Below are 51,724 nucleotides of genomic sequence, written 5' to 3' on the forward strand. Positions count from 1 at the left end.
GATGCGGAAGACGTTCTCCCATTTCTCGAGGTTGCCTTGCTTCATCAGGCCTGGGAGGGATGCGAAGGCGTCGCGCAACGGACGTTCCTGGTCACCCTTCAGATAGATTCCACGTCGCTCCTGCTCGACGTCGAAATTGCCGTCAATGATCACCCATCCCGGCAAGATTGGGCCGCCGAGAAGCGGAAGTTGACGGAAGATCGACGCAAGGTTCGCCGGCTTGTAGACGGTCCAGGACTCTCCCCGTCGCGCGAGCGCCACCACCATCGATCCCGTCGCGGAAAACGTCGGCGATCGGCGTATGACCCGCCATTCACCGTCGCTGTCGTCACTCGCTGTCTTCGTGACTCGGAATTCAGACGGCTTATTCAAGAACCTCGATGGCTTTGTGGCCGACTCCAGGCGCCACACGACCTCATGCTCCCCACGCCTTATGACAATCTCGCCCAGCCGCCGGCATGTGGCGAACAGGAAAGGTAGAGCCTCCTCGAGCGCCTCCAGCCCGGCCAGCGCTATTCTTTCGTCATCGACCTCGTATTCGAAAGATGCGGTCAATTCCTGTTCGAGATTTTCTACATGGCGCGTGTGTCTCAAGGATTGCTGCGAGTCCTGTACGTTGCGGAGAAGCACTTCCTCGTCGTTCGGCCGGTCAAGATTCACGTCGAAACCGCGATATGTGCCGTCGACCTCGAGGATGCCGCGCACGCTCACCCGCTCGGATAGGACATGCGTCACTAAAAACCCGGTACCGAAGCGACCGGTAGTTTCCGCGGACATGAAATCTTTGCTTGAGCCTCCTGTCAGAAGGGCGGCGAAGTCGTCAATTGTGAACGGCGCGGCATTGTGCTCGAACCGCAGTACGCCGTCTCCATATTCGAAGGTGAGGCTCATACTCTCTTGGCCCGCGCGCGTCCCCGCATCATGAGCGTTCTGAATCAACTCGAAAGGCCAACGCCTTGCGGACATGTCTGGATCGCTTCTCGCTCCCGAGACCTTCGTCCTGATACGAAGTGCGATCGCCTTGAAGACTTTCTCGTTGACCGTTTCTTCAAGCCGAGCAACGAGTTCGAGCCCTAGGTCGGTTATCTCATCCACGACTGCCTCCGGTAGCGAAGAAAGCGGTATTAGAAGGGTCCTTTCCGCGCTTGCCCTCTGTGGCGCTACGATCGGGCTGCTCTGTGACCCAAACGGCCATTTGCACGGTAGTTCGAAGCGACGGCTGCCGCTCAACCCTGACCGAGGCCGCGACGCGCCTCCGCTTCTTGACCGGTACTCTCACAGGGTTCGCTTGACTTGCAACCAGGAAATGAAGATAGTTTGTGCCATAGCATGGAGCGTGCGATGGCTATTTTGGTTCGCGGAATCCTGCTCGGGACATTGCTTTCCATTTGCGCCCTTACGCCGAGCTTCGGTCAGGAGCGATCCCCTTCGACCGACTGGCTCGCCCAATTCCGACAGTCTCACCAATCGCGAAATTTCACGCCCGTCAATCTCACGGTTCTCGGTGAGACGATGAAGCGGAAGCAGCGGGAAGGCGATCAGGTGGCATATTGGACCGCTTGCGGAGGCAGCTACAATACGTCAGGCTGCACAGCCTGTGGGCGGCACACCGACTATCTTCGCCCTTCGCAGTGCGTGTCATGTCATAGCTGCGGAAATGGGTGTCCTGACGACAGCCGGATCCCTGGTGGTTGTTGACGGGATTGCCTGCTTGAGCGCTTCTTAGTCGGTCTTCACTTCCGGCCCTCTAGAATGACAGTTCGAACTCGTAGAACGGCTTTTTGGTCGCCGCTCCTGTCGGCGGAAGTACGCATTTCCCGTCGTCCCAATAGGATTTGCCGAAGCGCGAGTCGACTGCCTCGTGCATCGCGTAAAGAGTCAACTTCGCGACTTCCACTTTGCCGCTCTCCATCATTGTCTTCATCACTTCCGCCATGACGGAAGCTGCGATATCGTGATCGTACTTTTCGTTTCCCGGGATGCCGCAGTGCTTCATGTGGAACAGCCAGTCGTGCACGATGAATGCCGGTGCATACCCCCAGGGTGAGTAGTTTCGAAATATCCACAGAGGACGCGGGATTGTTCCGAAATCCGTAAGCATCCGCCCCGGCTTGATGACGTCGCCGTTGTTCCTAGTGAACGTGAGCGGATCTTTTTCGTCCGGAATGAAAACGAACTTGTCGGGCTCCCACCATTGAACAATGATCTTGCCTTTCAACGTTCCGGCTTGAAAATCTTCGTAAGATGCGGCGGAAACACTACCCGGTGAAGCCTGCAATACGGCGAAGATCGGAAGACCGAACTTGATGAAACGTCGAAATGCCGCCCCCATCGCTCCCTCCCGTGGTAGTGGTCACTAGATACAGCAACCTTCGAGCGGAAGCTAGTCGTCATGGTTGCGGCATCGAGCAACGGCTGGAATGTTGGAGGATCGAAGCGGGCATGTTGTCGAATCTCTGGGACGGTCGCCTTCTCCGCATCGCGATGAAGGTGCTTCTAATCTGTACCGCTTGTCAGTTGTCTAGCCCGGGCATCGTGCACGCTGCAGACGACGAAGTGCGTAACAACGGCGGCTCTGAAGATCCCCTCAAGGCCATCGAGGAAAGCGAAACGATCCGCAGAGATTTCCGGGGCGCACCAGCGCACATTCGGCTTGACGTGGTACCAATTAAACAGGATTCCGAGAATAGATGCTGGGCCACTGTCTACGCGATGATGCTGTCGTGGAAGATTGGAAGACAAGTCTCGCCTCAATCGGCTGTTGCGGCGTTGGGCGCTCCCTACACCGGTTATTTTGCCGACGATAAGGGGTTGCCGGGCGGTCAGGAACGAGCATTCGTCAGCGCCAGCGGACTGCAAGCGCTACCACCGGCCAGCTACCCCTTGACGGACTTTCGGAAGCTGTTGCGAACCAAGGGCCCCGTCTGGATTATCGCTGGGGATGGGATAAGCACGTCGCATGCGCGATTGTTGATAGGCATCTACGGCAACGACGAGGCCGAGAAGAGAAGTACCTACGAGAATACGACGATGGAGTTCATCGATCCGGCTTCGGGTGCTTACGTCTACGAACCGGCAGTCAAGTTCTACGAGGTATTCGAGCGCGAAGCCGCTCAAATTGTCGACGAAAAATTGAACGCCCTCGATTTGCGGTGGCAGGTGATCTCGTTCTGACTGCCCAAAGCGTGGACCCGTTAGCGCGCAACCAAATCGGATCGATGGGGCTTGACGAACGCCAGACTTGGCTGCGAGTTCGTTCAAGTCGGGTTGCGACACGCCAACATTGCTTGATCTTGTTGAAGAGCCGTTCGATCAAGTTCCGCGCGCGATATGGATACGGGCTGAAGCAGATCGGGCCTTCGCGATTTCGTTTCGGCGGAATGCTCGCCCAGGCTGCTCTGCCGGGTATCAGTCGTGCGATAGGGACTGCCCCGTGAGAAGCGGAGCGTACGCGGCGAGCCTGCGGGATAAGAATTCGGTGAAGAGCCGCACGCGCTTCGTCTTTCGTGTCTCCCCCTGTGTGAGAAGCCAAAGCGTTCCATGCATGTGCAGGCCGGTGCCCGGCACCCTCACAAGCACAGGGTCAGCATCTCCAACGAAGCACGGCAGTACAGTCATCCCGAGCCCTTGCTGTACTGCAACGATCTGCGCCTCGCCGTCCGTAGTCCTGAACGGAGCCCCTGTGGTGCGAACTTCGCTCTCGCTGGCCCATTCCGGGATGCCATGGCTGCTTATGACGATCCACCGAATGGGGTTCGGCGCACCCGCTTGCCAGGCGGCCAGTCGGTCACGGGAGATGTAGACGCCGCCGAACAGATCCGGTCCCTTCAAGCCGTGAAGATTGAGCGGCAGGGTTTTGCGGTCGTAGACGACGCGGATCGCGACGTCGGCCTCCCGGTTAGTAAGGTTTGCCAGCTCGCCGGACGACAAGATTTCCATCTCGATGTCCGGATGCAGAACCGCGAAATCGGCGAAGTCCGGCATCAGCAAGTGGGTCGCGAGGGGCGGCGCCGTCGTCACCCGCAGAAGTCCGCGCACGCTCTGGTCGCGCCCGAACACGCGGGTCTCCAGTTGGTGCGATGACGCTTCCATCTGGTTCGCGAGGTCGAGGACTTCCTCGCCCGCAGCAGTCAGGCGGTAGCCCCCGGGCAGCTTTTCGAACATGAGCGCCCCGAGGCGCTCCTCAAGCTGGGCGACGCGTCGCAGCACGGTTGCATGGTTCACACCAAGGCTCTTGGCGGCAGCCCGCACCGAGCCTCCGCGCGAGACGGCAAGAAAGTAGCGGACATCATCCCAGTCAATCATGGTGCAATCCAGCACCACACGGTGCGCCTTCCAAAGCCCGTATTGACGAATGGTATAGCCTTTATCCACGAAAATCACAGCTCGCGGCGACGAGCCCGGTCCTATTCTGACCGGCAACCACCAATCATCATCGCCGGCGGCAACTGCGACCCCGGATCGTTTTCGCACCACCGATGTGCGTTTTTCCCGACTGACCGTCCTACGACGGCCGCCCTACGTCGAGGTCCTCGGGAATGTCCCCGACGATCGATGGCGGAGCCACGAAGGACAGATCATGGGTAAGCTCGAAGGTAAGGTTGCGGTCATCACAGGTGGGTCGAGCGGCATGGCGCTGGAGAGCGCCAAGCGGTTCGTGGAAGAAGGCGCGTACGTCTTCATAACGGGCCGGAAGCAGGCGGCGCTCGACGAGGCGGTCAGGCTGATCGGCCGCAACGTGACCGGCGTGCGGGGCGACGCGGCCAATCTCGACGACCTCGACCGCCTCTTCGACACAGTCAAGCGGGAAAAGGGCAAGATCGACGTTCTGTACGCCAGCGCCGGCACGGGCGACGCCGCCCCGTTGGGTCAGATCACCGAGCACCAGTTCGACACGACTTTCGGCCTTAACGCGCGCGGCACCCTGTTCACGGTGCAGAAGGCGCTGCCGCTATTCAACGACGGCGGCTCGATCTTCATGACCGGGTCGGTCGCCTCGCTCAAAGGCTTTCCCGGCTACAGCGTCTATGCGGCGAGCAAGGCGACGCTGCATGCGTTCGCCCGCGGGTGGCTCAACGAGCTCAAAGGGCGGAACATCCGGGTGAACGTGCTGCACCCGGGGCCGATCGCCACGCCGATGCAGGACCAGGTTCTCACCCCGGAGGCGAAGAAGATGTTCGAGTCCCTGATCCCGCGGGGAACGATGGGGCGTCCCGAAGAGATCGCCGCGGTCGCAGTCTTCCTGGCATCCGACGATTCCAGCTTCGTGAACGGGTTGGAGCTGTCCGTCGACGGCGGCTTCTCGGCCGTCTGAAATCGCGCCGTCCGAAAACGGAGAGATACGATGACCGAAGAGAATGCCCAGATTGTGAAGAAATTCTTTGCGGCAATGGGTAGCTACAACGAGCACGATCTGCTGGCGTTAGCTGCCGCAGATATCGAGTGGATCATTCCGGGCGACGGCTGGCCGCTGGCAGGCGCGCACCGCGGGCACGCGGAGTTGGTGGCCGTACTCAAGAAAGCGTCCGAAGAAGTGGAAACGCAGTACCCGAAGCCCCCCGAATTCGTGGCTCAGGGAGACCGGGTTATGGTCGTTGGCGTCGCTACGGGAAAAATCAGAGCCACGAATAGGCCGTTCAAGGACGAGTGGGTCTTCGACATTACCGTTCGAGACGGCAAAGTCGCCCGCATCCAGGAGTACATCGACACGCAAGCCCTGGCGCGGGCCTCGCGGATGGACGCAAGGACCTAGTCAAGCTTGACGAGCGAACTGTGATGGCATGACACGATATGTGCCGACCGAATGGAGATCCCTGATGTACGACCAATCCAAGCTATCCGAGCTGATCCGGTTCGCAGGCGTACGTGCGGGCGCCACCGTCATCGACGTTTACCCAGGCGACGGCGATTGGACCCGTCTCTTCTCCGAAGTCGTGGGCCCCGAAGGCCGGGTCTACAGCTTCGTGCCTGCCGAGGTCGCTCACTTCAAGAACGATCCGGTCGGCCTTATGAAAACGCTTGCGAAGGAGCCGGGCCGAAAGAACGTCGAAGCCGTCTCGGCGGACCTCGTGGCGATGCCGGAGGCCACGCAATCAGCGGATGTCCTGTGGCTGCACCTGTTCTACCACGATCTCCACACCGCCCTGATCCAGGCCAGGGGCGCAACGGCGGCCCAATTCAACCGAGCCGTCTACGAGCGGCTGAAGCCCGGTGGGTACTACGTCATCGTAGACCACGCCGCCGCCGTCGGGGCGGGTACGAGCGACGCCCAGTCGCTGCATCGAATTGAGCCTGCCACCCTTCGCGCTGAGGTGGAGGCGGCCGGTTTCGTACTGGACGCCGAAAGCACCATGCTGGTGAACAAGGACGATCCGCACTCGATCAAGGTTTTCGATGCCTCGATCAAGGGCAAGACCGATCGCTTCGCCTATCGGTTCGCGAAACCCTGACCGGTCCCGGCGCCGACTTGCGAACAAGCCCATCGACGACATCGAGGTAACCTTGCTGCCGCCCCGAAGTCGGCTTTGGATGAGTTTGTCTGGTGGGTCCTCGCGACGATCAAACCGCGAGCGCAGCAATGGCTTCGTCGTCGCAACGATCCATCGCGCGACCGCGCGACCTCGGCACGGAGTCGTGGTTCAGAGGACGGCGACGCTATCCGGCGGCCGTTTCTTCGGGCCAACTCGCGACTACGGCATCCAGAAGCGCGCCGTAGATTCCGCCCATGCCGTGGCAGGTCAGGACGTGTCCGCCCTCCTTTTTCGTCTGATAGTACGGCATGCCCCAAAGCCTGACACCGGCGATCCCCGGTTTGTCGCCGTCGGTCTTCAGATAGATCCTCCACACCGCGCCTCCGCTGGTTCCTCCGTAGTTTCCAGGCAGCGTGAAGTCCGGATAGTCGGTCGGCATGAAGTCGAAAAGATCGAAACCGCCAACGCGACGCTCGCCCGAAACCGTGCCGTTCGAGAATAACGCTTCGAATCCTTTTCTGCGCTCTCGAGGTCGCTCCGCCGGCAGATCCTTCGTGCGCTCGTCGATCATGCCGACGACCGCATCCGTAAAGTCCGGAGCCGGGACTGCTTCAGACGCATCAGACCGATGCTTAAGAAGATTGTAGAACGAGCCTATCGCATCGAACCAGCCGACAGTATCGGTCGCGAGTCGCAGGAAACCTAGATCCGGCCCGTCAGGTCCGAAGGCATTGCCGCGCAGCACCATCTTTGTCGCATTGGCCATCTCGATGGTACGCTTGCGATAGTGTGTGGATTGACCGCGATACTCGACGATCCCGACCTCGCCCTGTTCGGGAAGGTTGGCCAAGACGTGCGCCGCCGTCAGGATCCCGCGCACCTTGCCGACCGAGACAAGCGTGCCGGAGCCTGCGCCGACCGCGTCCTCGACACGGTCGTGCGTCTCGAGCTTGGCAAATCCTATCGAATAGACCGCCATGGCGTCGGTCACGCCAGCTGTCGGAATGATTACCGTGCGAGGCATCGCGTTCCCTTCGTGTCAGTCGAACTCACCGGGCAGTACGGGCGGCGTCATCGCGCGCTACCTCCGCCGTGGAGATCAGAGCTCAATCAACCAAAGTGCCCATCCAAGTTCCACCTGCCTCGCGTCGACAAAATTACGGCCCACGAAGCGTCATGGCGGCAACGAGATCGGCCGCCGTCAGACGATTGCGGGTGAAGGGGCGAACAGGGACTTCAGAGTTTTGATGCCAGGTGCGAAAAAATACCCTGCTCCCGTTGCGCGAACGAACTGTCCGACAAGTGTTAGGCTCTTCGTCTGTGCGCCGATAACCGCAGCCAGGTTTCGACCGTCTGGTGGCGACGGCCCGATGACTGGATCGATCCCGCCTGGGATGGGACGAAGCGGGTCCTTCACCCATTCCGACATCAACCGGTAGAAGGCGTGTTGAATCGAGGTCTGATAGCTCATAAACATCAGCCCGCGATCAGCACCGTCCTCCACGCCCGTCCAGTCGGGTCCGAACGGTACACCGCGACGAAGCATCTGGCTGCTGAGCGTGCTGCCTACGCCCCCGAAATCGTGACTCTGATCTCGCGGGTTCACCTTCCTGATGTGTCCGAAGAATGGACATGCACTACCCAACGGATCGGCAGCAGCCCCCGGAAACGGGTGGCTGCCGTCAGCGTCGGTCAACGTCGTCGGGGCGATGGGCGAGACGAATCTAAAGCCGTTCTTCTTGTAGAAGTCAGATGAGATAGCAGGATCTTCTCGATCCGGAGAAAGTGAGACCGGCGTGCCGTCCTTCCATCGCCCGACGCAACGAGCCGCCGCCTTCTCCGGCGACCATGCGACGCCCGAGGCCGTCGAGAATTGCTGGGCAAGATCCGCCATCGCTTTCCAGAACAACCCCACGTCTTGGCTCAAGCGTCGGACCACGAGAAGCGAGCCATTGCGTAGGAACGGGTCGCCGCCAACGATGTCGCCAGCATGCTGCATGTCGTCGGGGTTGAGGCCCGGATAGCCGAAGACGAATTGCCCCGGCCAAGTGAGTCGCTGCCCCGGTCGAGACCAAAGTAGACTCTGAGGATCCGCGCCACCATATGCCCTCGGCGTCAGGTAGGTCTCATCGTCCATCATTCCCCGAACACCAGGCTGGGAAATTCCGTCAACGAACCCGAAATGCTCCGCTTCGCGGGCTATGCGGCGGCCGCACTCGTTGAGCACGACGGTCACCGAGGCCCCGAGCAGAGCGAGATAGCGAGCAGCGGTCGCAAGGACCTGATGCTCGTCCGCCGAGGCGATGAGGATCAGAACGTCCGGCTCGCGCTCTGGTGTATCGCCGAAATGCCAGCCTTGCGGCCTTCCCTTGTCGTCGACCGCATCTCCCAATGCCGTCGCGCTGCCGCCAGGGCCCATGTGGAAGATCGGGTCTAGGACCTTGCCGGGATCGGCTTCCAATTTTGCAAGCCCGCCCCCGGACAAGGCCATGGCGACGTTCGGCACGGTCGTCGCAACCGGCACCTTCCCGGCCAACGCGGCGATGCGCCGCTGCGCTTTGGCATCGGAAGACGAACGCACTGGCGTGACATCAACTGCTATCGTCCGCAACGCCGTCTTTGCTGCATCGAGCGCCTCCGGCGTCACCCTTATTCCGAGCAGAAGTTCGTAGGCTCTGCCAAAGCCGGTCAGGATATGACCTTGGATGTCATCCGCGTCGAGGCGTGGTTCCTGGATGGTCATTGAAACTTGGCGCGGCTCGACGCGATCGGCGGCGGCGGTATGACCTCGTTGCCCACGGGGGCAGTCGACGCCTTGTCTTCCGTCGCCTTCGACACGAACACGGTATCCGAATCAAGTTTCACGTCAAAGGTGCTGATGTGCCCCGTGAGGAGCGCCGCTGGCCCGACAAGAGGGACTTCTTGCAGCCAGTCGTCCGGCTTCGCCTTCTCGCAGGACGCAACCTCTTCAGGATCGAACGTGCCGAAGAAGCCTGAACTGGTCGGGTTGCGGCAGACGAGATTCGGTTTGCATCCATGGGGGGCCTTGTTGGCGCCGCCGTTCTTGACATCGGCATAGAGCGACATGGTTATCTTGCGCGCCACCTGACCTGCACGCTCAAGCAGCCTATTGTCGATGTAGCAGTCTCCGAGCGTCCAATCGGCGCCCGCCGGAGCCTCAAGCTTCATATGAAGCTTGCGTGGATGCGCCGCATCCGCTGCGTCGCCTCGCGAAATGGTCAGCACGTCCGCCTCGGCCACAGGCACACGACCTGTCGGTGTTTGACGCTGAAGCGTCGAAAGATCGATCGACGCAATGTAAAGTCCTATTGGGTCGGTCAGCGACACGCGGTTTCCCGCAGCTACCTGGAGGCCGACCAGCTCGCCGATCGTTGGGTCGCTGCTTCGATTGATGCCGCCGTATCCTGCGCACGCAATGCGAGTCAGTGCCGGATCGTCGTCCAAATCCGGGCGCGGTCCATCGATGTCCGACTGCCAAACGATCGAAGCGCGGGCTGCTAGATCAATCTCCGCACCGAGGGTGTTCGCCCAATGCGTGAGATGCACGGCGCCATGGGTCGAGTTCCACTTGTTGTATTGGTTGTAGTCGCCTTTGGCGGCAAACTTCAGCCACCTCGCGGCACCGTTGGCGTTTTCGCCGTAGACCACCGCATCACTGGGATAGAAAATGTCGTCCCTCTGAACGTTATCGCCTACCAACTTCTTGTAGAGGCCGAACACGAGATCCGGCTCCTTGTCGGCGAGATAGGTCCAGTATTCCGGCGGTTCGGCGGTGAATGATAGGCGGACAAGCTTGCCTCGAGTATCTCGGTCGGCGTGCCACTCGCAATATTCGTCTTGTTGCCGATAACACATCGTGATCTCGGCGCCCGTACCGGAACCCAGCCGCGCCCGGCGGGCAAGTTTCTGTTGAGCCACAGGCAGAAGGCTAACGAGGTGCGCGGGGATTCTCTTGAGCTGCGGCTGCCCCTTTCCGTCCGGATACCAGAAGAAAAGATATTCGACGACCGTTTCCGCGGTCGCCTCGGCAAGTGCCTGCTTAGCCGGAGTCGGATCTCCCAGTACCTTATGCCAGCGATCAAGCGCTCGAGGAAATCCGTTCCAAGGAATCGGTGCCGTTGCGTCTCCATGATCCTTGCGACCGTCGAAATAGTTTGGACTCTTGTCGAACGCGCCCGGCACGTGTTTGCCGTGATCCTCATGACCTTGGAGGTTTTGCATCAGATAGTCGTTCCAGGCCTGCGCGAGATCCTGCGGCGTCGTGTTCTTGGCGTCCTTAAAATCGATAGCACCGATGTCGGCCGGCGTGCGAAGTAGCATCACAAATTCCTCCAAAGCGCGAAGACGGCTCGCGGATTCAGTTGGCTTGCTGGATGTGTCTCAAACGGGCCCACACGGTTCGCGGCCATACAGGTATGAACAATCGCGAAACAGTAGGCCATTAAACGCAGTGGTTGTGAAGGCCGCCGAACATCAGTTTTCACGGTGCTCGGTGGTGGACAGGCGATGAAATCGTCAGCGACCGTCAGTCCGTGTCGCCGACGCGATCAAAATTCTCGCGCCCGCAAAAGGCTTGCTACGTCGAGGCTCTGGAAACAACGCCGGCCCGCAAACTCAGGGCTGTTTCGGACACGGCCATCGGCCGTAGCATTTTCCCTTGATCTCGTTGCTGCCGCAGCAGATCTCGACGTGATTGGAGCATCGGCTTCCCGAGCTGCACTGCTTGCTCATTCGGGCATTCGGAGCCGGCGAATACGGTGGAGCAGTGCTTGCCCCCATCCCCATCGTGTCGATCTCTACGACCGTGCCGATGCGCAGGAAGATCCGCTGCTCCCTTTCACCCTTGTTCACCGTGACGTTCTTGTTCTCCAGCGTCCAGCGCTCGTTCGCATCGTCTGCAGGAACGAGCACCGAAGTGTCCGGACCAGTCGTTTGGACGCTCCCTTCGAACTCGACCCACTCAGAATCGCGAAAATCGACAGGCACTTGGTTTAGATCGGTCATGCATGCTTCTCCCAGTCGCGGAAATGCGACCCACAACAACTTCGCGGCCACCGGCAGACTGGTGGCCAGAATGGCGGCGACCAGTCCTGCGCAGAGGAGAACGCGGACCGGCGGATAGAGGATATCGAAAAGGTCGACCCCGAGATAATAGGTCTCGGTAGCCCGTTCGGAAGGGAATAGCCGCGCGACGGCCGCCGCATCGCCCGCAGCGGCCATGGCGACCGCTGGAGACGCCGCGCCGACTTCCGCATCGGCTTCGCCCTGAAGAGGCTCGTCGGTCGGGTGCGGGTTCGCATAACCGTCGAGCAGCTTCAGCCGCTCGTCCAGAACCTTTCTGCTCTCTTCGTCGAGCAGTCCGCGATTCTCATCGGCGAAGCCATAGATCGTCTTCGCCAGATCCGACTGGGGAACGGCCTGCCCGTGCCGTTCGATTGTCCGTACCAGAACCAGCGCCGCGTCCTCGCGAGCCAGGCCGCCGCTCTTGCGGATGGCATGAGCAAGTATGGGAGGACAGAAGTAGTTGTAGATGACGTGAAGCGTCAGGTAGAGCGCGTACCCAGCAATCTCGATGCGGATCGTGTCGATCGCCGAGAAATGTCTGCAGAACAGATCGAAGTTGAAAACGTGCCTGTTGACCCAGATCGCCCAACGAGTCTCTTCGTCGACCCCCTGAGTGACGTAGAAAAGTGCGTAGGAGAGAAAGACGATCGTCAGCGGGATCTTGGTGCTCTTGAAGAACGGCTCCAAGGCTGTCCATCTTGGAACGTGGAGCCTTGCAAGCCATGCGACATCTGGATATCGCGCGACGATCAGTTCAAATGCGTAGAACAGGAGTGCGATCGCGATGGAAGCGACGGCGGCGATCCAATAGTGCAGGACGGGATCGCCGCGTTGACCCCAGACAAAGGCCCATCGAAGTGCTTCCGCGCACGATAGGACAGGAAGCACGATCGCCAACCAAATCCCAAACCTTTCCAGGTGTGTTGAGGCGACAGTCTTTTCGGAACCACTTTCGGTCATTCGCCGCTACCCCGGAGTCCCGACGCGAACTGCGAATACCTGTCCAACCGGAAGGCCTCGGGCGCCGTCACTTTCGGATCAAGGGCCATGTCGGCGACCATCGCACCGATCGCGGTGGCGAATTTCGCGCCATGCCCGGAACAAGGCGAAGCCACGATGATGCGGCTATCGTCCGGAAGTCGGTCTATGATGAACTCTTCGCCCTTGTCGCCGCGCAGATCCGCTGCGAGCGTGTTCGTGTAGAGGCAGACGTCGCGGTCGACGATGCAACCCGCCGCGCCGGGGAGCAATTCGGCGAGTGTCGTTCCGACCAACTCGAGTTCATCGTCGCTCGGCGGCGGTCCCCAGGCGTCGGCTCCGACCACCGGCCCGTGGTCGTGTTGCGCCGCCTTGACGCCTCGTCCCTCGAAATCAGGAAAGCCGTAGACCAAGCCCCGCGCGGCTTCGAGGATGAACACGGGAAACTCGCCGTAACGAACCGCGTCAGGCTGCGCCGGCGCGAACCATCCGATCGTCTGGCGCGTGATCTTCAGATGTCGGGCAAGTCCCGGAATTAGTCCGCCTATCCAAGGCCCGGCGGCGACGATGACCTTCTCCGCCAGGATATCCTCGCGCGGCGTCGAGATGCGGATACCGGCGGCCGTCGGGCGAATGCGGGCCGTGGCCCTGACGATGCGGTCTTCGAGGCCTTCGCGGAAAGCCCGGAGCGCGGCTTCCGCCAACAGGATGCCGCCGCTTTCCTGCACGACCACGTCCCAATCCGTGGGCAACCGGAATGCAGGAAACGCGGCATTGGCTTCGGCTCCGGTCGTAGGCCCGGTGCCGCCACCCTTGAGCGCTGCGGCAGCGCGGGATTCGGCGACCAGTTTCGATCTCGGCGGTCCCGCTTCGAGGACTTGGCTAGGCAGGAGCACCGTCCGCCCCGTGGCGGATTCCAGCATCCGCCAACCCTTGAAGGCCTCGTCGCTCAAGTCGGTATAGGCCTTGCTCTCGAAATTGAAACGCCGGTAGACGCGGCAAGAGCCGTGCGATGAACCTCGCGGGCCGCCCAAGTCCAACGGGTCAAACCCGATCACGTCGGCTCCTCTGCGCGAGAGCGAATGGAGCGCTGCGCTTCCCATGAGACCTAGTCCTACCACGGCAATCTCGCACAAACGCATCGCAATGCTCCCACCGGCAGTATCCGCCGATCAAATGAGGCCCTCGTTGCGAATGATGGCCGATGCAGCCGTCAGTCCTGACTGCAGCGCGCCTTCCATGTAACCGAAGAAAGGGAGACAACAGTGTTCGCCCGCGAACACCAGGCGGTCGTGAAATGGCCGATTGAGAAACGGCCCGATCCGCTTGACCTCGCCGGGCGCCGGACAGGAATAGCCGGCCTTCGTCCACCTTTCGCCGGGCCAGGAGACGAACTTCGGCTCGGCGGCCAGATTATCTGAATAGCCCGAGAAGAGCTTGTCCAGTTCGCGAGCGTAATAAGCATTCAGTTGACGTTCGTCCGACTTGGCAAGGAGTTCGATCGCGGCTTCCGCGGCATGCCCTCCCGCGAACAGGCTGAGTTCCACCGTCTGATCCGGCATCTGAATCTGGTTGTCCGTGCCGTCCCACGTCAATCCGATCGTCTCGGAGGTGCCATTCGGAGATTGACCGGCGCCGAACCAGAAGCGGCCTTTGAGTTCGCTCAAATATTTGACGGCGACGCCCATCGAGACGCGATACTCGGGCGCAATGGGTGGATTAATCCTGATCTCTCCGGGAGACGACGTGGTCGCCCACAGGCTCGGTGGAACGGCGAATACGACATAGTCGAAGTCAGTTTCCTTTCCGGCCGCGTTCGTGAGGACGACCTTGTCAGCGCGGATGTCCACCGATGTGATCGGCGTTCCCGTCGATATCTCGCCACCGGCCGCGATGATGCTCTCCGCCAGCTTCGTCGCTAAAGTTTGGTTGCCCTGTTCGCACTTCACCGTCTCGGACTGGGTGAAGTAGTCATCGGGCTTTCCATGAATTCCACCCCCACGAACCGCGGCAAGGTTGGCCAACAAGCTCTGCCGCTCGGTTGGCGCGCCGTTCGTATTGACGAACTGAGTCTCCAGCGCCCGTCTCGCGAGATCGCTGCAATCCTGCAGTTTTATCCACGTCGCCAAGCTCGTGTTGTCGAGACTTTCCGCATCGGGAGCATCCCAGCATTTGTATGGGTCCGACAACCTCCTTGCTTCCGCGCACATGTTCGCGATCGCAGGCTCCATCTCGTCGTAGACTTGCTTCGTTTCCTTGGCCGACAACAGCCGCCCGTCCAAAGACAACGGCATATCCAGATCTAGGGACGAGAACGCATCCTCGGTCGTCAGCACGGTCAATCCTAGATCGAACTCCTTCGCCAGCATCAGCCAAGTGGGATGGTTGTATCCGATCAGTTCCGCGCCGGCTTCGATCGCGCGATGCGACGACGCATGGAATTGCGTCCACACGCGACCGCCCACGCGATCCCGCGCCTCGAAAACGTGGACTGCGCACGTCCGCGACAAATTATGACCGGCCATCAGGCCCGCGAAGCCTGCACCGACGACGGCGACGCGTGTCTTCTTATTGGCCCGCGCCGGCGCGAACATGATTTCCGTGTCGAATTTCTGCGAGAAGTTGGCGATGCGGTTCTGAAGGTCCCGTTGTCGCTGGACCGCCGGCGCCCTCGTCCCGAAACGCTGGTCGAGCCGCGCGTAGAGCGAGCGGGCCATGATGGTTATCCGCCGAGAAGGGGACGGCGCGTTACTTTGCCGTTGAGATCGCCTAGATCGGCCGCAAAGCGCGTCTTGAACATACCAACGTCCTCCCGAGTAATCCCCAAGACGAAATCAAAAGTAATCTAGAGGTGTTGTCAATGGCGCCTGCAACTGGGTGAGGCATCTCACGAGGAACATGGCGAGGACGATACCTCCAACGTTACGCGATCCTCCGCCAGCAAGTGAACGCGGTTTGCAGGAATCGTCCGGCGTGAGTTTGACATGCATCGCCCTCGCTTTGACGACCTTGCCCGCTCAAACCCGTGATCTTCGATTCATGGCATTATCTTCTCGATCGCCTTCCGAACCGTGTCGACATCCTCCTTCAGCGCCGTCGGCCTTCCCGGCACAAATCCGAGGCCCACGAAGCTGCCTGCGTTCGGTGTTCCGCCCTCATAGTCGTGAGACACCCACGCGATGGCGGACGCACGCATCCAGACCGTCTGTCCTGTCATCAAAGTGAACTGCGCGAACTGATCACGGCCTGCAAGCTTGAGAACGTCATCGGTGGATTCCTTCACCGGCATCAGGTTTGCAAAGATGCCGAGCACTTGGGTGACCGGCTTTTTCGGGCCGTTCGCTTCGATCTGCGCCGGCAACGGAAAGAATATCTGCAGTGACAGGCGGGCTACTTCGGCGCTGACCGGAAACTCGTTGGGCGGCAGCGACGTGACCGCCGTGATCCGCCTGGCGTCGAAGAAGACCGGCGTTCCCGTGAACGGCGTAAGCTGCGACAAGGGAGAGCCTGCGAACGCTGGAGCGCATGAGAGAGACACGAAATAAGTCAAGACGGCTGCAATTACCCTGATCATCGATGGTCCTCCGAAATCTCTGTTTGCCGGACATTGCCGGGTAACTATTTGAGTGTCGAGTCGATCAAGTTGGCCAGTCTTGCGGCAGCCAAAGCTGCTCTTGCCCGTGCCAGATTCTTCGCGCTCGTTTCGTATTCACGGGTCAACATGATTGGATTCTTGCCCGTGCTGATCGGGGACGCGTACGCGTATTGCTTCGCAAGGTCCGCGCTTTCCTGAGCCCAAACGGCCGGGTCCAATATCTGCGCCTCGGCCTGGCTGACACCAACGCTCGAAAGTCCGTCCTTGTCGTCGGCGTCGAAGATGGCGCCGTAAGGCGAAGAGTAGCCTCCGAACATCGAATCCCAATATGCATGCAACGCGATGACGGAGCCGGCCGCCGGAATGACGTTCTCGGCATTGCCACCGGCATCGCCATCGGGAATCTGAACCGTGTACCGGCCCACGGCGTGCAACGGCTGATGCGCATCGCCGACAAGATGCAGGATCCAAACAAGGTCATATGAACGTAGGTCGTCGGATGCGCCGGAGGAAGCGGGCAGCGCGGCTATCATCAGCTTCAATTGAGAGACCAGATCGACGGGCGCCGGAGCAGGCAAGGGCGTGCCGTCCGGCGAGAAGTCGAAGTCCTTGAAATGCCAGTAGGCGTGCTGATTCCGATCGGGATAGCCGATGTTCTGGCCTGCTGTCGGACTCGTCACCTGGTCGCGGGTGTAACCGTATTCCTTCGTCTTGATGTCGTCTGCCCACGTCGCGGCGTGGACGAAGGCGTATATCTTCGCCGTCTTGTCGTCCGCGGCGCCGGCCGTCCATTTCGCGTAGTCCTTGTTGAGCTTCAGCAAGGCGTCGGCCTTGTCCCTCACCGGCTCCGACAGGCGCTTGTAAGCCAGGTACGCGACCTGCATGTGGCCCTCGTCCCACCATGCGCGTGCGGGCGACGCGGCGAGCCCGAGGGCCGAAACCAGAAGGAAAACCGATGGTACGCGCCTCATTTCCAAGCCTCCGCTCCGATCTCCGTCGGCGTATTCAACGGGGCGTATCTGTCAGTTGAATGACACGCCTCGAGGGTCGACCCCGCCACTACGCCACGGAGCGCGAGCGCGAACCAGTTGCAGTCGGCAAGCTTTGCGTGTGTACTAGACGCCTTGACCGTTTGATAGCTCGAATGGGGGCTCGCCGTGGATATGCGATCACGTCAATTCTGTCTCCTACCCCTCCTTTTGTCGCATATCGCCCTTCTAACGTTCTGCTTTTTAGCTTCGACGCGGTCAGGACAGGCTCAAGCGCTTCCTGCTCCTCTCTTGCAAAAGGGAGCCTCGCCCGTCGATTGGTGGTTCGTATTCAAATTCAATACGAAGTTCTTCCCGGGATGCCTGACGACCATGAAGCGCGCGTGCATCTTCGGCGGAGACGTCCAGGACTATCCGAAAGGATTCGGACTCCAGTCGATTTCCGCCAGCAGCGCGAATCCGACCCTCCACAACGATAACGGTTGCCTAGGCGAATCGACGAACGATCCGATCGGCGCGACTTTCGACGAGATCTACAGCGGGGACTACAGCTACGTAATCTGGAATGATCAGTTCTACGATGATCCGGATCTTCCGGCTTGTAAGGGAAGGACGTCGTGCAACGCCCCGTGGGGCCACTCGAAGGGTGTGCTGGCCTGGAACGACCATGGCGAGGGACTGGTCATGCAAGTGTCCACTCCGAATTGGCCTGGTTCGGGCTCTCCCGACTTTCCGAGGAAGAACGGCAATACCCTCGGATGCATCACTGACAACACCGGCAAGCCTCAGAACAACGTCTGGGTCAGTCAGCACTTCTTCGCGCTACGCCTGAATAAATCCGATGTCATGACCGTGCTGCGCGCCCTGCAGAAAGCCAGCGTCGTCACGGAAGCCGGCGCCGGCGCGGACAGCCGATCCCAGATCGTCAGGAACGGCGGCCCCGATGACATTCAGAAGCTGGCATCCGGACTCGGAAAGCTGTCGCACGACGACACGCTGCTGACTGAGAAGCTCTCGACCGGCGTTCAGATCATTGCCAAGCCTCCAAACATGCAGGTGCCGCCGTGGCAGATGGTCTCCGCCACCCTCGACGGCACTCCCCTGACTGTGGCGACCTGGCTGATCGGCAACGGCAAAATAGACGACTACAAGGGAGGGCGCCCAAAGTGTTGGGACGCATCGCTCGGTGCGTCCGGCGCGGTCACGAATGCGGATACCGGTACGTGGCTGAAGAAGGTATTCGGATTGACGGGAGGACCGAGCCCCGATCGGAATCACGCGAAGATCGGTGTCTCCACGCCGCCCAAATATGCGATCTTCGGCGACTTGAACCAAGAGGGAGCGCTTTCCGAACCTTGCGACGTCTCGCAGAATACGCGGGGTGGCATGTTCTTCGTCGTCGAAAACAAGGCGCTTTCGGCTTCTCTCGGCAGCATGATGAACGTCGATGATGCGCTCAAGCTGGCGTTCGTTTCCGCCGCCCGCTTTTCGCCTGTTCAATCGTTCGTTCAAACGTCTTCTCAAATCGATACCGAACTCCCAAATCTCAAACCTTTGACCGTGCATCATAAGAAGGTGCGACGGCGACGCCGGTAGAACGACAGACTGCAATCGCACCGGGCTACCTTGCTTTCGAAGCGGTGCCCGCTCCCAGTCTAGCGTGCACGAACGGAAGGATCCCGGGCCTTGCCAGCATATGCCGGCGGCCTGCAGCGCGACGACAGTTCGTCAATGCCACGTCGGCGAAATCGACGAAAGTGCCATCGCTGACGGCTTGGCAGGCTTGTGCTACCTGGATCGCGGCTGCAGCGACAGCTGTCGACGGCACGCCCAGACTGCGGCCGGCAATCATCAACGCTCCGCAGCGATCGATGCGACCGGCATCGACCAGTTCCTGTAGCGCTGGAACAATCGGAGCTTCCAACGGTCCGTCCGGCGCAGGCCACGCCTGCTCGGGCGAGCGCCTTCCGGGGAAGCCGTGTAGCCGAATGTCGAAGATCTCCGAGGGCGAAGCACCTAGGCCGGCATCGACGACGAGGTCGAAATTCGAACCAGCCGCGGCGCGCCGAGCCGCGAGATTGTCGACGCCGACGAGCACCAGTGCGGGCTCGTCCGCCGAGCGCTTGGTGCCATCGACGAACCTGCTTTCGACGACCGCGGTGCCGAAGCCACGCCCCTCCGCCCACGTCGCCGCGTTGCGGGCTTTCTTGCGGCCGATCCAGTCCGGCCTGGTCAACAACTGGATGGCGAGATTGCCGATTTCGGATTTGTCCGGGTCCTGTAGAACCAGGGAGACCATGCCCGGATCGGTATAGGGGAGAAGTCCAATCGTCCACAGCGCGGCCTGACCGAGATTGCCGAGGCCCAGCAGCCAGTACGCCGCGGGCAGGTAGCAAAGATCGATGCCGGCCGCGTCTTCGCAGCCCGGCGACAATGCCGAGAGTCTTGAAGTCCTGCGGCAGGCGAGCTTGTCGCCTAGCACAACGCTGCGGAAGACCTCGCCGATTCCCATGGCGGCCGCCATCGCGCCGCCGATTTCGTTGCCGCCCCGGGGCGGATCGGCCGGCGCCTCGATGCCGACGAGGCCGGCCCAGCCATCGGCCCAGCATAGCGCCCCGCCCTGCATGCGCGGGCGCTCGGTACCGATATGCAAGGCGACGGCGTGCGCGGGTGCAGCCGAAGAACGACACCCCGCGAGTTCAAGATGCCGACGGACGGGCCATCTGCCGAACTGCCCGACCACGGTGGTGTAGCCGAAATCGGAGCCGAGATAGACGCCACCGGGAAACATCCGCACGCCGCATTCTGCTGCGGTAAACAGCGCCGCCTGGATCCACGGCACGCCAGTCGCGTCATCGGCGGTCAGAACGAGCGCGGCCTGATCGAGTCTTCGCCGCGCCTGGTCGTAGCCGATATTGCAGTCGCCGCGGATGAGCAGTTGCGCCAAGCGATCATCTTCGATCGATGGGTTCATGCGAACCTCCTGACCGCGAAGTACCTGCCGGCATCGTCGCTGCGATCGGTCCACTGCCGGCGACCGCGATATTCGTAGATGCCTATTTCGCCCGGCAGGTACGTGTGATCCGCGAAGTTCGGCACGATGATCGCGACGTGCCCGACGTCCGGGATCATCGGGTTGTCGCGATCGGTCTGGCTCTGGCCGACACCGGAGCGGGGATGGGTGTGGACGTCGGCCACAACCTCCAATCCTTCGCGGCGGCATAGATCCCAGACGACGTCCATCTTCGAACCGTCGAACAAGATCGCACCCCGCAACGCGTGCGGATCGACATCGTCGTAGGGCAGGAACGATTCGATCGTCCTGAGGCCGTCGGTACGGCGGCCTAGTAGGAAGCCGCCGCTCTCGCGGCGACCCCGGCCACGCTCACGCAGCAGTGCCAACGTTTCCAGCCACAAACTCCTGCGGCAGTTCAAGCGTCGCGGCGGGAAGACTAGCGCCCGAATATTCCGTTGAATCGAGAAGGTCATGCACGGTCTCCAGCAGAAAGACGATCGTCTTGTCGGCAGTCCAGCAGAGTTCCTGGTATTGACCGGGCCAGTGGCATCGCGCCAGCCGGTCGACGGGGTGGTAGAGGCACGGCGTCGACCACTGGGTGAACGAGACCATCGTGCCGCCCTGCTTGTTCTTGGGCCGGTGCGCGTCGGCGAGCGGCTGGTTGTCGCGGCCGTGCCAAAGCTGCGAGGTCGGCGCCGTCGCCGGATATCCGGAGCAGTCCGACCGCAGCAGAAAACCGGTCGGGCCGCCCAGACGAACCGGTGCTGCGACGAAGAACATCGCGATCGGGAACTTGATGCCGAGCAAGGCCCAGCGGCCCCGGCGCACGCCGACCTTGAAGGTCGGCGATGCGAGATCGCGCACGAGAGCGCCATGATCAGGTCCCATGGTCTAGCCCTGCGGCTTCACCTTGAAGACGAGATCGAGGACGATCGACTTGTCGCCGCGAGACGCCTGGCCGAGATGGGAGTCCGGTGGCAGCACGTGACCGTCGTGCTTGAGTTGGAAGTCGATCGGATCCTCGGTCGGGGCAAGCTTGCCGACCGCCCACTTCGTCACCTTCGCGATCGTTGCCGCCGGACGGAACAGGTGCTCGACGTGACGGCCCTGATAGCGAACCGTGGTCGCGATCTTACCCGGCTTGGCGATGTGGAGCGGCGCGAATTCGACCGACAGATGTTCGATCAGGATCGACTCGTGACCGAGCGGGTCTTCGGCGTCCTCGATGTAGACCTCGAAAAGGCCTTCGATCCCGGTCTTGGTGACGGCGATCTCGATGAACTCCTTCACGGTGGTGGTGGGACCGATCTCCGCGTCGTGATGGCCGGCCTTCCCTTCCGCCGCGAAGACGACGGTGACCCGCTCGATAACGGTTTCGACATACTGAGACATTTGCAACTCCGTTGCTGAGGGGCTCGCGCCCGCGCGAATGCTCCGTACTCGCGCGCGGGAGGGTGGAGCCAAACCCCTTGGCCCGTGCGATTCGACGTGTTAGTCCCACTTATGGGAACGATGATTCTCATATGCCACGACGCGGGTTCGGATGCAATAGAACGTCCCACATTTGGGAACCATTTTTGGCGGAGCCGGCGTTGCCATGAAACTGATGGGGATATCGAAGTTGGCCGAACTTTTGCGAAGTGCCGGCGATGTCCTCGACGGCGCGATACCGGCGCTCGTCGCCGAGCTCGAGGCGGGTTCGTGGGAGTCGACGGAAGAAATGGCGGAATTCTTTCCCGCCGCAGTCGTCGACGGCATGAAGGTCCGGATCCTGCTCGGCCCCGGCTACCGGGTCGACCTCCTGGCCGACTGCCAAGCGCAAATGATTCTTATCGACTATGCGGGTTCGGAAACCGGGGCACGCGCTGTCAAGACAGGGAGCAAAGCTGCATGACAATCCGCCCAATTCGCAGCAACGAGGACTATCAAGCCGCGCTCAAGAGAGCCAAGGCGCTGTTCGGGAAGAACGGTCAGAGCGAGCTCGATGAGCGGGAGGTGCTGCAGACGCTCATCGAGAAATGGGAGCGATCTCGACATTCCATCGGAACGGCGACGCCCGCTCAAGCGATCAAATTCCGGATGCAACAGGCCGGCCTGTCGCAGCGTGACCTGATTCCTTACCTCGGGAGCAAATCACGGGTGTCGGATATACTCAAAGGACAGCGGCAACCCACCGTCGACCAGATCCGGGCCCTACATCAACACCTCGGGATTCCCGTCGCCGCGCTCATCGGCTCGTTCAAGCATGAGCCTGCGGCTGGTCCTTCGAGCAGTTCGATGGCGGCCGAGGAGGCACTCCGCAAGCTCGGCGTGATAAAATCGAAGGACAACCTTGCTGGCTTCGTGTCGCGTTCCAAGGTCTCCGCTCCGGCCGTGGCCATGCTGCGCAAGACGAGAACCGAGCGCACCAACGCAAAGACGGATTTGGCTGCGCTCGAGGCGTGGTGCGCGGCCGCATTGGGGCGCGCGGAAAAAGTCGCGATCAAGAAGATCAAGATCGGCGACCCGAAGAAGGCGGCGCGGAGGTTGGCCCAGTTGAGCGTCTTGCCCGACTGGCAAGACCGGATCGTGACCGCGCTATCCGGCATGGGGATCGTACTGATCATCCTGGAGCATCTGCCGGGAACGTTTCTCGACGGCGCCGCGATGTGCCGCAGCGATGGCGTTCCAGTGATCGTCCTGACCCTGCGTCACGACCGATTGGACAATTTTTGGTTCACGTTGTTGCACGAATTCGCACACGTCGTTTGCCACCTAAGTCCCGTTCGGCAAATGATACTCGACGATCTCGACGTAGCCAGTTCTGAAACCATCGAAACCGAGGCGGATGAGTTCGCACGCAACGCCCTTATCCCACCCACGATCTGGGACCAAATCGTCAAAGGCAGCAGCACCGAGGAGATCGTAGATGCGGCAGAAAAGGCCGGGGTCCATCCGGCTATCGCCGCGGGCAGATGGCGGTTCGAACACTCGGACTATCGCCGGTTTTCGAAGTTGATCGGCCGGGGCGAGGTCAAATCCGTTCTCAAATCAGCCTAGGTGCGGCAACGCAAGACCGAGTTGTCCAAACCTCTCCTGCGCTCCACTGCTCAATGGCGGTCAATCGCTTGAGAGACGCGCCGGCCAGTCGACCTTCGCCAAGGTCGGGCCCGGTTCAAACCATCAGGCGTAATATCGAGCGTCGCAAAGCAATCTCCGCCCGAGTGCCTTCGGCAGATGCCGTTGCCCGAAACCAATCAGATCACGATCGCCGACCGGTTTTGAAAGAAGCGCAATTATCGCCGCTGGTTCTCGCCGCTGCTCGGAAGAAGCGATCGGCGGGCGCCGGAGGCCCAGTGTTGAGATATACGGCCGACCACCACCAAACGCGTCGGGACACCATGACTCCTAGCTATATCCTGACGGCAGACCTCGATCCGGACAGCTTTGCCTGGCTGGACGGCCTACGCCGCACGCACTTTCCTCCGGCGCGCAACCTGCTGCCGGCCCACATCACTCTATTCCACCGTCTGTCGTCGGCGCGGACGGGCCGCCTGGCGACCTCAGCCCTTCCGGACGGTCCGGAGCCTATCCTAGTCGACGCGCCGATCCTCCTCGGCTTCGGCGTCGCGATCCGGATGCGGTCGCTAAGGCTCGAACTGCTGCGCGCCGAAATCCGAGGCGCGATGGGCGGTGAATTCTCCGGACAAGACATCCAGCCGTGGCGGCCGCACGTCACCATCCAGAACAAGGTGACATCCGACGCCGCGAAACGGCTGTACCGAGATCTGGGCGACGATTTCGAGCCTCGCTCCGGCGCGGTAACGGGACTTCTCGTCTGGGAATACCTGGGCGGACCTTGGAAGCTTGAGAGCCGGCTGTCTTTCGCGAGGTGAGGAATTCGGTCTGCGGCTTGCGCCGGCCACTCAATTCGCGCGGATGCGTCACGACCGTTCGTACCGACGGAGCGAGACGCGGTACTACGAAAGCTTCCTGCTCTGCAGCCACGTGCGGATCACCTGGATGAGTTCCGCCTTACGCTCCAGCGGCAGCCAATGTCCGGCGGGCAGGCTCGTCACGGTAAGGTCTGCGCAAGCCGCGCGCATGGGGTCGCCTTGCGGATTTCCGGCGATGGTGCAGATCTGATCGAAATCGCCGTTGACGAACAACACAGGCTGGGTCAAGCGGCCACTATCGCAGGCCTTGCCAGCGTAGGCGACGTTGGCGTCATCGTTCAGGTACCATGCGCAGGAAGCGCGGAAGCCATGAGCGTTGAACGCCTGCACCAGTGCGTCGAAGTCGGCCGGCGGCCAGAGAGCCGGGTCGGGTTGGGTGGATGGGGCGCGATGCGCAGCGCCGAAGCGGCCTCCGTTTCGCGTGACCACCGCATGCGACGCAACCTTGCCGACCCCGGCGGGGTCGCCTGGTCGGAAGATAGATGCCAACGAAGCCGCCTTATCTGCATCCAAGTCCGCGACTGCCGTCTCGAAGTGCGTCGTGTAGTACCGGTAGTAGTCCCACTGGCCATCCGGATAATGGTCAGCCGGATAAATCGTCCGGTCGACAAGCGGAACAACTGTAGGCAGAGCGTGCCCGGCGGGCTGATACGCCAGCGAGATCAGCACGACACCACGGCAGCGCTTGGGCTCATGCGCGGCCAACTCGCCGGCCACGACAACGCCCCAGTCGTGGCTAACCCAGATCGCGGGCTGGCCGCCCAGGTGGTCATGCAGTTCCGCCATGTCCGCCACGACGTTTTCGATGGCGTAGGCATCGTTGGCGGCAGGCGCGGAAGATCCACCGAAGCCGCGCAGATCGGGAGCGATGCAGTGCCATCCGTCGGCGGCGAACGCGTCCATCTGCGCGCGCCACATCAAACCGATGCCCGGCCAGCCGTGAAGGAAGACCATCAACGGTCCGTCGTCCGGCCCGCACTCGATGTAGTGCGTCGTCTGCCGAGGCGTGGCGAAAGTGCGCGAGGCAAGCGCGGAGAGGCGAAGCGTGGCCGTCATGGGCGCTCCAGTCAAATTCCAATCATTCTCGGGGAAGAAGCATGCAAGGGAAAGAGCAGCGCGACAACGCGCAAGGGCACCGAACGTTCACTCCGCCCTCCTGTCTTCGGGCCTCTGGCGCCGGATCGCTGCCAGCGGTACAATTGATCGACGGCCATTTCCGGGAGATTTCGTGAATTCTCTACCCCTTCAGCCGCTCAGCCCGTTGGACGGCCGGTATCGAGCGGCTGTTTCGTCGCTCGCGGATTACCTCTCCGAGGCCGGGCTCAACCGAGCCCGGATCGAGGTCGAAGTAGAGTGGCTCCTCGCACTCTCCGACCGTTCGCTGTTCGGCGCGTCCCCCGTCGACGCCGCGGACAAGGAACGATTGCGCGCGGCGTATGCCGAATTCGGCCAGGCCGAGATCGACCGGCTCGCGGCGATCGAGGCGATCACGCACCACGACGTCAAGGCGGTCGAATACCTCGTCCGCGAACGGCTCGAACAGCTAGGTCTCGGAGCGATCGCCGAACTGACGCACTTCGCCTGCACGGGCGACGACATCAACTCGGTTGCGTACGCTCTCACCGTCGAGCGCGCGGTGAAGCGCCTATGGTTACCCAAGCTCCTCGCCATAATCGGTTCCCTGAAGTCCTTAGCCGCGAAACATCGGGATACGGCCATGCTCGGCCGTACCCACGGACAGCCCGCGACGCCGACCACGATGGGAAAGGAGATCGGCGTATTCGCGTGGCGGCTACAACGTGTCGCGAGACAGATCGAGGCTTCGGAATATCTCGCGAAGTTTTCCGGCGCCACCGGCACATGGTCGGCGCACGTGGCCGCCGCACCCGACGTAGATTGGTTCGCTGTCAGCCGTACGTTCGTGGAATCGCTCGGGCTCTGCTTCAACCCCATCACGACGCAGATCGAGTCGCACGACTGGCAGGTCGAACTGTACGATCGCGTCAGGCATGCCGGCGGCATTCTGCACAACCTCGCCACCGACATGTGGACTTACATCTCCATGGGTTACTTCGCTCAAATTCCCGTCGAGGGCGCGACCGGATCATCCACGATGCCGCACAAGATCAATCCGATCCGATTCGAAAACGCAGAGGCGAACCTCGAAATCTCGGCCGGGTTGTTTGGCACGCTCGCGCAGACGTTGGTGACCTCGCGTCTGCAACGCGATCTCACCGACTCCACGACGCAACGCAATATCGGCGTTGCGTTCGGGCACTCGCTGCTCGCGTTGAACAATCTGGAGCGCGGCCTCGACGAGATCTTTCTCGCGGAGGACGTGCTTCACGCAGACCTCGAGGCGAATTGGGAAGTGCTCGCGGAGGCGATCCAGACGGTCGTACGTGCCGAGGTCGTCGCCGGCCGTTCGCGCATCGCCGACCCTTACGCCCTGCTGAAGGAGCTCACCCGCGGCCGCCGGATCAGCGGCGCCGAGCTTACTGAGTTCATACGTGGTCTCGACGTGGGAGATGCGGCCAAAGCGCGCCTGCTCGCGCTGACGCCTGCGACCTATACCGGATTGGCGTCCATCGTCATCGACGAGCTATGAACAGCCCGATCTCCGTCGACATGCATCGGTCGCGCGACGTGGCGCTGCAACGAGCGCCTTCGATCACGTTCGACACCAACGTCTGCAACGTCATCCACCATCCCGAGAAATGGCCGCAGAAGGTCGCACCCGAGCACGCGCGCGCGATCAGACGGGCCATCGTCGAAGGACGCATCAGGGCCTTCTTGTCGGAAGCGTCCATCTTCGTCGAAGCATTGGAATTCGTGGATAAGTTGAATTACCTCGCGGTGGTCATGACTCCAAAGGAACGACCGAAGCCGCAGCGACCGGCCATCGATCGCTTCAAGGATATCGAAAGCATCGGGGCGCGGTTGCTGCATGCCGAGATGATCGGTAGCGAGACCTTCATCGAAGGCTTCGCGTGGGCCGAAGATCGCGAGTTCTCTGTCACCGAGCGGCAAGCGCGATACGCTCATTTCTGTCGCGACCTGGACGGACGCGAAGCCCTCGTCAGGACCGGCAAGGCCCTTGAAGCCGAACTCCCGCAGAAATTCGGCGTCACTCCGGTGTCGGGACCGCTGACATGGACGCGCTCCTTTCTCCGTGCCTGGGAAGCCGTCCCGGACGAACGGAGAAAAGGTCTTCGAAAAAAGTGGGGGCGGCTATTTTCGGAGTGGGCGGACGGTTCGATCGTCGCCAGCCACTTCGCCTACGGCAACGACATCTTCTGTACGATCGACGAGGGCAGGCGCGGTGGCGCCGCGAGCTTGCTTCACCGAGGCGGACGTGCGGCGCTGGCGGAGGCGAACATCATCGTCATGGACCCGAAGGACCTCGTCCAACAATATGGACTTTGAAGTCGACGGGCGTGGGTTTATCCCGCGCGATGCGCGGCACGCGACAACCGTGATAAAGTCTTGTCATGCAAACTAAGGCACTAGGCACGGTCATCGAATGGTCCGGCAGGAGCTCGACGCCTGCAGACTTCTATTCCGGAATGCTCGATTACTGGGACCATTGGCAATCCATCGATCCGCGCCTCGCCGAACATCATGCCGTCCTCTCCACGGCCGCGGAGGCATTCGGCCACGACCTAGTCAATCTGGCGACCTACGCTCACGAGATACTGAGTTGGCTCGAGCCTTCGCGAATCCGGCGATCGCCATCCGTGGTCGTCGTCGGCGGAATGACCGAGGCCTTCATCTTCACGTTGCGGTCGGCCTGCGACGTCATAGCGACGGCGTTGGCTCACTATGCGGCCGAAAAGCGCGGACAGGCGCCGAAAGACAGCCTAAGGGGTCTGATCACGTGGTCGGAACGCAATCCTTCGAGGGTGCATGCTTCGATCAGGACCGTGCTCGCGGCGGACTTCGGTTGGTTCTGGAAACTCCGTGCATTGCGGGATGCCCTTGGTCACCGCGGGTCGCACGCGAACATTCATTGCGACGGACGTCAGTTCAATCTCTGGCTCCACGGTCCTGACGGATGGATCACGCGCGAACCGCTGTTGCCGCTTCTCGCGGGCCAACTTGTCCATCTCGTGGACCTTTCGGATAGCTCCGCGCAAGCGATCAACGAGGTCATCGATTTCCCGCCCGACCGCCTCAAGAGCCGCATCGTCAACGGAGTGCTGATCTCCGCCCTCCACGACCTCTTGAAGACCGCGGACAACTACGCGGAGCCTTCGCCCTAGTCGGCAAGCCGCGTCAGGCTACCTCCGGATCGCGGCCTTAAGATCTACGGCGCCGGCTCTTCGTTCTCTGGGCATGCTCCAACGTGGACAGCGCCCTCTGAAGCAAATGCAGCAATTCTGTTGCAAATGCAACATCGACCGGCCCCCTGGCGCTGCTCCGCAAGCGGTCGATGCCCTGCTCGATCAGCTTCGCGTTCGTCTCCGTCACGGGGTGCCCGCCTAACGCCCGCGTGACCAGCGAATGGTTCAATTCCAAGCGGCGAGCAAGCTCGCGCATACTCAATCGAGGATGCTCGCCCGCAAGCTCCCGCAGCCGCGCGACGGCGGGGTGGTCGACCTTTCCTCGAGGCATGTCCGCATTCTGAGAGGAGGGGAGAACGTCTTCATTTGCGACATTCTTGTTTTATATGCAACAATATTGTTGTAGCTTTCGGGCAATGGCGCGGCGCGGCGCGCCGAATTATATTAGTGGGGTCCGATGTCCTGGAAGAAAAGCGCGATGGTCGCAGTGAAGATTGAAGTGGGACCGTCGATCATGCTCCATAGCGGCGCATGGTTCGATTTCGCCTCGCCGCACACCAGCGACTTCACGGCCGAGGACATCGCGCACGGGCTCGCGCACATCTGCCGGTATTCCGGCCAATGCACCCGGTTCTACTCGGTAGCCGAGCATAGCCTCCTTGTCAGCGACGTCGCCGCGGGGTTCGAATTCGAAGCGCTTCTGCATGACGCTGCGGAGGCTTTCATCGGCGACATCACGCGCCCGCTGAAGCAGATGCTTCCCGACTTCAAGCGGATCGAAGCCACCGTCCAGGACGCCGTCCTGAAGCGTTTCGGCGTCGCCTCACCTCTTCCGCCTCAGATCAAGGAAGCCGACCTGAGAGTGCTCGCGGCCGAGCAAAGGCAGATCATGCCGCCGGGGACCGACGGCTGGCTCGCCGGATTTACCATAGAGCCGGCCCCGATCCTGGTCCGGCACCTCCAACCCGAGGCCGCCAAGCGGATGTGGCTCGATAAATTTGAGGCGCTGCAGCGGGAAAGGGATGTCAAGGGACAATCCCATGCCCGGTGAAAGGCGGTGATATTCCCACGGACAGGCTGGAGTTTACGGCCTTTTGCGCCTTTATGCCCCCACGTGACGCGTAATAGGGGCGGGCTCGATGTCATTGCGTAAGGACGTTTCGTTGGACGAACTCGCGCGCGTCGGAAACGTCGCCCAGTTCGTGAGCTTCTCTCCCGATGCAGACCGACCGCGTCAGGAGTTCTGCCGTGTCGCGGGCTTCGACGCCAACCACAAATTCCCGATCCTGGCGGACGCCCTTCGCAGCCTCATCGAGCGCAGTCCCGAGGGAACGATAAATCTCCGGAGCTTCACGCCCGACAGTCCGAGAAGCCGTGACTTCCATTACGGTCTCTCCGATCTCGCGCAGATCGAAGCGCTGGTCCGAAGCTTGTCGGCCGACGGACTGTTCGTCATCGCGAACGAAACGGTCGACGTCTCCGATGGCGGCGTGTCCGGCGTCATCCAGGGCGGCGTGGCCGAGTTCGCGCCCGACGACACGCCGCGTTGCGTCGAAAAGGGCGGTACAGCGTCCCTCCCTCTGGACTGGGCTCTCGCCCTGATCGAGACGGTGTATGGCTTCCCGGTCGAAACCGTCGATGCGGGTCGCGGGCGGCTCGAGTTCAGCATCCATCCCAAGCCGCGCGGCTGGCGGCGAACCCACACCTTGATGTGGGAATACGAAGGCTCCGACACCGCGCCGGCCATGGCTGCCGTCAAATGGCCGAACCGCTTCAGCCGATTGATCGGCGACAAGACGTTCGGCCTGCTGATCGCCCACATCATGGGTCTGCCCGTTCCCCGCACGACCTGTATTTCGCGACGGATCGCGCCCTTCACGTTCGGCACAGCAACCGGTTCGAAGGAAGTCTGGACCCGGACTTGTCCGAGGGAGCAGGAGCCCGGCAGGTTCACCACGACGAAGGGATGGCTCGATCCGTTCCGGTTGCTCCATGCGGAGGATCCGAGCGGCGAAGCGATTTCGGCCGTGCTATCGCAGGCCGCGGTCCCTGCATCTTTCGCGGGCGCGGCCATCACCGACGCGCGGGGCGAAGTCGTGGTCGAAGGCGCCGCCGGCGAGGGCGATCGCTTCATGCTGGGCCAGAAGGTGCCGGAACGTCTACCGAGAGACGTCGTGGCCGACGTCGAGGCGATCTATCACCGGGCGAAGGATCGGCTCGGACCGGTGCGGTTCGAATGGGTCCACGACGGCAAGCACGTCTGGATCGTCCAATTGCATAAGGGCGCGACGGACAGTGCCGCCTCGACGCTCGTCCCGGGCGAAGCGGAACGCTGGGAGACGTTCGACGTGTCGAGCGGCCTGGAGGAGTTGCGCAGTCTGCTCCATCGTCTGCCATCGGGTGTCGGCGTCCGTATCCGAGGCGAGGTCGGCCTAACGTCTCACGTGGCCGATCTGCTGCGCAAACATCGGCGTCCCGCGCGTCTGAGCGAGACTTCGGCGGCGTAGGGGTCTACGGCCCCTCGGAGGGGTCGCTTCCTTTGCGGCGCCAAAGCACCGTCTTTTCGCCCTTGAAGACCCGGTGGGCCGCCAGCGCGTGAGCTTCGATGTCAGGCACGCCGCCCATCACCGTCAACTCCACGACCGCGTCCTTGATCGCCTTCTTCTTGACCTTCCGACGGTACTCGAAAGGGAAGTCCGCGATCGAGGTGAAGGTGTCGCGCCCTCTCGGCACGGGCGTCCATAGGGTCGCTCCGCTGTTGATCGGGCTCAACGTGATGATGTCGCGATGCGACTTCACCAAGCTCGCCGTGTCGAGCGTGATGACCGTCTGCGGCTTGTTGCGGTAGGCGCGCGCGCCGAGGAGCGTCTGCAGCCGATCCTTCGAAAGCCAGAAGAAGACGCGGGCGTTCAAGGTTTCGAACCACTGTTCTGGCGTCGTGCCGTCCGTCAGACATTCCTTCAGCCGCGAACGCGTCATCGGCTTCTGGTCGCGCACCACGGCCTCGGGTAGCCCTTTGCGCGAAATCTTGACCGATTCCGGCCGTCGTTCGGATTCGAGTTTCCGTCGCTCTTCGCCCTTGAACCCGTACAAGTCGAGCAACGCGGTCGTCGACAACAGGCCGTGCTCGACGACCGACTTCCAACTCGCGTCTTCCGCCATGTGGTAAAGCCGTGGATAGTTCTTCAGCAGTTCCTCTTCCGTCACCGCCAATCCCTTCGATCGATCACGCCGGCTTTGGCGAACCGGGTCGATATCAGCGACACCGGTGCGTTAGCAACAGCCTCTACGGACTCGATGAATTGGTGCGTCTCGGCCGTGAGCTGGTCGAAGGTTTGGGCCTTGCGGTTGTCAAAGCTGATGTAATCTGAAAACGACAATGCGATGTCGGTCGCCCCATTGAGGACCGACGAACGACGAAGCTGCTCCCAGTCGAACTCGGCGATCCGCCGTTGATTATTCGAGACAGATCCGACTTCGGTCTTGAGGATGTCGTCCAAGGGCACGCCTGAGCGCTTGGAAACGGTCTCGAAGTCGATCTCTATTCCCATCGGGCCCGACTCGCCGCCGACCCGGATCGGATATCGCCGCATGACCATGACGACCCTGCGCGCGCGCGCCGGAGCGATGCCGGCATCAGCGAGACAACCGGCCGCCGTCGTTTCGCGCGCGGTGACGTTCGGATAATGGCCATGATGGATACTCAGCCCGGTGCCTTGCGTGCCTTCGAGCATCACGCGCGTCCCCGAACAATATGCCGCCTCGAGCTCGCGGCCGACGGAGCCGACGAAAGGCTTCAGGTCGGGATGATCCTTCGCCAACCGGACCCGCCCACCCAGCATCGGGGTCTTTCCTCGGTTCAGTATCTTGCGCGCAAACGCAGTGCCGGCGCCCTGCTTGGTCGAACCGATCGTCCCGAGACCACCGTCGCGGCTCTCGAACTCGATATCGGCCTCTTCGATCACCATGGCCTGCTCGTCGATGACGATGCGGCGCGCGGCGTCGCATTCGGCGATCTCCCGCAAAATTCGGGTGGGCGAGATCGTCGATCCGGCTGCGATCAAGATCTTCGCATCCGGATTTGACTGGGTGCCGGACGGCAATTGTCTGTAGTTATACTCGGGATCCGCGACCTTGTGGCCGGCATTGGGGCCGCCGACCCGCACCAGGATGCCGTATTCCGTCGCAATGTGAGCGCAGATGTGCCCCTTGCCCTCGCTACCGTACTGGCCACTCACGATCACGTCTACCAACGGAGCCGCCGCGCCTGGAAAGAGCTCGAGGCCCGCGACCGCCAGGGCGAGCAGAGATGCGGGCTCCCGGTTATGGTTTTCGACGACCCTGTCGGCCGTGCCGTCCAACGACCACACGCCGGCTTCGGTCGGATCGGTTCTGACCTGATCGTACGTCATGCCGGTGTCGGCGACCGAACCGCGATCTTCGTAGCGTTTCTTGACCACGTCGAACGGTGCCGTGACATGCACGTGGACGAGCCGATCGCCGTAGGTCTCGCGAAGATGTTCGACCTGCCGGGCCGTCCTGACCGCATCGACCAGGATCACGTCCTTGCCCTGGTTCTCGGCGACGTATCGCGCGATCCCGTCACGAACCCAGCGGCCATCGGTGTCGACGTCGAGGCGCTTGCCGGCCTCGATCAGCGCATCGCGTTCGTTCGGGATACCGTTGTCCAGCAACAATGTCCGCGTGGAGATCCGATGAGAACTGAATCTCCGAAGCAGTTCGCCGGCCAAAGCCGACTTTCCGACCGCAACCGGCCCAGAAATCGCGATGATGTAACGCACGCATGAAACCCCAGATTGCAATGACGGGCGCAACGTAGATGTTGCGCGCGGGTATTGTCCATACCGAACCGATCCAGCTTGCAAAGTCCGGTGGAGAAGCCGGCGACTGTGCGCCGCAGCAACCGATCCGGTCTTCATTCCGTGCCCGGCTAGGGAAGCCACGTTGTTAGGAAAGCGCCTTCCGGAGCGAGCGCAGCATGGTCTCGGCGTCGTCTATCTTCTTCAGCAGTTCGGCGTTTCCCTTCAACTCCTGCAGTGTCGTCCACGGCACCGCCTTCACCGCCTCGACGACCGCATCGAGCTCGCCGGTCAGGCCGTCGTCCGCTTTCGGCTTCGTTGTTACCAGACGCAGCGCCGCCGACTCCAGGTCTCCGGCGTCTCCCAGGAAGTGCGCTTTGGCGATCGGGTCAGGCAATATGGTGCGGAGCTTGCGAAGATCCTTCGAGTTGGTGATCCGCTTCTGGTTGACTTTCTTGACGACGGCCTCGACCACGCTCGGCGTGAGGAGCTTCTTACTGACGCCCATCAACTCCCGCGCCCACGTGATGGCCGAACCCGGGTCGCGAAGGCTGGTGAACTTCTCCGAAAGCTCGAATACGTCGACCAGCTTGTCGAGTTCGCGGACGGTGATCCCGAGGATGTTGGCGGCGCTGGCCCGCCCCATCAGGTCCACGAGCCTGTAGGCGACCATCTCCTTCTCCTTGGCGTCCCATTCCTTGCGCTGCCGGTGGATGTAGATCCACACCCGCAGCCGGTCCTCCTCGCTCAGCGTCCTGTCGGTGACCTCGACCGGGATCAGCCGGTATTCTTCCTTCCCCTGCTCGACCAGCGCCTTCGAGTTCGACCATCTGCGGTCGCCATCGATGATCCGATACTTTCCCGGAAACTCCGGATGGGGCTCGACGAGCAGGGGTTCGAAGAGGCCGCCGTTGGCCTCGATCTGGCGCTGAAGCTCCTCGTCGATCTTCGGACCCAGACGCGGCTGCTTGTCGTTCGGCACCACCTCGTCGAGGCTCGCCCTCGTCCTGTATGTGCGCAACACCGTGCGATCGAGCCTTCGTTCCTGCAGGTTGACCACGACCCGGTCGCGGCTTTCGGCGGCGCTATTCATCTGCGAACACGCCGAACTCGGCGGTCCCGACGATGGTGTCGATCTCGTTCGTCAGTTCCGCACGGACCCGCTGCACCGAGCGGATCAGTTCGCCCTGCTTCTTCCACGTCTGGTCGTGGGCCTTCTTTTCCTTTACCTGCAGTTCGAGTAGGTCGTCGGTATGGGTGTCGATCCGGGCGAGGAATCCCGCGCAGCGCTCGGACGTGATGAAGTCGTACAACGCCGCCGTCTTCTTCGTGCGCTCGTCGTTGCTCAAGCGCAAGGTATGGGTCTGGACTAGATGGCGGCGGATCACGTGCACCAACGCGACCACGCGTGCGGGTCCCGCCAGGACGACATTGTCCTGCACGTGCAGATGACGCATGCCTTTCGGGAATTTGCTGGTCGACAGGACGGCGTGCTCGGCCTTCGCGGCCATCTGGTCGGAAGCCAGCTTGGTCACGAACTCGGTGCGCCATTGCCTGTGGTTCTTCGAGTCGTAGATGATCTTTCCGCACTCCTTGCCGTTGTGCATGACGGTGTGCAAGATGTCGGCGCCGGGCTGCCCCTTGTTGATCCGCTCGATCCGGTCACCCTCGAATTCGGCCTTGAGCGCCTCGTAGAGATCGATCTCGGCGCCTTCACCCAACTCTTCGGCCGTCTTCTGGTCGTAGGCGCGCTTGAGGTCCTCGAATTTGCTCTGGATCTTTAGTCGTTCCTCGAAGGCAGCCGCCTTCTCCGCGTTGACCGCCTCGTCGACGTGCTTCTGCCAGACATCGCGCTCGTCCTGGAGCTGCGCCTGGTGAGCCTCCTGCAGCGCATCGATCTGGAGCTGCGCCGAAGCGGCGCCGACCTCGGCCTCCGCCTTGGCCCTTTCGAGACCTTCGACCTGCTCGCGAACGCCTGCCGCAGCGGCGACTTCGATCTCCGAACGGATCTGGGCTTCACGGTCGGCGGCCACCGACTTCATGTCCGCAAGCACGACGGCGTGCTCGTCGCGCTGCCGCGCCATCGCGGTCTGGAAAGCCTCCGCGGCGGTCTCGGCCGCGACCTTCGCGGCGTCGGCGTTCTTGATGCGCTCGTCGAATCCGCTCTGCATCTCCTGCAGAAGGCGCTCGCCCTCTTCCAGCTTTTCGCGCGCCGCCGCTTCTGCCGAAAGCGCGGCCTCGGCGCGGATGGCGATCTCCCGCTCGGCTTCCACCGACTTGATGTCCGCCAGGGCTGCGACATGCTCGTCGCGCTGCTTCGACATCGCGCTCTCAAGGGCGGCGGCTGCCGTCTCGGCCGCAACCTTGGCGGTGTCGGCGTTCTTGATGCGCTCGTCGAACGCGCTTTGCATCTCCTGAAGGCGACGCGCGCCTTGTTCCAGCCTTTCGCGGACCGAGGCTTCCGCCGAAAGCGCGGCCTCCGCGCGGATCGTCTGCTCCCGCTCGGCGGCAGCCTGGTTGATGCGCTCGATCGTGGAGTTGGCGCCGGCCGTCGCCTCGCGCGCCTCCGCCAGTTCGGCGCGGATCGCGGCCTGAGCTTCCCCGTTGGCGAGCTCGACCCCGGCAATGCGTTCGGCGTTCTCCAACGCGGCGGCGCGACGCACGGCGTCGGACGCTTCGGCGATCTTCACGTCGGTGAGCCTGCGCGCCTCCTCCAACGCGAGTTCTTTGTCGCGGGCGTGCTGCTCCTGCAGGCGACCGGCGATCTCGTCGGAGCGTTTTCGCTCGCGCGACTGGATCCGATCCTTGATCTCGTCGTAGCGATCGTGGGGGATCGGCTGGTCGCATGTCGGGCATGCTTCGGCCAACAACGACCTCTTGGAAGCGGGAGCCAGTCCTGCGGCGTCTAAGAGAGAGGCATGCGAAGCCATTTGGTCATCTCCGAAAATAGGTCCCAATTTCTCCTATTTGATCCTAGATTTGTCAAGGGTTTGGCGCCAGCAGCCAGTCTGCCGGCCAGCTAACCTATAAAATGAATTAAAAACATAGCCTTACGCACGGCCGGAACAGCAACCAGCACTCCACCCGGCGGTATAAGCCGCTTCCGATGCGGCCGCGCGGCAGCCTTCTTCGTCATCGCCGCCTGCTTCTTGCCGGCGATCGGCATCACCATTTCCTCGGCAGTTTGTTGCGAACCTGACCCAAAGTCTTTGAACTGACGCGTTCCATGACGACGAAGAGCATCTGCGTTTCGTCGCACTGGCCTCCATCGAGGATCTCGATGAGGTTCGGGTGGCCATGACCCGCGGACTCCTTCTCCCGCAAGATGCGCGCCAGTTGATGGTCGACTCCCGACCGCTCGACCATTTCTGGATCGATCAACTTGATGGCGGCGGGACGTCCCGACTTCTGAGCGTTGAGGACGACGGCCTATCCGTTGCCGAGGTACGGGCCGATTTTCCAACCGCCCACCAAACGGCCCTGTAATTCCACCGCCATGCGCTTTGCGCGTGTTTTTTCCATAGCTTCACTTGTGGCTGAAGTTCGTTGCCGACCGCCGAATTGGGACCTCTACCCAACGATGTCGATAACTCGCGGTCAAGGCCGCGCCGCCGGGCACTCGCGTGCTCTGCCGCGGGCGCAGCGCGCAAATGCGCTGATCTCTATTTGGGACCTGCAGCGATCGTTTCTTTCGGCTCATCGTCGAACCCGTAATCGCGGGGCTCGCCACCGTTGTTTCGTATGCCCTTGGCCAGTTCGGTGTCGAGAAGGCTTCGGAATTGGTCGTCATAGGTTGCCAGGCTGGTGCGTATCGCAGCGACCCAATGATCTCCGCGGTCCCAAGCCTCCATGTAGGCGCCGGCCAGGTCGTCTTGCTGCCGGTTGGCGATCATCGCTTCCATGATCGACTTGGCCTGAAGACGGTCCTTGGCCGCCTTGCTCGCCGTGTCGCGATCTTCCTTTCGACGGGATCCCACGATCAGTTTGTGTACGGCGTATCGTTCCGGCGACGGAATCAGGATGGGCACGCCCGCGCCGTGCAGCAGCACGGCCCTTACGGGATGTCGGATGAGAAAGTCGAGGAAGCGCAGCGGGAATGCCGCGGCGCCGCCCAGAGCCGGCATTTGAACCGGCTTACCGGCGATGTCGTCAGGTCCGCGGTTCGGGGTCAGAAACTCGACCTTGAATTTGTCCCGCGAGACGAACTGCGTGGAGACGCGCCCGTCCGTCTGGCTGGGGATTTCGCGGAACGTGCCGTCGACGCGACGAAGTACGTCCAGGATCGGCGGCAGAGTATCGCCGACCGCGACGGAAATTTCGTGGAATTGAGCGAAGTCGGCATCGCCGGTCTGCATGGCGATCGCATCAAGACGCCGTCCGAGTACGCCCGGATAACATTGATAAGCGACCGTTCCGATCAGCACCCCGCGCAGGCGGAAGAAGCCGGCGTTCGCCAATTCTTCGACGACCTGGCCGCTCATCAATAGGGGGCGAGGCAGATAGGCTTCGCGCGTGAGCGTGGCGACGAGACGTCGGCGTCCTTTCAGATCCGCCTTGAGGTCTTTGAACGATTCGACTCGCTTGGTGATTTCCGGATCGTCGACGGGACCGACGTACCGGCGGTTCTGAGCGCCTCCTTCGAGACTGGGCGTGTCGAAATACCAGTATTTCTTTTTCTTCACTTCCACGGCCACGAAGCGGCCGTCGGCCGAAAATTCGGACGTGAAACTGTCATCCAGGCTTCGCTGGACCAACTCCGAATAAAGGGTCTGATACGAAATATCGATTGCCGGGGAAACAGCCACGGGAACCTCGTTATACTATTTTCGCGAAAACAGTATAACGACATCGAGGCGTCGGCAAGCGAGTTATACTAGATTTGCGAAAGTAGTATAACCAAAGCGGCGTTATAGGATCCGCGTTTTGCTGGCGCCCTAACCGCTCGCCAACCGACAGCCCGGCTTATTCGCCAGGTTGCAATTTTCCCTTCGCAAAATGCAGCTAGGCATGGCAAAAAGGGGGTCGGGAGTGCTCCACCGGGGTGCTCCACCGCGAAACGACCGTCGATACGAAAAGCGCTTATATTTGAAGGACTTCTACGCTACAGAAAAACGGTGGCGGAGAGAGTGGGATTCGAACCCACGGTACGGTTTCCCGCACACACGCTTTCCAAGCGTGCGCCTTAAGCCACTCGGCCATCTCTCCGGATGCCCTCTCTTGAAGGGGCTGAAGGACTTTTGCAAGGGACTGCGGACGGGGCCGCGACTATTTCCATAACCTTTTGAATAATATAAATAATTTTAAATTCTCGCCCGCGTCGAATTTTCGCACGCCAAGCTCTTGAACCGAAAACCGGTTATCCTCGACGATGGAGAGAGCGGCAAATCACCTGCCGGGAGGGCGACATGACCGACGGACGGATGCTGCAACTCGCTATTCTCCTGTCCATCATCAGCGCGGGTTACGCCGAGCCGGCGCTGGCGCAGGCCTGCAGCCATGACGGCCCGGTGGTGACCTGCAATGACGGACGGCGCGGCATCCTGTCGGGCAACGCGATCATCTGGCCCGACGGCACGCGATCGAGCGCGTCGCCGCACCCGAGCGTGATCATCGGCAACAAATCATCCGTGCATGTGGGACAGGGCGTCTTCGTCGGTCAGGGCACGGGCGTGGTGCCGCTGGACGATCCGAACGCGCCGAACAAGACGCGCTGCGCCATTCTCGATGGCGTGTCGTACTGCTACTGACACCGGAAATTAGTGATACCGCACCCCTGAATTGACCGAGCGAAGCGGCCACAAGGTTGGCGGCTCCATCATTGCCGGCACCGCCGCAGGTCCGTAGGCCTGCGTCGCCTGCAGCGCCTCGACGAAATCCGCGAACCATTGCTGAATGGTATGGTTGCGAAGCTTGTCCATCATCGCTTCCCAGCGCAGACGCCGTTCGCTTAGCGGCATGCTGAGCGCGGTCGCGATGGTGCGCGCCATGCCATCGATATCGTGCGGATTGACCAGCAGCGCGGTATCGAGTTCGTCGGCGGCGCCGGCGAATTTCGACAGCACCAGCACGCCGGGATCGGCCGGGTTTTGTGCCGCGACATATTCCTTGGCGACGAGATTCATACCGTCATGCAGCGGCGTGACGACGCCGACCTGGGCGGTACGATAAAGCCCCGCCAGCACGGTCTGGCTGAAACCCTTGTTGAGATAGCGGATCGGCGTCCAGTCTACCTCGCCATGGCGGCCATTGACGTCGCTGACCAGCTTGGCGAGTTCGTTCTGCAGATTGCCATAGGCTTCGATCGCGCCGCGCGAGGGCGTCGCGATCTGCAGCAGCGAGGCGGTGCGCGCCAGCGCCGGCTGCAAGGTCCACATCCGATCGAACGCGTTGATGCGATTGATCAACCCCTTGGAATAATCCAGCCGGTCGACGCCGATCGCCAGTTTCTCGCCATTGAGGCTGCGCCGCAATCGCGACACGTCGGGATGGGACACGGCCTTGGCTGCGTGCAGCGCAAATTTCTCGGCATCGATGCCGATCGGAAACACCGCAATGCGCGATTTGCCGTAACGCGAGATCACGACGCCATCTTCGCTCTCAAGCCCAAGGCAGGACGAAAGATACTCCAGGAAATTTTCGCAATCATCCTGGGTCTGGAATCCAATGAGATCATAGGCCAGCATCGCCTCGATCAGCTCGCGATGATGCGGCACGCCTTCCATGACGGCGCGCACCGGCCACGGCGTATGCAGAAAGAAGCCGACCGGCACGGTCACGCCGAGATCGCGCAGTTCCGCTCCCAGCGCCAGGAAGTGATAATCCTGAATCCAGAAGGCGGCATCGGGCTTCTGAAAACGCAGCAAAGCGCGCGCCATGAAGGCGTTCACTTCGCGGTAGGAAAGATAATCATCCTGCGAGGCGCGGATCAGATCGGCGCGCGAATGCAGCGCCGGCCACAGCGCAGAATTGGCAAACCCTTCATAATATCCGCCGTAATGCGCGGCCGGCAGATCCAGCATCGCCAGCGCGCCTGCGCCTAATGCTTCGATTTCAGCGAACGGTTCTTTCTGGGCGCCGTCACGAACGCGACCGCTCGAACCGACCCAAATTGCTCCGGATTTCTCCACCACCGGCAGCAATGCTGCGGCAAGCCCGCCCGTCATGGGCTCATTGGCGTTACCGCGCGCAACACGGTTCGAAACAACGACGAGTTTCACAGGGTCCCCTCCTGAGTGGTCTCGCGAGTTAACAACCATTCATCAATATGGTTCCTGGTCACCCTTTCAACGAAATGAAACCAAATTCAGGCGCGACTCGATGGAACTCGACACATCCACCGCTGAAAAATGCGTCAAATGAAAATAACGAAAATAGAAGCGCATGAATCGCCTCTATTTCGTCACGAACGCAAAACAGGCGTTCTACACGATCATCGGTTTGCCGCAGCTTCGCCATCGACAAGGCGCGCGAGCCAAGCGCGCACGTCGCGCGGTTCGTCGAAATGTCCGGCAACGCCCTGCGCACGCCGCCCAACGGAAAAGGCGAGACCGCCGAAATCAGGCATGATCGCAAACACCGACTCATCGGTAACATCGTCGCCGATAAAAAACGGACGGCGTCCCCGAAACGGTTCATGGGTCATCAATTCGCGCACGCCTGAGGCCTTGGTAAAACCGGAATGCTTGATTTCGCAGACGCACTTTCCGGGCAGCACCTCGATCGGCGCATTGGGCAGATCGGCCCTGATCAGCGACACCGCTTCATAGATCGCCTTCTCCGCATTTGGAGCCAGCCGGTAGTGCAACGCCAGCGAATAGCCCTTGTCTTCGAGCAGAATGCCCGAACTGAGCTTGGCGATGGCCGCAAGCCGGCGCTTCAATTCCTTGTCCATCGGCGGCGCATGCACCGCAACGGCTTCGTTGTTGATCGAGACGCGCATTTCCGCGCCGTGACCGCCGACAGCCGGAAATTGCTCGGGCGCAAAGATCAGATCGATATCGTTGAGCGAACGTCCGCTGACGAGCGCCAGCGCGCCCGAGGTTCTCTCATGCAACTGGCTGAGGGTTTTCGCCAGACCCAGCGGCACCCAGACCTCGCGCGGCGTCGGCGCAAGATCCAGCAAGGTGCCGTCGATATCGAGCAGCACGGCACAATCGCCGATGCGCCGCGCGAGATCGTCAACCGTCAGCTTCTCCGATGTCATTTCCGGCATGTCTTCCCGTACGCGCGTTTGCGCCCGATCCGCATCTATTACACCCTGATTCATGTCATCCTACTCCACAAAAGCCAGCGGCTTTGCGACAGATTCCAGCGTCCGCCGCTCCGCCGCGATAGCGTAACGCCATGCGACAACAGCCGCCGCGATCATCAATCCCGCCCCCAGCAAATAGCCAAAGAAAACACTGCCGCGCGATCCCGTGTCGATCAACGCGCCAAACAAGGCTGGCCCCGCGACGCCGCCAATGCCGGTTCCCACCGCATAGAAAAACGCGATCGCGAGCGCGCGCACTTCCAGCGGAAACGTCTCGCTGACGGTCAGATACGCCGCGCTGGCCGCCGGCGAAGCCCAAAAGAAAATCACCATCCACGCGATGGTCTGGGTCTGCGCGCTCAGCACACCGATCGAGAACAGATAACCCGACAGCGCCAACAGAACGCCCGAAACTCCGTAAGTGAGCGCAATCATCACGCGGCGTCCCAGCGTGTCGAACAATCGGCCCAGCAATAGAGGCCCCAGAAAATTGCCAGCCGCGAACGGCAGCAGATACCAGCCGACCTGATTTGCCCCGATCCCGTAGAAATCGGTCAGGATCAGCGCAAAGGTGAAGAAGATCGCGTTGTAGAAAAACGCCTGCGCGATCATCAGTGCCAGCCCGACCATTGAGCGCTGGCGATAGACGGAAAACAGCGTATGCACGACCTCGCGCAGCGGCGTGTGATCGCGCATCTTCAGTTTCATTTTAGGCCATGCGTGTTGATACGAGTCTTGTTTCTGCGCATGCCCGGTGACCGATCGTTCGATGTCCTCGACGATCGCATTGGCCTGATCAGGATGGCCGTGAATCACCAGCCACCGCGGGCTTTCCGGAATCCACATCCGCATCACAAACACGATGAGACCAAGGCACGCGCCGGTGAGGTAAGCGAGCCGCCAGCCCCAATCAGGCCCGATCAGATGCGGATCGAGCAGAATGATCGCGCTGACGGCTCCCATGGCCGCGCCGAGCCAGAAACTGCCGTTGATCACCAGATCCGTCCAGCCGCGATAGCGCGCCGGCACCAGCTCCTGAATTGTCGAATTGATCGCGGTGTATTCGCCACCGATTCCGGCGCCGGTCAGAAATCGAAACAGCGCGTAGCTCGCAATGCTCCATGAACACGCCGTCGCCGCGGTCGCCGTCAGATAAAGCGCCAGCGTGATGAAGAACAGTTTCTTGCGCCCGATCCGGTCGGTGAGCCAGCCGAACCCGAACGCGCCGATCACGGCGCCGGCGAGATAGGCGCTGTTGGCGAATCCGACATCGAAATTCGTAAATTGCAATGTCGGACTTTCTTTCAGCGCGCCCGATAGCGCGCCAGCCAGCGTGACCTCCAGCCCGTCCAGGATCCAGGTGATCCCAAGCGCCATCACGACGCGGGTATGAAAGCCGCTCCAGTGCAGCGCATCGAGCCGGAAGGGGATGCTGGTTTCGACGACGCGATCATCGTCGCGACGATCTTTGAAATTATCGTGGAAATGATCGTTCGTTGGCGCAGGCCCCGTTACGGCAGCCGTCACATCGCGCTGCCATCGCTGCAAATCCATCGGATGGAACCCATGAGGAAATGCCCCGGTCGACGCCCCCAAACCTGACGCGCCAAAGCTTTCGCAGCCTTTGCGCCAGCTACGCCCAATAACGAATTCGAAGCGCGGAGGTTCCCGCATTGCGGCAACGGAATTTATCGGAACGCTTAGCGCTGTTCGGGTTTTTGTCGCGGCGAAACGCCGGAAAACCGTATATTTTCCGGCCGCAAGGACGACGGCACCAGCACCGGCGGCAAGGACGGAATGAGCCGCGTGCGTTCGCGATGCGCCGGGATGGCACGGTAGACCTGCTTGGTGGCTTCCACGATATGGACCCCGGCAAACGGCAACGACAGCGCGGCGCCGACTTGCTCCCACGCCATCGCGGAGCGCAGGAACCAGCCGCTTCGGACCGGCGGCAGGAATAAAGCCTCACCCCATGCCGTCGGCGTGAACCAGGTCTGCCGCAGCAACTGCGTGATCTGCGAGCGCGAATACGGCCGGCCGTGACCGAACGGCGTTGCGTCAGAGCGCGTCCAGATTCCGCGCCGGTTCGGAATGACAGCCATCATGCGGCCCGACGGCGCCAGCACGCGCCACACCTCGCGCAGCAAACCTTCCGGATCGTCGGAGATTTCCAGCGCATGAACCAAGAGGATGCGGTCAACCGCGGCATCCGGCAGCGGCAACGAAAATTCATCGACCAACGTCGCCAGGGTCGGCCGCGCGGTCGGCCACTTCAACACGCCTTGCGCGGCCGGCATGAAGGCGATGCAGCGCTCGGAGTCCTCACGGAACAGGCCGAGATACGGCGTCGGGTAGCCGAGGCCAAGCACCCGCTGACCTGCGGCATCCGGCCAGCGGGCATGAATGCCGCGATTGATCAGCCGCCGCGCCACAATACCGAGGCGCTGCGAATAGAAATCTCTGAGATCGATGACATCGATTGTCATAAATCCAATCTAACACGAAGCCACCGGCAAAAGCGTAGCGAATATCGCATTGCTTATTCGGCGTTAACGCCATATTTCATGCCGATATGGGGCTCGATCGCGTCGTTGCCAGAATCGATCATGGAGATAACATGACTGCCGAAATTCGCCTGTTCCCCTGCCTCACCGACAATTTCGGTTACCTGATTCACGATCCCGCAACCAAGGCGACCGCCTCCATCGACGCGCCGGAAGCCGGCCCCATCATCCAGGCGCTGGAGCGCGAGGGCTGGACGCTGACCGATATCCTGATCACCCATCATCATGGCGACCATGTCGGCGGCGTCGCCGAACTGAAGCAGAAATACAAATGCCGTGTGGTCGCACCGCACGACAAGGCTGCCAAGATCGCCAATGTCGATCTGCGCGCCGCCCAGGGCGACGTCATCAAGGTGGGCGGTCTGCTGGCGCGGGTGCTGGAAACTCCCGGCCACACCCTCGACCATGTCAGCTATGTATTCGACAGCGAAAAGGCGCTGTTCGCCGCCGACACGCTGTTCTCGATCGGCTGCGGGCGGGTGTTCGAGGGCACCTATCCGATGATGTGGGATTCGCTGCTCAAGCTGCGCGTGCTGCCCGATGACTTCAAACTCTATTGCGGCCACGAATACACCGCGTCCAACATCAAGTTTGCACTGACGGTCGAGCCCGATAATGCGGCCTTGAAGGCGCGCGCCGAGGAAGTGACGCGATTGCGCAGCGAGAACAAGCCGACGATCCCGACGCTGCTCGGCGATGAGAAGAAGGCCAACGTGTTCCTGCGTGCCGATGAGCCCTCGGTCGCAGCCAGCGTGCGGATGAAGGGCCAGAGCGCCGCCGACGTGTTCGGCGAATTGCGCGAGCGCAAAAACAAATCCTGATGGATAAAGCCAGATGATCGAGGCACTGAGCGCTGCCGACATCATCGCGCGGCTCGACTTGAAGCCGCATCCCGAGGGCGGGCATTACCGCGAGACCTTTCGCGATGAGCATACCGACGCCAGTGGACGCTCGCATTCGACCGCGATCTATTTCCTGCTGGCTCGCGGCGAGCGCTCGCACTGGCATCGCATCGACGCGGTCGAGGCCTGGCATTATTACGCCGGCAGCGCGTTGATTTTGCAGATCGCCGACACTGACGGCCAGCGTAGCATCAGGCTTGGCGCAGATCTGGCGGCAGGCGAACGACCTCAAGCCATCGTACCGCCGCAGGCATGGCAGGCGGCCGAAAGCACCGGCGACTGGACGTTGGTCGGCTGCACCGTCGCGCCGGGATTTGACTTCGCGAAATTCGAACTGGCGCCGAAGGGCTGGGAGCCGGCCTAATGACGTAGGGTGGGCAAAGCGAAGCGTGCCCTTGTTTCACAGAAAGAATGGTGAGCACGGCGCAAGAGCGCCTTTGCCCACCCTACGCAGAAAACGCTTCACCCCTTCCAGATCATGTCCTTTGCCGCGATCAACCCGCCGCCGGCAATCAGGACCGCCGCAATCGCGATACTCACACTCGGCGTGGCAAAGCCCGCCAGCATCAAAAACAGCGTCGAAAGCAGCGGCGTCGCGTAGGACGCGGCACCGAGCACGCGGATATCGCCGCGCTTCATGCCGATATCCCAGGCATAAAACGCCGCACCGACGGGTCCGACGCCGAGCACGATAATCGCCAGCCATTGGCCTGTCGTCTCCGGCCAGACCGTGACTTCAACCCGTTCATGCACCACTGCGGCGAGCAACGCCGTCACCGCGCAAAAGCCAGCGACAGCATCGGTCGGCACCGATTTGAGCCGGCGCGACATCACCGAATAGGTCGCCCACACAAAGGCCGCGACGAACGCCGCGATCAATCCGGGCAGTTGGCCCGGCGCAAAGCCGCTGCCGCTGCTGGCCGCAAACAACAGCACCGTGCCGACCAATCCCAGCAACGCACCGATGACGTGATGCGGCGCCAGCCGTTCGCCCGGCAATAGCGACGAGAACAGCACGATCAATAGCGGCCAGAGATAATTCAGCAGCCCGGCTTCAGCCGGCGGCGCGAAGCGCAACGCCAGGAAATACAGCGCGTGATATCCGAACAGTCCGCCGACCCCGACGATCCACGCCAGCGCCGGTTGCCGCAAGGTGGCGACTGCCTCCGGCCGACCGATCCAGGTCAGCGATCCCACCAGCGCGCCGATCGCAAACGTCATCGCGGCCAATTGAAAGGCTGGGATCTTCCCGGTTGCCACCGTCAACGCCGCCAGCAGCGACCACATCAGAATCGCGGTCAGTCCGATCAGCGTGGCGGCGCGGGAGGTCATAAGCCTGTCATTGCAAGCGAAGCAGTCCAACCATCAGGTAGACTGGATTGCGTCGTCGTCAACTGTCCTCGCAGCAACGCAGGACATTCATCAGGTTTGATATTGCCCGCCATTCACGGTCAGTGTCGACCCCGTGATGAAGCCGGCGTCGTCGGCGGCCAGGAAGACCACGCTGCGCGCGATCTCTTCCGGTTCGCCGAGGCGGTTGACCGGAATCTGCGGGAGGATGTTCTTCTCAAGAACGTCCTTCGGCACCGCCTGCACCATTTCGGTATTGATATAGCCCGGGCAGATCGCGTTCACGGTGATGCCACCCCTGGCGTTCTCCAGCGCGAGCGCCTTGGTGAAACCGATGTCGCCAGCTTTGGCCGCGGAATAGTTCACCTGGCCGAATTGGCCTTTCTGGCCGTTGATCGAGGAGATGTTGATGACGCGGCCGAATTTCCGGGCGCGCATGCCCTCGATCACCTGCCGGGTCATATTAAACAATGAGCCGAGATTGGTGTTGATGACGGCATTCCACTGATCGAGCGTCATCTTGTGAAACGCGGTGTCCTTGGTGATGCCCGCATTGTTGACAAGAACATCGACCGGGCCGAGGTCGGCCTCGACCTGCTTGACGCCGGCGGCACAGGCATCGAACGAACTGACATCCCATTTGTAGACGGGAATACCGGTCTCGGCCCTGAACTTCTCCGCCGCCGTATCATTGCCCGCATAGCTGGCAGCAACCTTGTAACCCGCAGCCTTCAGCCCCTTGCTGATCGCCGCACCGATGCCCCGCGTCCCCCCCGTCACCAATGCCACACGCGCCATATCGAATCCCTCCCTTAACTTTCCCTGGGCTTCCTCTATTTGTACTTTTTTGTAGCGTCGAATTAAGCGGGCCGTTTGACGAACATCAAGAACAAAACGCCCGGCGCGAGCCGGGCGTTTCTTATTATCTTTGTGCGCTGCAGTTGCGAGATGATCTTTTCATCATCAAGTGCATTTGCTGCCGTTTGTTTAGTCGCGTGCAATGCACATCGCGATGCCCATGCCGCCGCCGATGCACAGCGTGGCGAGGCCCTTCTTGGCATCGCGCTTCTGCATTTCATGCAGCAGCGTCACCAGCACGCGTGCGCCGGACGCGCCGACCGGATGGCCGATCGCGATCGCGCCGCCATTGACATTGACCCTGGAGGTATCCCAGCCGAGGTCCTTGTTGACCGCACAGGCCTGCGCCGCGAAGGCTTCATTGGCCTCGATCAAATCGAGATCGCCGATCTTCCAGCCAGCCTTCTTCAGCGCGGCGCGCGAAGCCGGGATCGGCCCGGTGCCCATGATCTTCGGATCGACGCCGGCCTGACCCCACGACACGATGCGTGCCAATACAGTCTTGCCTTCCTTGGCGGCCTGCTTGGCGGTCATCAATACCACCGCGGCGGCGCCGTCATTGATGCCGGACGCGCTGCCGGCGGTCACGGTACCTTCCTTTTCGAACGCCGGCTTGAGCTTGGCCATCGCTTCGATCGTGGCGCCATGACGCGGATATTCATCGTCGCTGACGATGATGTCGCCCTTGCGGGTCTTGATGGTAACCGGGACGATTTCGTCCTTGAACTTGCCGGCCTTTTGCGCGGCCTCGGCCTTGTTCTGCGAGGCGACAGCGAATTCGTCCTGCTGCGCGCGGGTGATCTGGAATTGCCGCGCGACGTTCTCGGCGGTGTTGCCCATGTGGTAGCCGTTGAAGGCATCCCACAAGCCATCCTTGATCATGGTGTCGACGAAATCCACCGGACCCATCTTGATGCCGCCGCGCAGGTACTGCGCATGCGGAGCCATGCTCATGGATTCCTGGCCGCCGGCGACGACGATTTCCGAATCGCCGTTGAGCAGCGCCTGGTAGCCCAACGCCACCGTGCGCAGGCCCGAACCGCACAATTGATTGACGCCCCAGGCCGGGCTTTCCACCGGGATGCCGGCCGCGATCGAGGCCTGACGGGCCGGGTTCTGGCCCTGCGCCGCGGTCAGGATCTGCCCCATGATCACCTCGGAAACCCGTGCCGGCTCGATGCCCGCGCGCTCCAGCGCAGCCTTGATGGCGATGGCGCCGAGATCGTGGGCCGGCGTGGTGGCGAACGCACCGTTGAAACTTCCGACCGGGGTGCGGGCGGCGCTGACGATGACGACATCGTCTGACATGGACATCTCCTGGGTTTGGGTTCTTGGGTTTGGATTCTTGGGCCTGAAGCCTTGAGACTCGGACGGCGGGCGGCCGGATGGGCGGGCCAATCTGTCGTTCCATCCTGTTAATCTAGGCCTCCGGTGTCAATTGGCCAGAGGGCCAAATTACGCCGCGACGCATTCAAAATGACGCTCTTGGCAGTTTCATGAGCAATGCCTATGCTTTGTAATTAACCGTGCCGCACAAAACGGTAGCCGAACCACATTGAAAATGCTTACCTTTGCTGCGATGCGTTGCTTGTCAGCCCTTCGGCGAGGCCGTCGGGTTCCCGTCCTCGGTGTGCATGTGTGAGCCCATGGCGAAATCAGACCAACCCACCACGATCAAGAAATACGCGAATCGACGGCTCTATAATACCGGCACGAGCACCTATGTGACGCTCGAGGACCTCGCGGCAATGGTCAAGGACGGCGAGGATTTCCTCGTCTACGACGCCAAGACCGGCGACGACATCACCCGCTCGGTACTGGCCCAGATCATCTTCGAACAGGAAAACAAGGCGGGGCAAAATTTGCTACCCACCACGTTCCTGCGCCAGTTGATCCGGTTCTACGGCGACAGCATGCAGATGGTGGTGCCGAAATATCTCGAGCAGTCGATCGATACGCTGACGCGCGAGCAGGAAAAATTCCGCAAGCAACTGACCAACACTTTCAGCGGAACGCCGTTCGCGCCGCTCGAAGAACATGTCCGCCGCAACATGGAATTGTTTCAGCAGACGTTCTCGATGTTCAAGCCGTTCGTGCCGCCGCGCATGGGCGCGACCGCCACGGAGCTGGAAAAAGTGCCGGAGCCGGCGATCGAAGACGACAACATGGACAATCTGCGCCGCCAGATGAAAGAGATGCAGGACCGTCTCGATCGGATGTCGAAAGAGCCGAAAAAGGAAGAGTGAGTTTTTCGCGCATTGTTCGTGCGAAAATGCTGGCATCGTCCCGGCGAAGGCCGGGACCCATAGCCACCGAATCCAGTTGTTGCAGAAGGTCTCTCACACCGCGTCCCAAACGATAAGGCGCGGCGTATGGGTCCCGGCCTTCGCCGGGACGACATCGAATTTAGTTCCAATACTTTAGCTCGCCGCCGGCAATATCGTTTCGGGTGGCGAATCCCACGGGCGCTGCGAGGACGCCAGTCCAATCAGGCGCCCCTGGATAAAGTCGCAGCCCCAGTCGCGCAGCATCACGGCGGACTCTTCGTCCTGAACCCATTCGGCAACGGTCTTGATTTCCAGCCGGCGGGCCAGATCGATCAGCGTCTGCACGAAAGCCCGATCATCGGCCGAGCGAACGATGTTCTGCACGAAGGCGCCGTCGATCTTCACGATGTCGACGCCGAGCTTGCGCAGATTCCGGAACGAAGTGTAACCGGCACCGAAATCGTCGATCGCGATCCGGCTGCCGAAGCCTTTCAACCGCGTGACGAAGCCCCTGATGTCATCGATGTCCTGGATCGCCACGGTTTCGGTGATTTCAACGATCAGCCGCTCGGCGACACCGGGATGCGCCCGCATCAGCGATTCGATCGAAGCCGACCAGTCCGGGTCCATCGTGGTATCGGGCGAAATGTTGAGGCTGAGCCGCACATTCGGCGACCTTGCAAGCTCCGCCACCACAAGCTCAAGCACACGGTGATCGACCATATGGATCAGGCCGAGCTTCTCGGCGACCGGGACAATGTCCGGCGCCAGCAGCACCTGTCCGTCATTCTGCTCCATGCGAACCAGGCACTCGTAGAACGAAGCATTGCGCGAGCGCGAATCCACCACCGGCTCGAACGCCATCACGATGCGGCGATCATTGAGGGCGGTCACGATCTCGTCGGTGACGCGAATATTGACGCGGCGCTGTGCGTCGCGCTCGACATTCGGACGCCACATCGAAAATGATCCCGCACGGCGGCGCTTGGCCATGTCGAGCGTTTCGTGGGCGCGGTTGATCGCCTCGTCGGCGCTGCGCGCGTAGCGCGGCACGCTGACGGCGCCGATCGAGGCCGTGACCGAAACCGGACCGGATTTGGTCGGCACCACTTCGCCGCGAATTCCGGCCAGAAACCGCTCGGCCGCGACATTCATGTCATCGACGGTGCAGTTCTTCAGGATCAACCCGAATTTGTTGCCGGAGAATCGGCCGAGCACGTCGCCGCCGCGCAGCCGGGTACGAATCCGCGCCGCGACTTCCGAAATCACGACATCGGCGACATCGAAGCCGAAGGCATCATTGATGCGCGCCAGATGATCGATGCCGATCAACATGAAGGCGCAGGACGAGCGGAAACGCACGGCTTCCTCGATCGTCTCGGCCAACGAGGCGATCAGATGCGTGCGATTGAGTTCGCCGGTCAAGGGATCGTGCCGGGACAGTTTGACCAATTGCTCGTCGCGGGCATGGCGCTCGTTGTCGATACGGACAATGCCCTGGACGCGGGCCGGCTTGCCGTCGGCGCCGGCAAACCAGCAGCCGGATTCCTCAATCCACAACACCGGGGCCGACGTGCTGGCCCGCACGCCATATTCGATACGATAGGGCACGCCTTCGGCGCCATGCGCCAGCGACGAATGGCCCAGCGCCTCGGTGCGGACTGAACGTACCGGCTCGATCAGGTTCGAAAACGCCGCGCCGTTCGCCAACGCTTCCATCGGAATGTCCGGGAAAACCGAGGCCAGATGGTCGCTCCAGGCCATCTCGTCGGTAGCGATGTCCCAGACGAAGGCCGCCTGGCCGAGCGAGGCGAGAATAGTCGAAGCCGGGGGAATAGCGGGTTTCAAGATCGCCTCGTTTCGGGACACGCCAGTGATTCTCTGACTTTAAGAATAGTGCCTCTTTTGGGCCTGACCCTATGCAAAGTTCATAAATAATCTGGAAACCACGTCACACGATGGCAAGAAACGGCAGAGGAACGTATCGAACCCGGCCGGCATACCTCTTGCGAGGATGACTCCATAAGCGGGCTTAATGCCCCAGAATGTGACAGTCAGCCGGATTTCGATTTACGATGATGAACACCAGTCCATCAGAGCCCGTGGTAGAAGACGGCGTCTTTCTTGACGAAAAACCCGACTGTGTCGCGCTGGTGCCGGTGGCCTCGTCCGCGCAATGGTCGCCCGGCCATAGCCAGCGATCGCTGCCCAACTCGATCTTTGTCACCCAGTTGATCGCGACCGCAGAGCACATGCCGCAAACGCGCAGTTTGCGGCGCGCAACAGCGGCGGATGCGCAGACCGCTTATCGGGCCAATCAAAAGCCCGTTTACAGGCTCGGCGGCCGGACACGGCAAATCG

The 51,724-nt window shown here is 61.4% G+C and carries 49 protein-coding genes, 1 tRNA gene and 1 pseudogene (1 of these 51 only partly in view); 18 read left to right on the forward strand and 33 right to left on the reverse strand.

The genetic code is table 11. The features are described from left to right. Both HB676_RS22460 and HB676_RS22465 read right to left on the reverse strand, forming a co-directional pair. A protein-coding gene (locus HB676_RS22460) for a hypothetical protein (RefSeq protein WP_213740465.1) crosses the window boundary here: on the reverse strand, nucleotides 1-1,095 show its start. 2,172 nt of this gene lie to the left of the window's left edge; only the first 1,095 of its 3,267 coding nucleotides appear in the window; the start codon lies at nucleotides 1,093-1,095; its stop codon lies off the left edge, out of view. Between the two features lie 652 nt (nucleotides 1,096-1,747). Then, entirely contained in the window at nucleotides 1,748-2,332 is a 585-nt protein-coding gene (locus tag HB676_RS22465) for a DUF1353 domain-containing protein (RefSeq protein WP_213740466.1), read from the reverse strand. A 110-nt stretch (nucleotides 2,333-2,442) separates the two neighbouring features. Between HB676_RS22465 and HB676_RS22470 the strand changes: the two genes are divergently transcribed. Then, nucleotides 2,443-3,174, forward strand: coding sequence for a papain-like cysteine protease family protein (locus HB676_RS22470; protein WP_213740468.1), 732 nt, complete (start codon nucleotides 2,443-2,445; stop codon nucleotides 3,172-3,174). Nucleotides 3,175-3,253: 79 nt separating this feature from the next. Here the strand turns inward: HB676_RS22470 and HB676_RS22475 are convergent. Together HB676_RS22475 and HB676_RS22480 are read right to left on the reverse strand one after the other, a co-directional pair. Continuing rightward, a pseudogene (locus tag HB676_RS22475) lies at nucleotides 3,254-3,400 on the reverse strand (IS5/IS1182 family transposase); the annotation flags it as partial. An 8-nt stretch (nucleotides 3,401-3,408) separates the two neighbouring features. Next, nucleotides 3,409-4,305, reverse strand: a complete 897-nt coding sequence (locus HB676_RS22480; RefSeq protein ID WP_213740569.1) for a LysR family transcriptional regulator — start codon at nucleotides 4,303-4,305, stop codon at nucleotides 3,409-3,411. A 274-nt stretch (nucleotides 4,306-4,579) separates the two neighbouring features. On the opposite strand from HB676_RS22480, the gene HB676_RS22485 reads away from it, so the two are divergent. The 3 genes from HB676_RS22485 to HB676_RS22495 all read left to right on the forward strand — a co-directional run bounded on the left by HB676_RS22485 (nucleotide 4,580) and on the right by HB676_RS22495 (nucleotide 6,449). Beyond that, nucleotides 4,580-5,314: an SDR family oxidoreductase gene (locus HB676_RS22485; RefSeq protein WP_213740470.1), complete on the forward strand. Its 735-nt coding sequence runs from the start codon at nucleotides 4,580-4,582 to the stop codon at nucleotides 5,312-5,314. 30 nt (nucleotides 5,315-5,344) lie between these two features. Continuing rightward, on the forward strand, nucleotides 5,345-5,752 hold the full coding sequence (locus HB676_RS22490) for a nuclear transport factor 2 family protein (RefSeq protein WP_213740472.1): 408 nt from the start codon (nucleotides 5,345-5,347) through the stop codon (nucleotides 5,750-5,752). 64 nt (nucleotides 5,753-5,816) lie between these two features. Next, nucleotides 5,817-6,449, forward strand: coding sequence for a class I SAM-dependent methyltransferase (locus tag HB676_RS22495; RefSeq protein ID WP_213740474.1), 633 nt, complete (start codon nucleotides 5,817-5,819; stop codon nucleotides 6,447-6,449). A gap of 205 nt (nucleotides 6,450-6,654) precedes the next feature. On the opposite strand, the gene HB676_RS22500 is transcribed toward HB676_RS22495, so the two are convergent. The 8 genes from HB676_RS22500 to HB676_RS22535 form a co-directional block, all read right to left on the reverse strand. Next, the gene (locus HB676_RS22500; RefSeq protein WP_213740476.1) at nucleotides 6,655-7,494 is read right to left on the reverse strand and encodes a hypothetical protein; all 840 of its coding nucleotides are present in this window, start codon (nucleotides 7,492-7,494) and stop codon (nucleotides 6,655-6,657) included. A 177-nt stretch (nucleotides 7,495-7,671) separates the two neighbouring features. Continuing rightward, the gene (locus HB676_RS22505) at nucleotides 7,672-9,213 is read right to left on the reverse strand and encodes a Dyp-type peroxidase (RefSeq protein WP_213740478.1); all 1,542 of its coding nucleotides are present in this window, start codon (nucleotides 9,211-9,213) and stop codon (nucleotides 7,672-7,674) included. Beyond that, complete coding sequence (locus tag HB676_RS22510; protein WP_213740479.1) at nucleotides 9,210-10,811, reverse strand: hypothetical protein; 1,602 nt, start codon at nucleotides 10,809-10,811, stop codon at nucleotides 9,210-9,212. The genes HB676_RS22505 and HB676_RS22510 overlap by 4 nt, the downstream gene beginning before the upstream one ends. 294 nt (nucleotides 10,812-11,105) lie before the next feature. Further along, nucleotides 11,106-12,515 carry a hypothetical protein gene (locus HB676_RS22515; protein WP_213740480.1) on the reverse strand — a complete coding sequence of 470 codons (1,410 nt, stop codon included), beginning with the start codon at nucleotides 12,513-12,515 and terminating at the stop codon, nucleotides 11,106-11,108. Further along, entirely contained in the window at nucleotides 12,512-13,675 is a 1,164-nt protein-coding gene (gene solA / locus HB676_RS22520) for an N-methyl-L-tryptophan oxidase (RefSeq protein WP_275944957.1), read from the reverse strand. Before solA ends, HB676_RS22515 begins: the two co-directional genes overlap by 4 nt. Before the next feature lie 30 nt (nucleotides 13,676-13,705). Beyond that, a complete protein-coding gene (locus tag HB676_RS22525) occupies nucleotides 13,706-15,127 on the reverse strand; it encodes an NAD(P)/FAD-dependent oxidoreductase (protein ID WP_213740482.1) in 1,422 nt (473 codons plus the stop codon). A 443-nt stretch (nucleotides 15,128-15,570) separates the two neighbouring features. Continuing rightward, on the reverse strand, nucleotides 15,571-16,032 hold the full coding sequence (locus HB676_RS22530) for a hypothetical protein (protein WP_213740483.1): 462 nt from the start codon (nucleotides 16,030-16,032) through the stop codon (nucleotides 15,571-15,573). Between the two features lie 119 nt (nucleotides 16,033-16,151). Then, nucleotides 16,152-17,099 carry a S1/P1 nuclease gene (locus tag HB676_RS22535; RefSeq protein WP_213740484.1) on the reverse strand — a complete coding sequence of 316 codons (948 nt, stop codon included), beginning with the start codon at nucleotides 17,097-17,099 and terminating at the stop codon, nucleotides 16,152-16,154. A 192-nt stretch (nucleotides 17,100-17,291) separates the two neighbouring features. Between HB676_RS22535 and HB676_RS22540 the strand changes: the two genes are divergently transcribed. Beyond that, nucleotides 17,292-18,713, forward strand: a complete 1,422-nt coding sequence (locus tag HB676_RS22540) for a deoxyribonuclease II family protein (protein ID WP_249780412.1) — start codon at nucleotides 17,292-17,294, stop codon at nucleotides 18,711-18,713. 25 nt (nucleotides 18,714-18,738) lie between these two features. Here the strand turns inward: HB676_RS22540 and HB676_RS22545 are convergent, their stop codons facing one another. The 4 genes from HB676_RS22545 to HB676_RS22560 are packed head-to-tail and all read right to left on the reverse strand — an operon-like array spanning nucleotide 18,739 to nucleotide 21,525. Then, nucleotides 18,739-20,091, reverse strand: a complete 1,353-nt coding sequence (locus HB676_RS22545; RefSeq protein ID WP_213740487.1) for a ThiF family adenylyltransferase — start codon at nucleotides 20,089-20,091, stop codon at nucleotides 18,739-18,741. Then, nucleotides 20,088-20,519: a Mov34/MPN/PAD-1 family protein gene (locus HB676_RS22550; RefSeq protein WP_213740489.1), complete on the reverse strand. Its 432-nt coding sequence runs from the start codon at nucleotides 20,517-20,519 to the stop codon at nucleotides 20,088-20,090. Before HB676_RS22550 ends, HB676_RS22545 begins: the two co-directional genes overlap by 4 nt. Next, nucleotides 20,503-21,021: a hypothetical protein gene (locus HB676_RS22555; protein WP_213740492.1), complete on the reverse strand. Its 519-nt coding sequence runs from the start codon at nucleotides 21,019-21,021 to the stop codon at nucleotides 20,503-20,505. Before HB676_RS22555 ends, HB676_RS22550 begins: the two co-directional genes overlap by 17 nt. A gap of 3 nt (nucleotides 21,022-21,024) precedes the next feature. Further along, on the reverse strand, nucleotides 21,025-21,525 hold the full coding sequence (locus tag HB676_RS22560) for a hypothetical protein (protein ID WP_213740493.1): 501 nt from the start codon (nucleotides 21,523-21,525) through the stop codon (nucleotides 21,025-21,027). Nucleotides 21,526-21,730: 205 nt separating this feature from the next. Between HB676_RS22560 and HB676_RS22565 the strand changes: the two genes are divergently transcribed. The 3 genes from HB676_RS22565 (at nucleotide 21,731) to HB676_RS22575 (ending at nucleotide 24,008) form a co-directional block, all read left to right on the forward strand. Beyond that, nucleotides 21,731-22,027 (forward strand): hypothetical protein, encoded by a 297-nt coding sequence (locus HB676_RS22565; RefSeq protein ID WP_213740495.1) that lies wholly within the window; start codon nucleotides 21,731-21,733, stop codon nucleotides 22,025-22,027. After that, nucleotides 22,024-23,172: an ImmA/IrrE family metallo-endopeptidase gene (locus HB676_RS22570; protein ID WP_213740497.1), complete on the forward strand. Its 1,149-nt coding sequence runs from the start codon at nucleotides 22,024-22,026 to the stop codon at nucleotides 23,170-23,172. Before HB676_RS22565 ends, HB676_RS22570 begins: the two co-directional genes overlap by 4 nt. 341 nt (nucleotides 23,173-23,513) lie before the next feature. Further along, nucleotides 23,514-24,008, forward strand: coding sequence for a 2'-5' RNA ligase family protein (locus HB676_RS22575; protein WP_213740499.1), 495 nt, complete (start codon nucleotides 23,514-23,516; stop codon nucleotides 24,006-24,008). Nucleotides 24,009-24,092: 84 nt separating this feature from the next. On the opposite strand, the gene HB676_RS22580 is transcribed toward HB676_RS22575, so the two are convergent. Then, nucleotides 24,093-25,124 (reverse strand): alpha/beta hydrolase, encoded by a 1,032-nt coding sequence (locus HB676_RS22580; protein WP_213740501.1) that lies wholly within the window; start codon nucleotides 25,122-25,124, stop codon nucleotides 24,093-24,095. A gap of 172 nt (nucleotides 25,125-25,296) precedes the next feature. Between HB676_RS22580 and purB the strand changes: the two genes are divergently transcribed. The 5 genes from purB (at nucleotide 25,297) to HB676_RS22605 (ending at nucleotide 30,858) form a co-directional block, all read left to right on the forward strand. Next, a complete protein-coding gene (gene purB / locus HB676_RS22585; RefSeq protein WP_213740503.1) occupies nucleotides 25,297-26,676 on the forward strand; it encodes an adenylosuccinate lyase in 1,380 nt (459 codons plus the stop codon). Next, nucleotides 26,673-27,494 carry a hypothetical protein gene (locus HB676_RS22590; RefSeq protein ID WP_213740505.1) on the forward strand — a complete coding sequence of 274 codons (822 nt, stop codon included), beginning with the start codon at nucleotides 26,673-26,675 and terminating at the stop codon, nucleotides 27,492-27,494. The genes purB and HB676_RS22590 overlap by 4 nt, the downstream gene beginning before the upstream one ends. Before the next feature lie 65 nt (nucleotides 27,495-27,559). Continuing rightward, nucleotides 27,560-28,330, forward strand: coding sequence for a hypothetical protein (locus HB676_RS22595; protein ID WP_213740507.1), 771 nt, complete (start codon nucleotides 27,560-27,562; stop codon nucleotides 28,328-28,330). A 499-nt stretch (nucleotides 28,331-28,829) separates the two neighbouring features. After that, nucleotides 28,830-29,402: a hypothetical protein gene (locus tag HB676_RS22600; RefSeq protein ID WP_249780401.1), complete on the forward strand. Its 573-nt coding sequence runs from the start codon at nucleotides 28,830-28,832 to the stop codon at nucleotides 29,400-29,402. Nucleotides 29,403-29,514: 112 nt separating this feature from the next. Then, a complete protein-coding gene (locus tag HB676_RS22605; protein ID WP_249780402.1) occupies nucleotides 29,515-30,858 on the forward strand; it encodes a hypothetical protein in 1,344 nt (447 codons plus the stop codon). Between the two features lie 4 nt (nucleotides 30,859-30,862). Here the strand turns inward: HB676_RS22605 and HB676_RS22610 are convergent, their stop codons facing one another. The 8 genes from HB676_RS22610 to HB676_RS22645 form a co-directional block, all read right to left on the reverse strand. Next, complete coding sequence (locus HB676_RS22610) at nucleotides 30,863-31,558, reverse strand: hypothetical protein (RefSeq protein WP_213740513.1); 696 nt, start codon at nucleotides 31,556-31,558, stop codon at nucleotides 30,863-30,865. Next, nucleotides 31,555-33,153, reverse strand: a complete 1,599-nt coding sequence (locus HB676_RS22615) for an adenylosuccinate synthetase (protein WP_346347405.1) — start codon at nucleotides 33,151-33,153, stop codon at nucleotides 31,555-31,557. The genes HB676_RS22610 and HB676_RS22615 overlap by 4 nt, the downstream gene beginning before the upstream one ends. Before the next feature lie 166 nt (nucleotides 33,154-33,319). Further along, complete coding sequence (locus HB676_RS22620; protein WP_213740517.1) at nucleotides 33,320-34,264, reverse strand: ParB N-terminal domain-containing protein; 945 nt, start codon at nucleotides 34,262-34,264, stop codon at nucleotides 33,320-33,322. Continuing rightward, on the reverse strand, nucleotides 34,257-36,038 hold the full coding sequence (locus HB676_RS22625) for a DUF2130 domain-containing protein (protein ID WP_213740519.1): 1,782 nt from the start codon (nucleotides 36,036-36,038) through the stop codon (nucleotides 34,257-34,259). The genes HB676_RS22620 and HB676_RS22625 overlap by 8 nt, the downstream gene beginning before the upstream one ends. 152 nt (nucleotides 36,039-36,190) lie before the next feature. Next, on the reverse strand, nucleotides 36,191-36,337 hold the full coding sequence (locus HB676_RS22630; protein ID WP_213740521.1) for a hypothetical protein: 147 nt from the start codon (nucleotides 36,335-36,337) through the stop codon (nucleotides 36,191-36,193). Then, the gene (locus HB676_RS22635) at nucleotides 36,337-36,552 is read right to left on the reverse strand and encodes a hypothetical protein (protein ID WP_213740522.1); all 216 of its coding nucleotides are present in this window, start codon (nucleotides 36,550-36,552) and stop codon (nucleotides 36,337-36,339) included. Before HB676_RS22635 ends, HB676_RS22630 begins: the two co-directional genes overlap by 1 nt. 281 nt (nucleotides 36,553-36,833) lie before the next feature. Beyond that, the gene (locus HB676_RS22640) at nucleotides 36,834-37,976 is read right to left on the reverse strand and encodes a GSU2403 family nucleotidyltransferase fold protein (protein ID WP_213740523.1); all 1,143 of its coding nucleotides are present in this window, start codon (nucleotides 37,974-37,976) and stop codon (nucleotides 36,834-36,836) included. A 310-nt stretch (nucleotides 37,977-38,286) separates the two neighbouring features. After that, nucleotides 38,287-38,376 (reverse strand) — tRNA-Ser (locus HB676_RS22645). A gap of 200 nt (nucleotides 38,377-38,576) precedes the next feature. On the opposite strand from HB676_RS22645, the gene HB676_RS22650 reads away from it, so the two are divergent. Further along, on the forward strand, nucleotides 38,577-38,918 hold the full coding sequence (locus tag HB676_RS22650) for a hypothetical protein (protein ID WP_213740524.1): 342 nt from the start codon (nucleotides 38,577-38,579) through the stop codon (nucleotides 38,916-38,918). Between the two features lie 9 nt (nucleotides 38,919-38,927). Here HB676_RS22650 and HB676_RS22655 read toward each other — a convergent pair whose 3' ends face one another. The 4 genes from HB676_RS22655 to HB676_RS22670 form a co-directional block, all read right to left on the reverse strand. Then, nucleotides 38,928-40,388, reverse strand: coding sequence for a trehalose-6-phosphate synthase (locus HB676_RS22655; RefSeq protein ID WP_213740525.1), 1,461 nt, complete (start codon nucleotides 40,386-40,388; stop codon nucleotides 38,928-38,930). A gap of 212 nt (nucleotides 40,389-40,600) precedes the next feature. Continuing rightward, on the reverse strand, nucleotides 40,601-41,374 hold the full coding sequence (otsB, locus tag HB676_RS22660) for a trehalose-phosphatase (RefSeq protein ID WP_249780415.1): 774 nt from the start codon (nucleotides 41,372-41,374) through the stop codon (nucleotides 40,601-40,603). 69 nt (nucleotides 41,375-41,443) lie between these two features. Further along, a complete protein-coding gene (locus tag HB676_RS22665; RefSeq protein WP_213740526.1) occupies nucleotides 41,444-42,976 on the reverse strand; it encodes an MFS transporter in 1,533 nt (510 codons plus the stop codon). A gap of 146 nt (nucleotides 42,977-43,122) precedes the next feature. Further along, entirely contained in the window at nucleotides 43,123-43,908 is a 786-nt protein-coding gene (locus HB676_RS22670; RefSeq protein ID WP_213740527.1) for a methyltransferase domain-containing protein, read from the reverse strand. A 131-nt stretch (nucleotides 43,909-44,039) separates the two neighbouring features. On the opposite strand from HB676_RS22670, the gene gloB reads away from it, so the two are divergent. Then, nucleotides 44,040-44,807, forward strand: coding sequence for a hydroxyacylglutathione hydrolase (gene gloB / locus HB676_RS22675; protein ID WP_213740528.1), 768 nt, complete (start codon nucleotides 44,040-44,042; stop codon nucleotides 44,805-44,807). Between the two features lie 13 nt (nucleotides 44,808-44,820). After that, nucleotides 44,821-45,252, forward strand: a complete 432-nt coding sequence (locus HB676_RS22680) for a cupin domain-containing protein (RefSeq protein ID WP_213740529.1) — start codon at nucleotides 44,821-44,823, stop codon at nucleotides 45,250-45,252. Nucleotides 45,253-45,350: 98 nt separating this feature from the next. Here the strand turns inward: HB676_RS22680 and HB676_RS22685 are convergent, their stop codons facing one another. The 3 genes from HB676_RS22685 to HB676_RS22695 form a co-directional block, all read right to left on the reverse strand. Next, nucleotides 45,351-46,220, reverse strand: coding sequence for an EamA family transporter (locus HB676_RS22685; protein ID WP_213740531.1), 870 nt, complete (start codon nucleotides 46,218-46,220; stop codon nucleotides 45,351-45,353). Nucleotides 46,221-46,310: 90 nt separating this feature from the next. Further along, complete coding sequence (phbB, locus tag HB676_RS22690; protein WP_213740533.1) at nucleotides 46,311-47,036, reverse strand: acetoacetyl-CoA reductase; 726 nt, start codon at nucleotides 47,034-47,036, stop codon at nucleotides 46,311-46,313. A gap of 189 nt (nucleotides 47,037-47,225) precedes the next feature. Further along, a complete protein-coding gene (locus HB676_RS22695; RefSeq protein WP_213740535.1) occupies nucleotides 47,226-48,404 on the reverse strand; it encodes an acetyl-CoA C-acetyltransferase in 1,179 nt (392 codons plus the stop codon). A gap of 338 nt (nucleotides 48,405-48,742) precedes the next feature. Here HB676_RS22695 and phaR point away from each other — a divergent pair, with 338 nt between their 5' ends. After that, the gene (gene phaR / locus HB676_RS22700) at nucleotides 48,743-49,342 is read left to right on the forward strand and encodes a polyhydroxyalkanoate synthesis repressor PhaR (RefSeq protein ID WP_213740537.1); all 600 of its coding nucleotides are present in this window, start codon (nucleotides 48,743-48,745) and stop codon (nucleotides 49,340-49,342) included. Nucleotides 49,343-49,516: 174 nt separating this feature from the next. Here phaR and HB676_RS22705 read toward each other — a convergent pair whose 3' ends face one another. Then, nucleotides 49,517-51,211 carry a bifunctional diguanylate cyclase/phosphodiesterase gene (locus HB676_RS22705; RefSeq protein ID WP_213740539.1) on the reverse strand — a complete coding sequence of 565 codons (1,695 nt, stop codon included), beginning with the start codon at nucleotides 51,209-51,211 and terminating at the stop codon, nucleotides 49,517-49,519. Between the two features lie 227 nt (nucleotides 51,212-51,438). Between HB676_RS22705 and HB676_RS22710 the strand changes: the two genes are divergently transcribed. Further along, a partial coding sequence (locus HB676_RS22710; protein ID WP_213740541.1) for a hypothetical protein occupies nucleotides 51,439-51,724 on the forward strand: 286 nt, incomplete at its 3' end.

The organism is Bradyrhizobium sp. dw_411, assembly GCF_018449695.1.
Classification (GTDB): Bacteria; Pseudomonadota; Alphaproteobacteria; order Rhizobiales; family Xanthobacteraceae; genus Bradyrhizobium.

What these genes read in the sequence shown, in the direction of transcription:
- HB676_RS22465 (WP_213740466.1), bottom strand. Translation starts at nt 2,332, where the DNA reads ATGGGGGCGGCATTTCGACGTTTCATCAAGTTCGGTCTTCCGATCTTC.
- HB676_RS22470 (WP_213740468.1), top strand. Translation starts at nt 2,443, where the DNA reads ATGTTGTCGAATCTCTGGGACGGTCGCCTTCTCCGCATCGCGATGAAG.
- HB676_RS22480 (WP_213740569.1), bottom strand. Translation starts at nt 4,305, where the DNA reads ATGATTGACTGGGATGATGTCCGCTACTTTCTTGCCGTCTCGCGCGGA.
- HB676_RS22485 (WP_213740470.1), top strand. Translation starts at nt 4,580, where the DNA reads ATGGGTAAGCTCGAAGGTAAGGTTGCGGTCATCACAGGTGGGTCGAGC.
- HB676_RS22490 (WP_213740472.1), top strand. Translation starts at nt 5,345, where the DNA reads ATGACCGAAGAGAATGCCCAGATTGTGAAGAAATTCTTTGCGGCAATG.
- HB676_RS22495 (WP_213740474.1), top strand. Translation starts at nt 5,817, where the DNA reads ATGTACGACCAATCCAAGCTATCCGAGCTGATCCGGTTCGCAGGCGTA.
- HB676_RS22500 (WP_213740476.1), bottom strand. Translation starts at nt 7,494, where the DNA reads ATGCCTCGCACGGTAATCATTCCGACAGCTGGCGTGACCGACGCCATG.
- HB676_RS22505 (WP_213740478.1), bottom strand. Translation starts at nt 9,213, where the DNA reads ATGACCATCCAGGAACCACGCCTCGACGCGGATGACATCCAAGGTCAT.
- HB676_RS22510 (WP_213740479.1), bottom strand. Translation starts at nt 10,811, where the DNA reads ATGCTACTTCGCACGCCGGCCGACATCGGTGCTATCGATTTTAAGGAC.
- HB676_RS22515 (WP_213740480.1), bottom strand. Translation starts at nt 12,515, where the DNA reads ATGACCGAAAGTGGTTCCGAAAAGACTGTCGCCTCAACACACCTGGAA.
- solA (WP_275944957.1), bottom strand. Translation starts at nt 13,675, where the DNA reads ATGCGTTTGTGCGAGATTGCCGTGGTAGGACTAGGTCTCATGGGAAGC.
- HB676_RS22525 (WP_213740482.1), bottom strand. Translation starts at nt 15,127, where the DNA reads ATGTTCGCGCCGGCGCGGGCCAATAAGAAGACACGCGTCGCCGTCGTC.
- HB676_RS22535 (WP_213740484.1), bottom strand. Translation starts at nt 17,099, where the DNA reads ATGAGGCGCGTACCATCGGTTTTCCTTCTGGTTTCGGCCCTCGGGCTC.
- HB676_RS22540 (WP_249780412.1), top strand. Translation starts at nt 17,292, where the DNA reads ATGCGATCACGTCAATTCTGTCTCCTACCCCTCCTTTTGTCGCATATC.
- HB676_RS22545 (WP_213740487.1), bottom strand. Translation starts at nt 20,091, where the DNA reads ATGAACCCATCGATCGAAGATGATCGCTTGGCGCAACTGCTCATCCGC.
- HB676_RS22555 (WP_213740492.1), bottom strand. Translation starts at nt 21,021, where the DNA reads ATGGGACCTGATCATGGCGCTCTCGTGCGCGATCTCGCATCGCCGACC.
- HB676_RS22560 (WP_213740493.1), bottom strand. Translation starts at nt 21,525, where the DNA reads ATGTCTCAGTATGTCGAAACCGTTATCGAGCGGGTCACCGTCGTCTTC.
- HB676_RS22565 (WP_213740495.1), top strand. Translation starts at nt 21,731, where the DNA reads ATGAAACTGATGGGGATATCGAAGTTGGCCGAACTTTTGCGAAGTGCC.
- HB676_RS22570 (WP_213740497.1), top strand. Translation starts at nt 22,024, where the DNA reads ATGACAATCCGCCCAATTCGCAGCAACGAGGACTATCAAGCCGCGCTC.
- HB676_RS22575 (WP_213740499.1), top strand. Translation starts at nt 23,514, where the DNA reads ATGACTCCTAGCTATATCCTGACGGCAGACCTCGATCCGGACAGCTTT.
- HB676_RS22580 (WP_213740501.1), bottom strand. Translation starts at nt 25,124, where the DNA reads ATGACGGCCACGCTTCGCCTCTCCGCGCTTGCCTCGCGCACTTTCGCC.
- HB676_RS22590 (WP_213740505.1), top strand. Translation starts at nt 26,673, where the DNA reads ATGAACAGCCCGATCTCCGTCGACATGCATCGGTCGCGCGACGTGGCG.
- HB676_RS22595 (WP_213740507.1), top strand. Translation starts at nt 27,560, where the DNA reads ATGCAAACTAAGGCACTAGGCACGGTCATCGAATGGTCCGGCAGGAGC.
- HB676_RS22600 (WP_249780401.1), top strand. Translation starts at nt 28,830, where the DNA reads ATGGTCGCAGTGAAGATTGAAGTGGGACCGTCGATCATGCTCCATAGC.
- HB676_RS22620 (WP_213740517.1), bottom strand. Translation starts at nt 34,264, where the DNA reads ATGAATAGCGCCGCCGAAAGCCGCGACCGGGTCGTGGTCAACCTGCAG.
- HB676_RS22630 (WP_213740521.1), bottom strand. Translation starts at nt 36,337, where the DNA reads ATGCCGATCGCCGGCAAGAAGCAGGCGGCGATGACGAAGAAGGCTGCC.
- HB676_RS22650 (WP_213740524.1), top strand. Translation starts at nt 38,577, where the DNA reads ATGACCGACGGACGGATGCTGCAACTCGCTATTCTCCTGTCCATCATC.
- otsB (WP_249780415.1), bottom strand. Translation starts at nt 41,374, where the DNA reads ATGACATCGGAGAAGCTGACGGTTGACGATCTCGCGCGGCGCATCGGC.
- HB676_RS22665 (WP_213740526.1), bottom strand. Translation starts at nt 42,976, where the DNA reads ATGGATTTGCAGCGATGGCAGCGCGATGTGACGGCTGCCGTAACGGGG.
- HB676_RS22670 (WP_213740527.1), bottom strand. Translation starts at nt 43,908, where the DNA reads ATGACAATCGATGTCATCGATCTCAGAGATTTCTATTCGCAGCGCCTC.
- gloB (WP_213740528.1), top strand. Translation starts at nt 44,040, where the DNA reads ATGACTGCCGAAATTCGCCTGTTCCCCTGCCTCACCGACAATTTCGGT.
- HB676_RS22680 (WP_213740529.1), top strand. Translation starts at nt 44,821, where the DNA reads ATGATCGAGGCACTGAGCGCTGCCGACATCATCGCGCGGCTCGACTTG.
- HB676_RS22685 (WP_213740531.1), bottom strand. Translation starts at nt 46,220, where the DNA reads ATGACCTCCCGCGCCGCCACGCTGATCGGACTGACCGCGATTCTGATG.
- phbB (WP_213740533.1), bottom strand. Translation starts at nt 47,036, where the DNA reads ATGGCGCGTGTGGCATTGGTGACGGGGGGGACGCGGGGCATCGGTGCG.
- HB676_RS22695 (WP_213740535.1), bottom strand. Translation starts at nt 48,404, where the DNA reads ATGTCAGACGATGTCGTCATCGTCAGCGCCGCCCGCACCCCGGTCGGA.
- phaR (WP_213740537.1), top strand. Translation starts at nt 48,743, where the DNA reads ATGGCGAAATCAGACCAACCCACCACGATCAAGAAATACGCGAATCGA.